This is a genomic window from Salmonella sp. SA14318 (genome assembly GCF_029866905.1).
Classification (GTDB): Bacteria; Pseudomonadota; Gammaproteobacteria; order Enterobacterales; family Enterobacteriaceae; genus Salmonella; species Salmonella enterica.
The window spans coordinates 2812157-2869827 of the sequence record NZ_CP123282.1 but is presented as its reverse complement, the minus strand read 5'-3'; the positions used below and the strand labels follow the sequence as shown (position 1 = coordinate 2869827).

The 57671-nt window shown below is 51.8% G+C and carries 50 protein-coding genes and 1 tRNA gene (1 of these 51 cut by a window edge); 30 read left to right on the top strand and 21 right to left on the bottom strand.

What is annotated here, in order from left to right; translation table 11 throughout:
* The 4 genes from QEN32_RS13855 to QEN32_RS13840 form a co-directional block, all read left to right on the top strand.
* A protein-coding gene (locus QEN32_RS13855) for a winged helix-turn-helix domain-containing protein (RefSeq protein ID WP_265322332.1) crosses the window boundary here: on the top strand, nt 1-173 show its 3' end. 1060 nt of this gene lie to the left of the window's left edge; the window shows 173 of its 1233 coding nt (coding positions 1061-1233); the start codon falls outside the window, past its left edge; it ends in the stop codon at nt 171-173.
* A 51-nt stretch (nt 174-224) separates the two neighbouring features.
* Nucleotides 225-407: a protein YcaR gene (gene ycaR, locus QEN32_RS13850; protein WP_000350061.1), complete on the top strand. Its 183-nt coding sequence runs from the start codon at nt 225-227 to the stop codon at nt 405-407.
* The gene (gene kdsB / locus QEN32_RS13845; protein ID WP_058821524.1) at nt 404-1150 is read left to right on the top strand and encodes a 3-deoxy-manno-octulosonate cytidylyltransferase; all 747 of its coding nucleotides are present in this window, start codon (nt 404-406) and stop codon (nt 1148-1150) included. Before ycaR ends, kdsB begins: the two co-directional genes overlap by 4 nt.
* 210 nt (nt 1151-1360) lie before the next feature.
* Nucleotides 1361-2254, top strand: a complete 894-nt coding sequence (locus QEN32_RS13840; RefSeq protein ID WP_000436888.1) for a YcbJ family phosphotransferase — start codon at nt 1361-1363, stop codon at nt 2252-2254.
* On the opposite strand, the gene elyC is transcribed toward QEN32_RS13840, so the two are convergent.
* On the bottom strand, nt 2234-3010 hold the full coding sequence (gene elyC, locus QEN32_RS13835; protein WP_080201138.1) for an envelope biogenesis factor ElyC: 777 nt from the start codon (nt 3008-3010) through the stop codon (nt 2234-2236). The genes QEN32_RS13840 and elyC overlap by 21 nt on opposite strands.
* Before the next feature lie 135 nt (nt 3011-3145).
* Here elyC and cmoM point away from each other — a divergent pair, with 135 nt between their 5' ends.
* From cmoM to QEN32_RS13800, 7 genes are all read left to right on the top strand, one after another.
* Nucleotides 3146-3949, top strand: coding sequence for a tRNA uridine 5-oxyacetic acid(34) methyltransferase CmoM (cmoM, locus tag QEN32_RS13830; RefSeq protein WP_001154025.1), 804 nt, complete (start codon nt 3146-3148; stop codon nt 3947-3949).
* The gene (gene mukF / locus QEN32_RS13825) at nt 3942-5264 is read left to right on the top strand and encodes a chromosome partition protein MukF (protein WP_001288828.1); all 1323 of its coding nucleotides are present in this window, start codon (nt 3942-3944) and stop codon (nt 5262-5264) included. The genes cmoM and mukF overlap by 8 nt, the downstream gene beginning before the upstream one ends.
* Complete coding sequence (gene mukE / locus QEN32_RS13820; RefSeq protein ID WP_000060025.1) at nt 5245-5949, top strand: chromosome partition protein MukE; 705 nt, start codon at nt 5245-5247, stop codon at nt 5947-5949. Before mukF ends, mukE begins: the two co-directional genes overlap by 20 nt.
* A complete protein-coding gene (gene mukB, locus QEN32_RS13815) occupies nt 5949-10415 on the top strand; it encodes a chromosome partition protein MukB (RefSeq protein WP_265322331.1) in 4467 nt (1488 codons plus the stop codon). The genes mukE and mukB overlap by 1 nt, the downstream gene beginning before the upstream one ends.
* Nucleotides 10416-10759: 344 nt before the next feature.
* Nucleotides 10760-12607 (top strand): L,D-transpeptidase, encoded by a 1848-nt coding sequence (gene ldtD, locus QEN32_RS13810; RefSeq protein WP_265322330.1) that lies wholly within the window; start codon nt 10760-10762, stop codon nt 12605-12607.
* Nucleotides 12608-12866: 259 nt separating this feature from the next.
* The gene (locus tag QEN32_RS13805) at nt 12867-13415 is read left to right on the top strand and encodes a YcbK family protein (RefSeq protein WP_000357052.1); all 549 of its coding nucleotides are present in this window, start codon (nt 12867-12869) and stop codon (nt 13413-13415) included.
* 27 nt (nt 13416-13442) lie between these two features.
* The gene (locus tag QEN32_RS13800) at nt 13443-14090 is read left to right on the top strand and encodes an MBL fold metallo-hydrolase (RefSeq protein ID WP_001109471.1); all 648 of its coding nucleotides are present in this window, start codon (nt 13443-13445) and stop codon (nt 14088-14090) included.
* A 61-nt stretch (nt 14091-14151) separates the two neighbouring features.
* On the opposite strand, the gene aspC is transcribed toward QEN32_RS13800, so the two are convergent.
* From aspC to QEN32_RS13780, 4 genes are all read right to left on the bottom strand, one after another.
* A complete protein-coding gene (gene aspC / locus QEN32_RS13795; RefSeq protein WP_000462653.1) occupies nt 14152-15342 on the bottom strand; it encodes an aspartate transaminase in 1191 nt (396 codons plus the stop codon).
* 184 nt (nt 15343-15526) lie between these two features.
* Complete coding sequence (gene ompF, locus QEN32_RS13790; protein WP_000977709.1) at nt 15527-16618, bottom strand: porin OmpF; 1092 nt, start codon at nt 16616-16618, stop codon at nt 15527-15529.
* A gap of 605 nt (nt 16619-17223) precedes the next feature.
* Nucleotides 17224-18624: an asparagine--tRNA ligase gene (gene asnS / locus QEN32_RS13785; RefSeq protein ID WP_000117870.1), complete on the bottom strand. Its 1401-nt coding sequence runs from the start codon at nt 18622-18624 to the stop codon at nt 17224-17226.
* Nucleotides 18625-18824: 200 nt separating this feature from the next.
* Entirely contained in the window at nt 18825-19286 is a 462-nt protein-coding gene (locus tag QEN32_RS13780) for an Lrp/AsnC family transcriptional regulator (RefSeq protein ID WP_000762342.1), read from the bottom strand.
* A 316-nt stretch (nt 19287-19602) separates the two neighbouring features.
* On the opposite strand from QEN32_RS13780, the gene dpaL reads away from it, so the two are divergent.
* Both dpaL and QEN32_RS13770 read left to right on the top strand, forming a co-directional pair.
* Nucleotides 19603-20817 carry a diaminopropionate ammonia-lyase gene (dpaL, locus tag QEN32_RS13775; RefSeq protein WP_000544860.1) on the top strand — a complete coding sequence of 405 codons (1215 nt, stop codon included), beginning with the start codon at nt 19603-19605 and terminating at the stop codon, nt 20815-20817.
* A 245-nt stretch (nt 20818-21062) separates the two neighbouring features.
* Nucleotides 21063-22499: an amino acid carrier protein gene (locus QEN32_RS13770; protein WP_080203304.1), complete on the top strand. Its 1437-nt coding sequence runs from the start codon at nt 21063-21065 to the stop codon at nt 22497-22499.
* Between the two features lie 77 nt (nt 22500-22576).
* Here the strand turns inward: QEN32_RS13770 and pncB are convergent, their stop codons facing one another.
* Complete coding sequence (gene pncB / locus QEN32_RS13765) at nt 22577-23779, bottom strand: nicotinate phosphoribosyltransferase (protein ID WP_000191406.1); 1203 nt, start codon at nt 23777-23779, stop codon at nt 22577-22579.
* 266 nt (nt 23780-24045) lie between these two features.
* Between pncB and pepN the strand changes: the two genes are divergently transcribed.
* From pepN to zapC, 3 genes are all read left to right on the top strand, one after another.
* Nucleotides 24046-26658, top strand: coding sequence for an aminopeptidase N (gene pepN / locus QEN32_RS13760; RefSeq protein ID WP_265322329.1), 2613 nt, complete (start codon nt 24046-24048; stop codon nt 26656-26658).
* A gap of 207 nt (nt 26659-26865) precedes the next feature.
* Nucleotides 26866-27876, top strand: coding sequence for a quinone-dependent dihydroorotate dehydrogenase (pyrD, locus tag QEN32_RS13755; RefSeq protein WP_000291723.1), 1011 nt, complete (start codon nt 26866-26868; stop codon nt 27874-27876).
* 165 nt (nt 27877-28041) lie between these two features.
* Nucleotides 28042-28584: a cell division protein ZapC gene (zapC, locus tag QEN32_RS13750; RefSeq protein ID WP_001220671.1), complete on the top strand. Its 543-nt coding sequence runs from the start codon at nt 28042-28044 to the stop codon at nt 28582-28584.
* On the opposite strand, the gene QEN32_RS13745 is transcribed toward zapC, so the two are convergent.
* Nucleotides 28581-29690, bottom strand: coding sequence for a YcbX family protein (locus tag QEN32_RS13745; protein WP_265322328.1), 1110 nt, complete (start codon nt 29688-29690; stop codon nt 28581-28583). The two genes, zapC and QEN32_RS13745, sit on opposite strands and share 4 nt — an antisense overlap.
* A 98-nt stretch (nt 29691-29788) precedes the next feature.
* Here QEN32_RS13745 and rlmKL point away from each other — a divergent pair, with 98 nt between their 5' ends.
* The 6 genes from rlmKL to rmf all read left to right on the top strand — a co-directional run bounded on the left by rlmKL (nt 29789) and on the right by rmf (nt 37713).
* Entirely contained in the window at nt 29789-31897 is a 2109-nt protein-coding gene (rlmKL, locus tag QEN32_RS13740) for a bifunctional 23S rRNA (guanine(2069)-N(7))-methyltransferase RlmK/23S rRNA (guanine(2445)-N(2))-methyltransferase RlmL (protein ID WP_001086485.1), read from the top strand.
* Between the two features lie 12 nt (nt 31898-31909).
* Entirely contained in the window at nt 31910-33817 is a 1908-nt protein-coding gene (locus QEN32_RS13735) for an ABC transporter ATP-binding protein (protein ID WP_000053051.1), read from the top strand.
* Nucleotides 33818-33831: 14 nt separating this feature from the next.
* On the top strand, nt 33832-35085 hold the full coding sequence (gene pqiA / locus QEN32_RS13730; RefSeq protein ID WP_000333143.1) for a membrane integrity-associated transporter subunit PqiA: 1254 nt from the start codon (nt 33832-33834) through the stop codon (nt 35083-35085).
* Nucleotides 35086-35089: 4 nt separating this feature from the next.
* Entirely contained in the window at nt 35090-36730 is a 1641-nt protein-coding gene (gene pqiB / locus QEN32_RS13725) for an intermembrane transport protein PqiB (RefSeq protein WP_000433414.1), read from the top strand.
* Nucleotides 36727-37290 (top strand): membrane integrity-associated transporter subunit PqiC, encoded by a 564-nt coding sequence (gene pqiC, locus QEN32_RS13720; protein ID WP_000759136.1) that lies wholly within the window; start codon nt 36727-36729, stop codon nt 37288-37290. Before pqiB ends, pqiC begins: the two co-directional genes overlap by 4 nt.
* A 255-nt stretch (nt 37291-37545) precedes the next feature.
* Nucleotides 37546-37713: a ribosome modulation factor gene (gene rmf, locus QEN32_RS13715; RefSeq protein ID WP_001537784.1), complete on the top strand. Its 168-nt coding sequence runs from the start codon at nt 37546-37548 to the stop codon at nt 37711-37713.
* A 99-nt stretch (nt 37714-37812) separates the two neighbouring features.
* Here the strand turns inward: rmf and fabA are convergent, their stop codons facing one another.
* Nucleotides 37813-38331, bottom strand: a complete 519-nt coding sequence (gene fabA, locus QEN32_RS13710) for a bifunctional 3-hydroxydecanoyl-ACP dehydratase/trans-2-decenoyl-ACP isomerase (RefSeq protein ID WP_000227928.1) — start codon at nt 38329-38331, stop codon at nt 37813-37815.
* 68 nt (nt 38332-38399) lie between these two features.
* A complete protein-coding gene (locus QEN32_RS13705; RefSeq protein ID WP_265322327.1) occupies nt 38400-40160 on the bottom strand; it encodes a Lon protease family protein in 1761 nt (586 codons plus the stop codon).
* Nucleotides 40161-40345: 185 nt separating this feature from the next.
* On the opposite strand from QEN32_RS13705, the gene matP reads away from it, so the two are divergent.
* Entirely contained in the window at nt 40346-40798 is a 453-nt protein-coding gene (gene matP, locus QEN32_RS13700) for a macrodomain Ter protein MatP (protein WP_000877172.1), read from the top strand.
* Between the two features lie 72 nt (nt 40799-40870).
* Here matP and ompA read toward each other — a convergent pair whose 3' ends face one another.
* A complete protein-coding gene (gene ompA, locus QEN32_RS13695) occupies nt 40871-41923 on the bottom strand; it encodes a porin OmpA (protein ID WP_001670727.1) in 1053 nt (350 codons plus the stop codon).
* Between the two features lie 356 nt (nt 41924-42279).
* Nucleotides 42280-42789: an SOS-induced cell division inhibitor SulA gene (sulA, locus tag QEN32_RS13690; protein ID WP_000288732.1), complete on the bottom strand. Its 510-nt coding sequence runs from the start codon at nt 42787-42789 to the stop codon at nt 42280-42282.
* A 216-nt stretch (nt 42790-43005) separates the two neighbouring features.
* Between sulA and QEN32_RS13685 the strand changes: the two genes are divergently transcribed.
* Nucleotides 43006-43611 carry a TfoX/Sxy family DNA transformation protein gene (locus QEN32_RS13685; protein WP_001202375.1) on the top strand — a complete coding sequence of 202 codons (606 nt, stop codon included), beginning with the start codon at nt 43006-43008 and terminating at the stop codon, nt 43609-43611.
* On the opposite strand, the gene yccS is transcribed toward QEN32_RS13685, so the two are convergent.
* Together yccS and QEN32_RS13675 are read right to left on the bottom strand one after the other, a co-directional pair.
* Nucleotides 43598-45751 carry a YccS family putative transporter gene (gene yccS / locus QEN32_RS13680; RefSeq protein WP_000950861.1) on the bottom strand — a complete coding sequence of 718 codons (2154 nt, stop codon included), beginning with the start codon at nt 45749-45751 and terminating at the stop codon, nt 43598-43600. The two genes, QEN32_RS13685 and yccS, sit on opposite strands and share 14 nt — an antisense overlap.
* Nucleotides 45752-45769: 18 nt before the next feature.
* The gene (locus QEN32_RS13675) at nt 45770-46216 is read right to left on the bottom strand and encodes a YccF domain-containing protein (RefSeq protein WP_001261222.1); all 447 of its coding nucleotides are present in this window, start codon (nt 46214-46216) and stop codon (nt 45770-45772) included.
* Between the two features lie 123 nt (nt 46217-46339).
* On the opposite strand from QEN32_RS13675, the gene helD reads away from it, so the two are divergent.
* Nucleotides 46340-48394, top strand: coding sequence for a DNA helicase IV (gene helD, locus QEN32_RS13670; RefSeq protein WP_000420517.1), 2055 nt, complete (start codon nt 46340-46342; stop codon nt 48392-48394).
* A 35-nt stretch (nt 48395-48429) separates the two neighbouring features.
* Here the strand turns inward: helD and mgsA are convergent, their stop codons facing one another.
* Together mgsA and QEN32_RS13660 are read right to left on the bottom strand one after the other, a co-directional pair.
* Nucleotides 48430-48888, bottom strand: coding sequence for a methylglyoxal synthase (gene mgsA, locus QEN32_RS13665; RefSeq protein ID WP_000424187.1), 459 nt, complete (start codon nt 48886-48888; stop codon nt 48430-48432).
* Nucleotides 48889-48982: 94 nt separating this feature from the next.
* Nucleotides 48983-49645, bottom strand: coding sequence for a DUF2057 family protein (locus tag QEN32_RS13660; RefSeq protein ID WP_023201783.1), 663 nt, complete (start codon nt 49643-49645; stop codon nt 48983-48985).
* 173 nt (nt 49646-49818) lie between these two features.
* Between QEN32_RS13660 and QEN32_RS13655 the strand changes: the two genes are divergently transcribed.
* Nucleotides 49819-50232, top strand: a complete 414-nt coding sequence (locus tag QEN32_RS13655; protein WP_001537782.1) for a CoA-binding protein — start codon at nt 49819-49821, stop codon at nt 50230-50232.
* 44 nt (nt 50233-50276) lie between these two features.
* On the opposite strand, the gene hspQ is transcribed toward QEN32_RS13655, so the two are convergent.
* Both hspQ and rlmI read right to left on the bottom strand, forming a co-directional pair.
* Nucleotides 50277-50594 (bottom strand): heat shock protein HspQ, encoded by a 318-nt coding sequence (hspQ, locus tag QEN32_RS13650; RefSeq protein ID WP_000561983.1) that lies wholly within the window; start codon nt 50592-50594, stop codon nt 50277-50279.
* A 57-nt stretch (nt 50595-50651) separates the two neighbouring features.
* Nucleotides 50652-51863 carry a 23S rRNA (cytosine(1962)-C(5))-methyltransferase RlmI gene (gene rlmI, locus QEN32_RS13645; protein ID WP_000140480.1) on the bottom strand — a complete coding sequence of 404 codons (1212 nt, stop codon included), beginning with the start codon at nt 51861-51863 and terminating at the stop codon, nt 50652-50654.
* A gap of 214 nt (nt 51864-52077) precedes the next feature.
* Here rlmI and QEN32_RS13640 point away from each other — a divergent pair, with 214 nt between their 5' ends.
* Genes QEN32_RS13640 through yccX form a run of 3 tightly spaced genes read left to right on the top strand, consistent with a single transcriptional unit; the run spans nt 52078 to nt 53761 of the window.
* Nucleotides 52078-52626, top strand: coding sequence for a YbhB/YbcL family Raf kinase inhibitor-like protein (locus tag QEN32_RS13640; protein WP_000859417.1), 549 nt, complete (start codon nt 52078-52080; stop codon nt 52624-52626).
* A 25-nt stretch (nt 52627-52651) separates the two neighbouring features.
* Complete coding sequence (locus tag QEN32_RS13635) at nt 52652-53431, top strand: helix-turn-helix domain-containing protein (RefSeq protein ID WP_000548082.1); 780 nt, start codon at nt 52652-52654, stop codon at nt 53429-53431.
* Nucleotides 53432-53479: 48 nt separating this feature from the next.
* Complete coding sequence (gene yccX, locus QEN32_RS13630; RefSeq protein ID WP_000072884.1) at nt 53480-53761, top strand: acylphosphatase; 282 nt, start codon at nt 53480-53482, stop codon at nt 53759-53761.
* Here the strand turns inward: yccX and tusE are convergent.
* Nucleotides 53758-54087, bottom strand: a complete 330-nt coding sequence (gene tusE, locus QEN32_RS13625) for a sulfurtransferase TusE (RefSeq protein ID WP_000904449.1) — start codon at nt 54085-54087, stop codon at nt 53758-53760. The two genes, yccX and tusE, sit on opposite strands and share 4 nt — an antisense overlap.
* Before the next feature lie 86 nt (nt 54088-54173).
* Nucleotides 54174-54833: an FtsH protease modulator YccA gene (gene yccA, locus QEN32_RS13620; RefSeq protein WP_000374046.1), complete on the bottom strand. Its 660-nt coding sequence runs from the start codon at nt 54831-54833 to the stop codon at nt 54174-54176.
* Between the two features lie 394 nt (nt 54834-55227).
* On the opposite strand from yccA, the gene QEN32_RS13615 reads away from it, so the two are divergent.
* Nucleotides 55228-55315: transfer RNA gene (locus QEN32_RS13615), tRNA-Ser, on the top strand.
* 135 nt (nt 55316-55450) lie between these two features.
* On the opposite strand, the gene pipA is transcribed toward QEN32_RS13615, so the two are convergent.
* Both pipA and pipB read right to left on the bottom strand, forming a co-directional pair.
* Nucleotides 55451-56131, bottom strand: a complete 681-nt coding sequence (pipA, locus tag QEN32_RS13610; RefSeq protein ID WP_265322326.1) for a type III secretion system effector protease PipA — start codon at nt 56129-56131, stop codon at nt 55451-55453.
* Nucleotides 56132-56353: 222 nt separating this feature from the next.
* Nucleotides 56354-57229, bottom strand: coding sequence for an SPI-2 type III secretion system effector PipB (pipB, locus tag QEN32_RS13605; protein ID WP_265322325.1), 876 nt, complete (start codon nt 57227-57229; stop codon nt 56354-56356).
* Nucleotides 57230-57671 lie beyond the last annotated feature (442 nt).

Here is a 57671-nt window from a genome sequence, read left to right as displayed (position 1 = left end):
CGCTGTATCTGGAGGACGATATTCGCCCTGGCGTTAGTCTGCAAAAAGGAATCTGGCTGGCTATTAGCGCGTTTGCTGCCTGGCAACGGGCATCGCGCGTGACGCTGGGACAATGTCCGCCAGGCCTGTTTAGCGCCATGCGTCATGGCTGGGAAATAGACCCTGCACCCTAACCGATTATGTTAATATTGAAGGATTCACAATCCGGTCCATCTGGAGGAACTATGGATCATCGTCTGCTTGAAATCATCGCCTGCCCGGTATGTAACGGCAAACTCTGGTATAACCAGGAACAGCAAGAATTAATTTGCAAACTGGACAATCTCGCTTTCCCGTTACGCGACGGCATTCCTGTATTGCTGGAAAATGAAGCTCGCGCCCTGACATCTGATGAGAGTAAATCATGAGTTTCGTCGTCATCATTCCGGCCCGTTTTTCATCTACCCGACTGCCAGGCAAACCATTAGTGGATATTAATGGTAAGCCCATGATTGTTCATGTCCTGGAGCGGGCGCGCGAATCTGGCGCGGAACGCATTATTGTTGCCACCGATCATAAAGACGTGGCTCGTGCGGTAGAAGCGGCTGGCGGCGAAGTGTGCATGACGCGCGCCGATCACCAGTCCGGCACCGAACGGTTGGCGGAAGTGGTAGAGAAGTGCGGATTCAGCGACGATACCGTTATTGTGAACGTTCAGGGCGATGAGCCGATGATCCCGGCGGTTATTATTCGCCAGGTCGCGGAAAATCTGGCGCAGCGCCAGGTTGGCATGGCGACGCTGGCGGTGCCGATTCACAGCGCCGAAGAAGCGTTTAACCCGAATGCGGTAAAAGTCGTGCTGGATGCTGAAGGCTATGCGCTTTACTTTTCCCGGGCGACGATTCCCTGGGATCGCGACCGCTTTGCAAAAAGTCTGGAAACGGTAGGGGATACTTGCCTTCGTCACTTGGGCATTTATGGCTATCGCGCGGGATTTATCCGCCGTTACGTGAGCTGGCAACCCAGCCCGCTGGAACATATTGAAATGCTGGAGCAACTCCGTGTGCTGTGGTACGGCGAAAAAATTCATGTCGCCGTCGCCAAAGCGGTGCCCGGCACGGGCGTAGACACCGCCGACGACCTGGAGCGCGTACGCGCTGAAATGCGTTAACATGATCCTGTTCATGATCGTCTTAGACGGTCATGAACAGCGCGGTATGATAGCGCAAAGATGAATACTCACGTCTGCTCATCAGTGGCGGCTTTCTCGTACCGTTACGATTTTCCTCATTTTTCTTTTCTTCCCTTGATCTGATACGGGTGACATCTGTCCATACGACGCTCATTATTAAAGCAGTAGCACTAATGGGGGTAATCTGGAATGGAACAGTTGCGGGCCGAACTCAGTCATTTGTTGGGTGAAAAACTTAGCCGTATAGAGTGCGTGAATGAGAAAGCGGATTCCGCATTGTGGTCATTATATGACAGCCAGGGCATTCCGATGCCGCTGATGGCGCGAAGTTTTACCACTCCCGGCGTTGCGCAGCAACTGGCATGGAAAACCTCAATGCTGGCGCGTAGCGGTACGGTGAGGATGCCGGTAATCTATGGCGTATTGACGCATGAAGAGCATCCTGGTCCGGATGTGCTGCTACTGGAACGACTGCGCGGTGTGCCGGTCGAGGCGCCGGCGCGCACTCCGGAACGCTGGGAACAGCTAAAAGATCAGATTGTCGAAGGGCTGTTAGCCTGGCATCGGCAGGATAGCCGCGGTTGCGTTGGCGCCGTAGACCATACTCAGGAGAATATCTGGCCTTCCTGGTATCGTCAGCGGGTGGAGGTGCTGTGGACGACGCTAAATCAGTTCAGCAATACCGGCCTGACGATGCAGGACAAACGCATTCTGTTTCGTACCAGAGAATGTCTTCCTTCGTTATTTGAAGGGTTTAACGACAACTGCGTACTGGTGCATGGCAACTTCTGCCTGCGCAGTATGCTTAAAGACGCCCGTAGCGATCAGCTTCTGGCGATGGTCGGCCCCGGGCTGATGCTGTGGGCGCCGAGAGAGTTCGAACTGTTTCGCCTGATGGATAATCCATTGGCGGAGGGATTGCTTTGGCATTATCTGCAACGCGCGCCAGTGGCGGAGTCCTTCATCTGGCGGCGTTGGCTCTATGTGCTGTGGGACGAGGTTGCGCAATTGGTCAATACCGGACGTTTTAACCGTACCAATTTTGATCTGGCGGCGAAATCATTACTCCCCTGGCTTGCCTGATATGCCTTTCAGCCATTGCCAAAGTCGCCCTAATGTTTCATACCCAGCGCGATCGCTGTGCATCAGCCAGACCGGGGACGGAATTGCCCGCTCCCAGGGATTGAGCGGCGAATCGATCGCCAACTGATTCGCCGGCGCGGGAAGCGGATTCAGCCCGGCATGCTGAAAGAAAATCATCGCACGCGGCAAATGCGAGGCGGAGGTTACCAACAGGAAAGGGGCGTCGCCGATGGCCTGCTTAACGGCGGCGGCTTCTTCTTCCGTATCTTTTGGCTTATCCAGCGTAATAATATCGCTACGCGGTACGCCCAGCGACTGCGCCACCCGCGCACCGACTTCCGCCGTGCTTACCGTATTGGTTTTTGCTATGCCGCCGGTAAAAATCAGCCTGGCTCCCGGATTCGCGCGCCACAGCCGAATGCCTTCCGCCAGCCGCGGCAAGCTGTTGTTAATTAAATTAGAGCTCGGCGCCCACTGCGGGTTCCAGGTATAGCCGCCGCCGAGAACCACAATATATTCCACCTTTTGCGGACCCTGCCAGGTAGGGTAGCGGTTTTCTATCGGACGCAGCAAATGGTCAGAGACGGGTTGCAGGCTTAATAGCAATAGCGCCAGCCAACCTACGCTGATAAATACTTTTCCGATCTTCTGAAAGCGGCTAAACCAGAGCAGCGCCAGGCCGACGCCAATGATCAGCAACATCAGCGGAAGCGGCAATAACATACCGCCAATCACTTTCTTTAGCGTAAAAAGCATCCTTTTTGGTTCCTTTTTTAACCATATAGCGGAGGATTAACGCTGATATTACACCAGACAGGTTCATTCTGGCCGCGGCTGTGACAAAATAGCGGTTTTATCAGATAACGCCTGAGCCAGCCTGTGGAGAGTCCGATGCAGGATCGCAATTTTGATGACATTGCTGAAAAGTTTTCCCGTAACATTTACGGCACGACCAAAGGACAGCTGCGGCAAGCCATTCTGTGGCAAGACCTGGATCGCGTGCTGGAGGAGATTGGCGGGCGAAAACTGCGGGTACTGGATGCCGGCGGCGGCGAAGGGCAAACGGCGATTAAGATGGCGGAACGCGGCCATCAGGTGACGTTATGCGATCTGTCTGGCGAAATGATCGCCCGCGCGCGGCAGGCGGCCGAGGCAAAAGGTGTGAGCAAAGACATGCATTTTATACAATGCCCGGCTCAGGACGTCGCTTCGCATTTGGAAAGCCCGGTTGATCTGATATTGTTTCATGCTGTGCTGGAGTGGGTAGCCGATCCTGTCGGCGTATTAGAAACGCTCTGGTCAGTATTGCGCCCTGGCGGCGCGCTGTCGTTGATGTTCTATAACGCTAACGGTTTGCTGATGCACAATATGGTGGCGGGTAATTTTGACTACGTGCAGGCGGGGATGCCTAAACGCAAGAAGCGCACGCTGTCGCCTGACTACCCGCGCGACCCCGCGCAGGTGTACCAGTGGCTGGAGGCGATTGGCTGGCAGATTACCGGTAAAACCGGCGTGCGTGTGTTTCATGATTATCTGCGTGAAAAACACCAGCAGCGTGACTGTTATGAGACCCTGGTCGAACTGGAAACGCGTTATTGCCGCCAGGAGCCGTATATTAGCCTTGGGCGCTACATTCATGTCACCGCGATTAAAAGCCCGGCGCTAGCCGCAGATGCAAGGATAACCTATGAGTGAATTTTCCCAGACAGTCCCCGAACTGGTTGCCTGGGCCAGAAAAAACGACTTTTCCATCTCGCTGCCGGTAGACAGACTTTCCTTTCTGCTGGCGGTCGCCACGTTGAACGGCGAACGCCTTGACGGCGAGATGAGTGAAGGCGAGCTGGTGGATGCATTCCGCCATGTGAGTGATGCGTTTGAGCAAACCAGCGAAACCATCGGCGTGCGCGCGAACAACGCGATTAACGATATGGTGCGTCAACGTCTGCTGAACCGCTTTACCAGCGAGCAGGCGGAAGGCAATGCGATTTACCGATTAACCCCGCTCGGGATTGGCATCACCGATTACTACATTCGTCAACGCGAATTCTCTACGCTGCGTCTTTCTATGCAGTTGTCGATTGTGGCCGGCGAATTGAAGCGCGCGGCGGATGCGGCAGCGGAGGGTGGCGATGAGTTCCACTGGCATCGCAACGTTTACGCGCCATTGAAATATTCGGTGGCGGAGATTTTCGACAGTATCGATCTCACCCAGCGCATCATGGATGAACAGCAGCAGCAGGTGAAAGACGATATCGCACAACTGCTGAATAAAGACTGGCGGGCGGCGATTTCCAGCTGTGAACTGCTGCTTTCCGAAACGTCCGGTACGCTGCGCGAGTTGCAGGATACGCTGGAGGCGGCGGGCGATAAGCTGCAGGCTAACCTGCTGCGCATTCAGGATGCCACGATGACGCACGACGATCTGCATTTTGTCGACAGGCTGGTGTTTGACTTACAAAGTAAACTCGACCGCATTATCAGTTGGGGTCAACAGTCTATTGATTTATGGATCGGCTACGATCGTCACGTGCATAAATTTATCCGTACCGCGATCGATATGGATAAAAACCGTGTCTTCGCCCAGCGGTTGCGCCAGTCCGTGCAGACTTATTTTGACGATCCGTGGGCGCTAACCTACGCGAATGCCGATCGTCTGCTGGATATGCGCGATGAAGAGATGGCGTTGCGTGACGATGAAGTCACCGGGGAGTTGCCGCCGGATCTGGAATATGAAGAGTTTAACGAGATCCGCGAGCAGTTAGCGGCCATCATTGAAGAACAGCTGGCTATCTACAAAACCAGACAAACGCCACTGGATCTTGGGCTGGTGGTGCGCGAGTATCTGGCGCAATACCCGCGCGCGCGTCATTTCGACGTGGCGCGTATTGTTATCGATCAAGCGGTACGTCTTGGCGTAGCGCAAGCAGATTTCACCGGACTGCCAGCCAAATGGCAGCCGATTAATGATTACGGAGCCAAGGTACAGGCGCATGTCATTGACAAATATTGAACAAGTGATGCCGGTTAAGCTGGCGCAGGCGCTGGCGAATCCGTTATTTCCGGCGCTGGATAGCGCATTACGTTCGGGCCGCCACATCGGGCTGGACGAACTGGATAATCATGCCTTTCTGATGGATTTTCAGGAATACCTGGAAGAGTTTTACGCGCGTTATAACGTGGAGCTGATTCGCGCGCCGGAGGGGTTCTTCTACCTGCGTCCGCGTTCTACCACGCTTATTCCGCGCTCGGTGTTATCCGAACTGGATATGATGGTCGGTAAAATTCTCTGCTACCTCTATCTTAGCCCGGAGCGTCTGGCCAACGAAGGGATCTTTACTCAGCAAGAGTTGTACGACGAGCTGCTTACCCTTGCGGACGAAGCCAAACTGCTAAAGCTGGTGAATAACCGCTCGACGGGATCTGACGTTGATCGTCAGAAACTGCAGGAAAAGGTGCGTTCTTCTTTAAACCGCCTGCGTCGTTTGGGCATGGTATGGTTTATGGGCCACGACAGCAGCAAATTCCGCATTACCGAATCGGTCTTCCGCTTTGGCGCGGATGTCCGCGCCGGCGACGATCCTCGCGAGGCGCAGCGTCGTCTCATCCGCGACGGGGAAGCGATGCCCATTGAAAACCATCTGCAACTTAATGATGAGACCGAAGAGAGTCAGCCGGACAGTGGAGAGGAAGAATAATGATTGAACGCGGTAAATTTCGCTCGCTAACGCTGATTAACTGGAACGGTTTTTTTGCCCGCACTTTTGACCTGGATGAACTGGTCACGACGTTATCCGGGGGCAACGGCGCCGGGAAATCCACGACGATGGCGGCGTTCGTCACGGCGCTGATCCCGGATCTCACATTACTGCACTTTCGTAACACCACGGAAGCCGGCGCCACCAGCGGTTCGCGCGATAAAGGTCTGCACGGTAAGCTGAAGGCGGGCGTCTGTTACTCCATGCTCGACACCATTAATTCCCGCCATCAGCGGGTGGTGGTCGGCGTGCGTCTGCAGCAGGTCGCTGGGCGCGATCGCAAAGTGGACATCAAACCGTTCGCTATCCAGGGGCTGCCGATGTCGGTACAGCCGACACAACTGGTGACGGAGACATTAAACGAACGTCAGGCGCGCGTACTGTCGCTTGCTGAGCTGAAAGACAAGCTTGACGAGATGGAAGGCGTGCAGTTTAAGCAGTTTAACTCCATCACCGATTATCATTCGCTGATGTTTGACTTAGGGATTATCGCCCGTCGTCTGCGCTCCGCTTCCGATCGTAGTAAATTCTATCGTTTGATAGAGGCCTCGCTGTACGGCGGGATCTCCAGCGCCATTACCCGGTCGCTACGCGATTATTTATTGCCGGAAAATAGCGGCGTGCGCAAGGCGTTCCAGGATATGGAGGCGGCGCTGCGCGAGAACCGACTCACGCTGGAAGCGATTCGTGTTACCCAATCCGATCGCGATCTGTTTAAGCATTTGATCAGCGAAGCCACCGATTATGTGGCGGCGGATTATATGCGCCACGCTAATGAGCGTCGGGTTCACCTTGATCAGGCGTTGGCGTTTCGACGCGAACTGTACACATCGCGCAAACAACTGGCGGCGGAGCAGTACAAGCACGTCGATATGGCCCGTGAGTTGGGCGAACATAACGGCGCCGAAGGTTCTCTTGAAGCGGATTACCAGGCGGCGAGCGATCACCTGAATCTGGTGCAAACCGCGCTGCGCCAGCAGGAAAAAATTGAACGCTACGAAGCGGATCTTGAAGAGCTGCAGATTCGACTCGAAGAGCAAAATGAAGTGGTGGCGGAAGCTGCCGAAATGCAGGACGAAAATGAAGCGCGTGCCGAAGCCGCCGAGCTGGAAGTCGATGAACTCAAAAGCCAGCTTGCGGATTACCAGCAGGCGCTGGATGTACAGCAAACGCGCGCGATTCAGTATAACCAGGCGATATCAGCGCTTGCCCGCGCTAAAGAACTTTGCCATCTGCCGGATCTAACGCCGGAAAGCGCCGCCGAATGGCTGGATACTTTCCAGGCAAAAGAGCAGGAAGCTACGGAAAAACTGCTGTCGTTGGAACAAAAAATGAGCGTGGCGCAAACCGCGCACAGTCAGTTTGAGCAGGCTTATCAGCTGGTAGCGGCGATCAACGGCCCGCTGGCGCGTAGCGAAGCCTGGGACGTGGCGCGCGAGCTGTTACGGGACGGCGTGAACCAGCGTCATCTGGCGGAACAGGTACAGCCGCTGCGGATGCGCCTGAGCGAACTGGAACAGCGGCTGCGCGAGCAGCAAGAGGCGGAACGTCTGCTGGCGGAGTTCTGTAAGCGACAGGGCAAAAATTTTGATATTGACGAACTGGAAGCGCTGCATCAGGAGCTGGAAGCCCGCATCGCGTCCTTGTCTGAGAGCGTGTCGTCAGCCAGCGAACAGCGTATGGCCTTGCGTCAGGAGCAGGAGCAGCTTCAGTCGCGTATTCAACATCTGATGCGGCGCGCGCCCGTCTGGCTGGCGGCGCAAAACAGCCTTAACCAGCTTAGCGAACAGTGCGGCGAGGAGTTTACGTCCAGCCAGGAAGTGACCGAATACCTGCAACAGCTACTGGAGCGTGAGCGCGAAGCCATTGTCGAACGCGACGAAGTGGGCGCGCGTAAAAATGCGGTTGATGAAGAGATCGAACGTTTAAGCCAGCCGGGCGGCGCGGAAGATCAGCGTTTGAATGCGCTGGCGGAGCGTTTTGGCGGGGTACTGCTGTCGGAAATCTACGATGATGTCAGTCTTGAAGATGCGCCGTACTTTTCCGCACTGTATGGCCCGTCGCGCCATGCGATCGTCGTACCGGATTTATCGCAAATAACCGAACAGCTTGAAGGTCTGACCGACTGCCCGGAAGATCTGTACCTGATCGAAGGCGATCCGCAGTCTTTTGATGACAGCGTATTCAGCGTTGACGAGCTGGAAAAGGCGGTGGTCGTGAAAATTGCCGACCGTCAGTGGCGTTATTCGCGTTTCCCGTCGCTGCCTATTTTTGGCCGCGCGGCGCGTGAGAACCGTATTGAGAGTCTCCATGCGGAACGGGAAGTGCTTTCCGAGCGCTTTGCCACGCTCTCGTTTGACGTGCAGAAAACCCAGCGTTTGCACCAGGCGTTCAGCCGTTTTATCGGCAGCCACCTTTCCGTTGCCTTTGAGGACGATCCGGAAGCGGAAATTCGCCGACTGAACGGGCGTCGCGTCGAGCTGGAGCGCGCGCTGGCGACGCATGAAAGCGACAACCAGCAGCAGCGTATTCAGTTTGAGCAGGCGAAAGAGGGCGTTTCCGCGCTTAACCGTTTGCTGCCGCGGCTGAATTTATTGGCCGATGAAACGCTGGCCGATCGGGTCGATGAAATTCGGGAACGGTTGGATGAGGCTCAAGAAGCGGCGCGATTTGTGCAGCAATATGGCAACCAGTTAGCCAAACTGGAGCCGGTGGTTTCCGTTCTGCAAAGCGATCCGGAACAGTTTGAGCAGTTAAAAGAAGACTATGCATGGTCGCAGCAAATGCAGCGCGACGCGCGCCAGCAGGCTTTTGCGCTGGCTGAAGTTGTCGAACGTCGGGCGCATTTCAGCTATTCCGACTCGGCGGAAATGCTGAGCGGCAACAGCGATCTCAATGAAAAGCTGCGCCAGCGGCTGGAGCAGGCGGAAGCCGAGCGTACCCGCGCCCGCGAAGCGCTGCGCAGCCATGCCGCGCAGTTAAGTCAGTACAGCCAGGTCCTGGCCTCGCTAAAAAGCTCTTACGACACGAAAAAAGAGCTGCTTAACGATTTGCAGCGCGAATTACAGGATATTGGCGTTCGCGCCGACAGCGGGGCGGAAGAGCGTGCCCGCCAGCGTCGCGATGAACTGCACGCCCAGTTGAGCAATAACCGTTCGCGTCGCAATCAGCTTGAGAAAGCGCTCACCTTCTGCGAAGCGGAGATGGATAACCTGACCCGTAAGCTGCGCAAGCTGGAGCGCGATTATCATGAAATGCGCGAGCAGGTCGTGACCGCGAAAGCCGGCTGGTGCGCAGTCATGCGGATGGTGAAAGACAATGGCGTGGAACGCCGTCTGCACCGTCGTGAGCTGGCTTATCTGTCGGCGGATGAACTGCGCTCCATGTCGGATAAGGCGTTGGGCGCGCTGCGCCTGGCCGTCGCGGATAACGAACATCTGCGCGACGTATTGCGTCTGTCGGAAGATCCGAAACGCCCGGAACGTAAAATCCAGTTCTTTGTGGCCGTTTACCAGCATCTGCGCGAACGTATTCGTCAGGATATTATTCGTACCGACGATCCGGTTGAAGCCATTGAACAAATGGAGATTGAGCTGAGTCGTCTGACGGAAGAGCTGACATCGCGTGAGCAAAAGCTGGCGATCAGTTCCCGCAGCGTGGCAAACATTATCCGCAAGACTATCCAGCGTGAGCAGAACCGTATCCGTATGCTGAACCAGGGTTTGCAAAGCGTCTCGTTTGGACAGGTGAATAGCGTGCGGTTAAACGTCAACGTGCGTGAAACGCATGCCACCTTGCTGGATGTGCTTTCAGAACAACAGGAGCAGCACCAGGATCTGTTTAACAGCAATCGTCTGACCTTCTCCGAAGCGCTGGCGAAACTGTACCAGCGTCTGAATCCGCAGATCGATATGGGGCAACGCACGCCGCAGACCATCGGCGAGGAGCTGCTGGACTACCGTAACTATCTGGAAATGGAAGTTGAAGTTAACCGTGGGTCCGACGGCTGGCTGCGTGCGGAATCCGGCGCGCTATCAACGGGGGAAGCTATCGGGACCGGGATGTCAATTCTGGTGATGGTGGTGCAAAGCTGGGAAGACGAAGCGCGCAGACTGCGCGGGAAAGATATTTCGCCATGTCGCCTGCTGTTCCTCGATGAAGCGGCGCGTCTGGATGCGCGCTCTATCGCCACGCTGTTTGAACTATGTGAACGTTTGCAGATGCAGCTCATCATCGCTGCGCCGGAAAACATCAGTCCGGAGAAGGGCACGACCTATAAGCTGGTGCGTAAAGTGTTTCAGAATACTGAGCATGTTCATGTTGTCGGGCTGCGTGGCTTTGCGCCGCAGCTTCCGGAAACGCTTCCCGGTACGCAGACGGAAGATACGCCTTCAGAAGCGAGTTAAACACGGCAGAAACGATGAAGTGCCCGATGGCGCCTCGCTTATCAGGCAAGGCCGGATAAGTCGGTTACGCCGCCATCCGGCACAACAAGTTCTGTTTTATCATTAGCCTGGGGCGGCGAAGGCCGCCTTTTTCTTTATCTGAAAAATCTCTCCGGGTAGTGCATTTTCTTTAAACTTCTTTACATTAGGTTAGGCAAAAACGTAACGAACTTTATATACTGGAGTTAAGCCTGACGAGTGAGCAGGCTGACTCGTCATACTAAACAAAAGCATTGGTTGCGGTTGACCCGCGCTGCGGGCAGCGCAGTCATGCGGAGTATGATAACGAAAACAGGGGGCAAGGGATGTTGCTTAATAAGATGTGTGGTCGTTGTCTGTCGGCAATCAGTTTATGCCTGGCCGTAACATTCGCTCCACTGTTCAATGCGCAGGCCGATGAGCCTGAAATGATACCTGGCGATAGCGCCGTTGCCGCGACGGATCAGGCTGGGCCGCAGAAGCAATCCGCCGCGACGGCGATTATGGCCGGGATTCAGCCGCTGCCGGAGGGCGTTTCAGCCGAGAAAGTCCGGGCTGATTTACAGTCGCAGCTTCCTTCCGGCTATACGCCGGTCTATATGAGCCAGCTGACATTGCTGTATGCCGCGCGCGACATGAAGCCCATGTGGGATAATCGCGATGCGGTGAAAGCCTTCCAGCAACAGTTGGCGGAGGTGGCGATTGCCGGATTCCAGCCGCAGTTTACCGCCTGGGTGGCATTGTTGACCGATCCCGCCGTAAACGGTATGGCGCGCGATGTTGTGTTGTCAGACGCCATGATGGGCTATCTCCATTTCATTGCGAATATCCCCGTCAAAGGCCAGCGCTGGTTATATAGCAACAAACCTTACGCATTGGCGACGCCGCCAGTTTCGGTGATTAACCAGTGGCAAATCGCGCTGGAAGAGGGCCAGTTGCCGATGTTTGTCGCCAGCCTGGCGCCGCAGCATCCACAGTATGCGCCCATGCATGACGCGTTGCTGAAGCTGGTGGCGGACTCTCGCCCGTGGCCGCAGTTGGCCAATACCGCGACGCTGCGCCCGGGGCAATGGAGTAACGATGTGCCTGCGCTGCGCGAAATATTACAGCGTACGGGGATGCTGGATGGCGGTCCAAAGATAGCCTTACCCGGCGATAACACTGCTGATAGTGCCGTCGTCAGCCCCTCCGCCGCGGTAGTCGAAACATCGGTGGCGCAGCCGGTCGACGAACCAACGGCCCGCCGTAGCAAGTCGGCTCCGGCGGCACGCGCCTACGATCGTGAACTGGTCGAGGCGGTAAAGCGTTTTCAGGCATGGCAAGGGCTGGGGGCGGATGGCGTCATTGGCCCGGCGACGCGTAACTGGCTTAATATGACCCCCGCGCAACGCGCAGGCGTACTGGCACTGAATATCCAACGTTTACGCCTGCTGCCGGCGGAACTCTCTACCGGTATTATGGTAAACATTCCCGCTTATTCGCTGGTCTACTATCAGAATGGCAACCAGGTGCTGGCTTCGAGGGTGATCGTCGGGCGTCCCGATCGTAAAACGCCGATGATGAGCAGCGCGCTGAATAATGTGGTGGTGAACCCGCCGTGGAACGTTCCGCCCACGCTTGCGCGTAAAGACATTTTACCGAAGGTGTGGAATGACCCAGGCTATCTGGAGCGCCATGGCTACACCGCGATGCGCGGCTGGAACAGCAAAGAAGCGATCGATCCGTGGCAGGTTGACTGGGCCACCATTACGCCATCGAATCTTCCGTTCCGTTTCCAGCAGGCGCCAGGCGCGCACAATTCGCTGGGGCGTTATAAATTTAATATGCCGAGCTCAGATGCGATCTATCTGCACGATACGCCTAACCATACTCTCTTTCAGCGTGACGCCAGGGCGTTAAGTTCCGGCTGCGTGCGGGTCAATAAGGCCTCTGAACTGGCGAATATGCTCTTGCAGGATGCTGGCTGGAACGATGCGCGGATCTCAGGCGCCCTGAAGCAAGGCGACACGCGGTATGTCAATATCCGGCAGAACATTCCAGTAAATCTTTACTATCTGACCGCGTTTGTCGGCGCAGATGGACGTATGCAATATCGTACAGATATTTACAATTACGATCTCACAGCGCGATCCAGCGCACAAATTGTGCCAAAGGTTGAACAATTAATCAGGTAAATGAAGAAGTTCTGGTAAATATGTTGTCCTAATGTTTGGCTTCAACGGGGCGTTTCGCTGTAGACCCCCGTTGTGGCTGGGGGAGGGCCATCTTGACGCGGGCTTTATCGGCAGTTAAGGTGCCTTTCGTGCGCCAGAAGTGCATATACAACAACCTTTAAGTCGACCGGGCCGTTCAGAAGTCTGTGCCAGCCGGTATCATGTCTGCTTAAAGGTAGAAGTGTATTAACGATAACATTGACCTGTAGACCTGATTATCATGGACAAATTTGACGCTAATCGCCGCAAGCTGCTGGCGCTTGGTGGTGTCGCTCTCGGCGCCGCCATCCTGCCCGCGCCAGCGTTTGCCACACTCTCGACCCCACGCCCGCGCATTTTGACGTTAAACAATCTCCATACCGGAGAGTCAATCAAGGCGGAGTTTTTCGATGGAAGAGCCTACATTCAGGATGAATTAGCAAAGTTAAACCATTTTTTCCGTGACTATCGCGCGAATAAAGTCCGATCAATCGATCCCCGCCTGTTTGACCAACTTTACCGACTTCAGGGGCTGTTAGGGACGCGTAAACCTGTGCAGCTCATCTCAGGCTACCGTTCTCTTGATACCAATAATGAATTACGCGCCCGTAGCAGCGGCGTAGCGAAAAAAAGCTACCATACAAAAGGGCAGGCGATGGATTTTCATATTGAAGGCGTGGCGCTGAGCAATATTCGCAAAGCGGCGTTATCTATGCGCGCAGGTGGTGTAGGATATTACCCACGTAGTAACTTTGTGCATATTGATACCGGGCCGGCGCGGCACTGGTAATCAGCGAGGCTTAATCAAAGGAGCAGTATGAACTATCGTATTATTCCGGTCACCGCGTTCTCCCAGAACTGTTCATTAATCTGGTGCGAACAAACCCGGCTGGCGGCGCTGGTCGATCCGGGCGGCGACGCGGAAAAAATTAAACAGGAAGTGGACGCCAGCGGCGTGACGTTGATGCAAATTTTACTCACGCATGGGCATCTCGATCATGTCGGCGCGGCGAGTGAACTGGCGCAGCATTACGGCGTTCCTGTTATCGGTCCGGAAAAAGAAGATGAGTTCTGGCTGCAAGGACTGCCGGCGCAAAGCCGCATGTTTGGTCTGGATGAGTGTCAGCCGCTGACGCCTGATCGCTGGCTGAACGACGGCGATCGCGTCAGCGTGGGGAATGTGACGTTACAGGTGTTACATTGTCCGGGACACACGCCGGGACACGTGGTTTTCTTTGATGAACAGTCGCAACTGCTGATCTCCGGCGATGTGATTTTCAAAGGTGGCGTCGGGCGCAGCGATTTTCCTCGCGGCGATCACACCCAGTTGATTGACGCCATTAAGCGTAAATTATTGCCGCTTGGCGATGATGTGACCTTTATTCCTGGCCACGGCCCGCTCTCTACGCTCGGGTACGAGCGTCTGCATAATCCCTTCCTGCAAGATGAGATGCCGGTCTGGTAAGCAGAATGAAAAAGCCTGCAATGTGCAGGCTTTTTTATCGGTCACGCCAGTCGACAGTTTTTTACAGTACCGCAACAATGGCTTCGCACAGCGGCGCCATATTATCCGGGGTCATGCCCGCCACGTTCACGCGACCAGAAGCCACGGCATAAACGCCAAACTCTTCACGCAGACGCAGCACCTGATCTTTGGTCAGACCGCTGAATGAGAACATCCCGTTCTGCTTGATAATAAAGCTGAAGTCACGGTTCGCGCCTTTTTCCTGCAAGGTATTCACGAACAGTTGACGCATACGCTGGATACGCTGGCGCATGTCCGTCAGTTCCTGTTCCCAGATAGCGCGCAGGGCGTCATTACTCAGGATAGTCGCGACGATGGACGCGCCGTGCGCTGGCGGGTTGGAGTAGTTAGCGCGAATGGCGGATTTCATCTGGCTAAAAGCGCGATCCACGGTTTCCGCATCGGCAGCCACGAGGGTGCAGGCGCCGACGCGCTCATTATATAAGCCGAAGTTTTTGGAGTAGGAGCTGGCGACAATGAGCTCTTTATGCAGCGCGGCAAAGGCGCGCAGACCTTCCGCATCTTCTTCCAGGCCGCGGGCAAAGCCCTGGTAAGCGAAATCGAATAGCGGCAGCCACCCTTTTTCAACGGAAAGCTCAGCCAGAACCTGCCACTGTTCCAGAGTAGGGTCAATGCCGGTTGGGTTATGACAGCAACCGTGGAACAGAACCACATCGCCGGCCTGTGCTTCGCTCAGGCTGGCTTGTAGCGCTTCAAAATCCAGCGTGTGATTTTCCGCATCGTAGTAAGCGTACTCCCGAACTTCCAGACCGGCAGCGTTAAACACGCTTTTGTGGTTCGGCCAGCTGGGATTGCTCACCCACACCCGTTTTACCGGAGTATTTTTTGCCAAAAAGTCGGCGGCAATGCGTAACGCGCCGGTACCGCCCGGCGTTTGCGCCGTGCGTGCGCGCTTATCGTTAATCAGCGCGCTGCCTTTGCCGAACAGCAGTTCCTGAGTGCAGCGAGCAAATTCTGGAATCCCGTCAATGCCGAGATAGTTTTTCGTCGTTTCATTTTCCAGTAAATACTGCTCGGCTTTTTTAACGCTGGTGAGCACCGGTGTTTTGCCGGTTTCATCTTTATATACGCCAATGCCAAGGTTAATTTTCCCTGGACGGTCATCGGCGCGAAACAGATCGGCCAGGCCCAAAATCGGGTCGGCAGGAGCGGCGGTTATGTTCTCAAACATGACGAGGTTCCATTATAGTTACAGAAGGGAAATCCGCTATCAGGTTAACGGCAGATTTACAAAATGCCAACCGTTAGCGCTAAAAAGCCCGCCTGTTTTTGAAAGACGCACATTTTCTCTAAGAGAGATAAAAAAACAGGACCGAAGTCCTGTTTTTGAGGCATAAAACAAAGGGGTCTGCTGATCAGAACTGGTAAGTAATACCGACAGCCGCCTGATCGTCGGTGCCAACGTAGCTGGAGCTGTAGTCGTTTTCGTCCAGCAGGTTGAAACGGTAGTCAACCCATACGTTCATGTTTTTGTTGAAGTAGTAAGTCGCGCCCGCCTGAATATATTTCGCCAGATCGGCCGAGCCGTCGGCGCCGTTCAACTGCTTACCTTTACTCTGTACATACGAGATTGCTGGACGCAGGCCGAAGTCAAACTGGTACTGAGCGACCACTTCCAGGTTCTGCGTTTTGTTTGCCATTTCCACGGTATCAGTAACCGTATTTTCAACAATGCTCATATTGCGGGTTTCAGCATATACGGCAGCCAGGTAGACGTTGTTTGCATCATATTTCGCGCCAACGGCCCACGATTCTGCGCGATCGCCATTACCATCGCGATCCTGCTGATCGTTAGTACGCTTGCTGTTGCTGTATGCTGCGGTGACGCCAAAGCCGTCGAACTCATATGCCATGGTGTAACCTACGCCATCGCCATTCTGAGAGTTAATGCTGTGGTTGTCCTGATTTTTACCCTGATACTGGATACCGAAAGAGAGACCGTCCACCAGACCAAAGAAGTCAGAGTTACGATAGGTCAACAAACCGCCAGCACGGCTGGTCATGTAGTTATCGGTATAGGCGCCGCCCCAGGTTTCGCCGGAGAAGTAGGGGGCCATATCGGTATAGGATTCAACATCGTAAACGATACCGTAGTTACGACCATAATCGATTGAACCCACTTCCGCGTATTTCAAACCCGCGAAAGCCAGACGGACCAGATTCGAGTTCTGCTGTTCGCCTTCAGCGCGGTCTGCTTTAGTACGGTATTCCCACTGACCGAAACCGGTCAGATCGGTGTTAATCTGCGTTTCCCCTTTAAAACCAATCTGGGCATAAGTCTGGTCGGCATTTTTGCTATCGCCGGTCGTTGTCCATACGTGACGACCCACGGCTTTACCGTACAGATCCAGCTTATTACCATCTTTATTATAAATTTCTGCTGCGTTTGCGGTTGCAGCAGCCAGCAGGGCAGGGATCACCGCTGCCAGGATTTTGCGCTTCATCATTATTTATTACCCTCATTGGTTTTTTTATATGACACCTGCCACTGCCGTCAATAAATTCCGTCAATAAAACTTTACAGAAATATTGATGAGAGTTTGGTGTCTTTATGTGTCTGACAGGCATCTTTCCATTCAAACTAACGTTTCGCTACCGTGAAAGTGCTACAAATATAAAGATTTAGTTTTAAAGTGAAAAAATATGTAAACAAATGTTATTTTCGCGGAACTTTGTGAACAACGTCAAACTTCCCCTGAGTTCTCGCTTTGATTTGATCGTTTTTCTTTTATCACTATGATTTTATTGCAATTATTTGCTTGTAGAACCGTTGTGTCTGAAAAAGCAGCAGGCGAGCTATTTCATAAAAATAGCCATTTGGAAGTCTTGATGTCTGAAATTGTGGTTAAAAATTGTGCTATTAGAACAGAAAAATCTAATCCGCAATAAAATTAAGGATTAATTTTTATGTGTAAATATTTTCGTGAAATATACAGTAACAAGATGTGGTAATTCAGAGGGTTGTAATTAAATTTATTTACTTATTGATAATAAAACTGACATTCAGGCGAAAAAAAGGCCAGCATAGCTGGCCTTGAGTGTGACGTAAAAATCAGAAGCTGGCGTTGCGTGGGGTCCGTGGGAACGGAATAACATCGCGCACGTTTTGCACACCCGTGACGTAAGCGATAAGGCGTTCAAAGCCCAGGCCAAAGCCGGAATGCGGTACAGTACCGTAGCGACGCAAGTCGCGATACCACCAGTAATCCTCTTTATTCAGCCCCATTTCGGCCATACGGGCATCCAGCACATCCAGACGCTCTTCACGCTGGGAACCACCGATGATTTCGCCGATTCCCGGCGCCAGCACATCCATGGCCGCCACGGTTTTGCCATCTTCGTTAAGGCGCATGTAAAATGCTTTAATTTCCTTCGGATAGTTTTTCACCACTACCGGCGCTTTGAAATGCTCTTCCGCCAGATAACGTTCGTGTTCGGAAGAGAGGTCGACGCCCCAGAACACCGGGTTTTCAAATGTCTTACCACAGCGTTCCAGAATGGCGACCGCATCGGTGTAATCCACCTGAGCGAAGTCGGTAGAGACAAAACGCTCCAGACGAGCGATAGCGTCTTTATCCACGCGTTCGGCAAAGAACTTCATGTCATCCGCACGCTCTTCCAGAACCGCGTTAAAGACATATTTCAGCATGGCTTCCGCCAGACGGGCGTTGTCTTCCAGATCGGCGAATGCCACTTCCGGCTCCAGCATCCAGAACTCCGCCAGGTGGCGGCTGGTGTTGGAATTTTCCGCGCGGAAGGTCGGCCCAAAAGTATAGATTTTGGACAGCGCACAGGCATACGTTTCACCGTTGAGCTGGCCGGAGACGGTCAGGAATGATTCTTTGCCAAAAAAGTCTTTGTCAAAATCTACTCTGCCCTGGTCGTTACGCGGCAGGTTTTCCAGATCCAACGTTGAGACGCGGAACATTTCGCCAGCGCCTTCGGTATCGGAAGCGGTAATCAGTGGGGTAGAGACCCAAAAGAAACCCTGCTCATCGAAGAAGCGATGCAGCGCCTGCGCCAGAGTATGGCGGACGCGCGCTACCGCGCCAATCAGGTTGGTGCGCGGGCGCAGATGCGCGACCTCACGCAGATACTCAATGCTATGGCGTTTTGCCGCCATCGGGTAGGTATCCGGATCTTCCACCCAGCCTGCGACCTCTACTTTCGTGGCCTGGATTTCGAAACTTTGCCCCTGTCCCGGCGACGCGACAACCTTACCTGTTACTACCACGGAGCAGCCTGTCGTCAGGTGTAATACTTCTTCATTATAATTGGGCAGAGAATTATTGATGACAGCCTGTACAGGATCAAAGCAGGAGCCGTCATAAACGGCGAGGAAGGAGATGCCAGCTTTTGAATCTCGGCGGGTACGCACCCATCCGCGCACGGTGACTTCTTGGTCAACGGCTACACGGCCCTGGAGTACGTCGGCTACAGGCACAACGCTCATAATATTCTCTCTAGTTAATAGTCGGAAAAAATAAACACTTGTCCACCCGAAATGGGGGTATTCCTATGTTACCTGGCATCTGCAATCAGACAAGCAGAAATCGCATCTGGAAGCAGGTTTTCAGAAAGAAACCTGTAAAAAGTTCGCACCTGCTCGCGAACCATTGAGAATTTAGGCTGGTTTTGCAAGCTTTGCGCACGTTACTCGATCAGGACGCGCATCTCTTGCTTGGCGTTTTGCATCACGACAATCGTTTTAAAAGACTTTATATTGCCTGAGGAAAAGAAAAGCTCACGGGTAAGCGCTTCATATTCCGCCATGTCACGAACATTGAGCACCAGTAAAAAGTCGAAATCGCCCGTTACGTAGTAGACCTGCTGCACCTGCGGGCAACTGACAAACCGTTGACGAGCCTCTTCCAGTAAATTGAATCGCTCGTTTTCGATCACCACCTGCACCACAATCGTGACCGGGCGTCCCACTTTGCCAGCATCAATAAGGCTGACATTGCCTTTAATTATGCCCGCCTCCTCCAGTGCCGCGATACGACGATTCACTGCCGAAGGTGAAAGATTGACCTGTTCGGCGATTTCCCGCTGAGAAAGACGATTATCGCGCTGCAATAATGTCAGAATGTTTTTATCCCAGGCGTCAAGCTTCATATCGCAAATAACCTCTTTAATGTGATGACTATCACTGTGCGCAATTTTGCCGCGTCCAGGCCGTTAAAAAAAGGTGAAAATTGCACGACGATGGGCATTTTCGCGCCATTTAACAGCAATAAGCATAGTACTATCATAATCAGCGGAATAAAGAAAAGGACGTAATAGATATTGTGCGACTCTTTTATCAGTACGTTTATTAAAGTGAGCATAACCACTACTACAGCCACAAAACGCGAGTTCTTTACTTGTTTCTACTCAATAATTGCCAAAAACGTATTATTTCAATAAATAAACTTTAACAAAAGGTATCATTATGCATGAGCTTATTAAATACCAGTTTAATACACGTCGGAAAAAATATGGTACAGGAGCGGCCTTAAGTTTGCTTAACGGAAATGTTGGGCGTGAGGTGTTAGCATTTCATAAAAAATTACCCAATTATGCCGTTACGCCGTTACATAATCTGGCGCATCTAAGCCGGCGGCTTGGACTAGGGTCCATCCATATTAAAGATGAGTCCTGGCGTTTTGGTCTGAATGCTTTTAAAGGTCTGGGCGGCTCTTATGCTGTAGGAAAATATCTCGCTGATAAATTGCAATGTGATATTAACTCGTTAAGTTTTGCTGCCCTTAACACTCCTGAGATTAAAGAAAAAATTAAAGATTGTGTTTTTGTTACCGCGACGGATGGCAATCATGGCCGTGGTGTGGCGTGGGCGGCAGAGCAATTAGGTCTAAAAGCCGTCGTTTATATGCCTAAAGGATCATCGTTAATCCGGGCAGAGAATATTCGCCATCATGGAGCTGAATGCACCATCACCGATCTGAACTACGATGATGCAGTGCGACTGGCCCATAGAATGGCGCAAACAAAAGGCTGGGTGCTTTTGCAGGATACAGCCTGGACAGGGTATGAAGAGATCCCAACATGGATTATGCAAGGCTATATGACACTAGCGGTTGAAGCTTATGAGCAGCTCGCAGAAACAAACAGTCCGTTGCCAACCCACCTTATTTTACAAGCGGGGGTGGGATCATTTGCTGGCAGTGTTATGGGTTATTTTGTTGAAAAAATGCAGGAAAATACCCCTAATATTATTGTGGTTGAGCCGCATCAGGCCAACTGTCTTTATCAATCCGCAGTTATGAATGATGGTCAACCTCACTGCGTCACTGGCGATATGGCGACGATAATGGCCGGGCTTGCGTGTGGGGAGCCGAATATTATCAGTTGGCCTATTATTCGGGACAACACCAGTTGTTTTATTTCCGCTGATGATTGTCTGGCGGCTAAGGGTATGCGCATTTCTGCCGCGCCGCGTCCAGGCACTGATACGCCTTTTATTTCCGGCGAGTCCGGAGCTATTGGCGTAGGGTTACTTTATGAGTTGATGAACAATATGCATTATCAGGATCTTGCTAATCGCTTACAGCTTGATGCCAATGCTCATGTTCTGCTTATTAGCACCGAAGGCGATACGTCCCCAGATATTTATGAAGATATAGTCTGGAACGGACGCAGTGCTTAAACATTACGACTAAAAAATTAGATAACAAAGGCAGCATGTAAAAAACGCGTTTTTTATACGCATAATAAACCTAATGCAGGAAGCAAAACTTCATAACAATATACCATTAAAACGGCATTTAGTGAGTAAGGGATGCTCCTACCCGCTGACTTTCCAGTTTAGTGTTGTTGACAAAATTCAGGATTACGCTGAACTGGAAAGATTATTTCTGAGACTGAACGAATTAATTTAAATCCGAGGTCATTATGTTAGAGCAACTTTCACAACTCTTTGAATTTCTATGGGGTGGCCCATTATTTTTGTGTGTCATCGGCATTGGTTTTTATTTTACAGTACGCCTCAAATTTTTCCAGATTATCAATTTAAAAGAAATTTACCGTAATACAATTGGTACACTTGCCGGAAAAAATAAACAAAACACTACTGGCGAGGCAGCGTCTAAAAAATCCCTAAAATCAATAGAGGTGGCTGCCACTGTGCTATCCGGCTCATTAGGTGCGGGAACGATCGCAGGTGTTGCTGCGGCTATTGCGGTTGGCGGACCTGGGGCAATTTTCTGGATGTGGATCATTGCGGTCGTGGGTATGATGACCAAAATGGTTGAAGTGACGCTGGCGGTGAAATACCGAAGTAAAGGTGAGAATGGCGAATATTATGGCGGCCCAATGCATTATATTAAGAAAGGGCTCAATAAAAAATGGCATCCCTTGGCAGGATTATATGCGTTTGCATTAATGATTCTGGTTATTACGGATGCCTGTTTTGTGCAAACTAATACGATGGCGGCGGTCATTCACTATACGTTTGACATCCCAACAAGCGTCATCGGGGGATTTATTGTCATCGTAGGCGCGTTGGTTATTTTAAAAGGACTCTCCAGTCTTGGTAAATTCTGTACGATTGCACTTCCACCGATCACCATTGCCTATTTCATTGGTGCCGCTGGTGTAGTGGTATTGAATATCGAGGCTATCCCACAGGTTGTAAAAAGTATTTTCTATTATGCCTTTGCCCCTGCGCCAGCAGCCGGTGGCTTTGTCGGGTCAACCATCATGATGGCCATCAGTAAAGGAGCCAGTCGCGGAATATTCACTAACGAAGCCGGCATGGGTACCTCGGCCACAGTACATGCTACTGCCAACGTGGATTATGCTTTCCGTCAGGGAATGTGGGGGGCAGTGGAAGTATTTTTTGTTTCAATGATTACCTGTAACTTTACCGCATTTGCTGTACTTGCTTCTGGTATGTGGACAGACGCCAGTTATCAAGGTATTCAGATTATCTTTGCCGCCTTAAAAGAAACATGGCATCCGATTATTGTTCAGGTTCTCTGTCTCGGTGTGGCGTTGATTCTGTTTACTTCTTATCTTGGTTCATATATTAAATTTCGCACTTCGATAAACTATATCTTTGGCGATAAGCTAGAACGCATCATTAAATGGCTATATTTTTTGCCGCCACTGATTGCCGTTAATATGGAAATCCCGGTAATCTGGTTAATGGCTGATATTGCTGTCGGTTTTCTGGTTATCCCCAACGTAATTGCTCTGTTCTTGCTGCGTAAAGAATTTATTAGCGAATTCAATATATTCAGAACGCGTACACAGCGGGACACTAATTCTGAAAAAACAACGCAAATCACGCACGTAAATATGTCGAAGAGTGAAGGGAAAGAAGAGTAACCATCGCGGCCAGAACAGGTAAGATGGTCAGAAGAGTAACAAAGCGCCCACTTTCCGGGCGCTTCGCACAGGCATGGTTAACTTGCTTTACGCACCTGCGGGAGATCGAACGCTTTACGCAGCGCGCGCACAAACGCTTTATCATGACAGATCGTTTTACCGGGGCTGTCGGAAAGTTTAGCCACCGGCTTTCCGTTACATTCCACGAGTTTAATCACGATATTGAGCGGTTTTACCTGAGGGATATCGCAGGTCAGGCGGGTACCGATGCCGAAGCTTAACTGCACGCGAGACGCGAAATGGCGATAGAGCTCGACCGCCTTTTGCAGATCAAGGTTATCTGAAAAGACCAGCGTTTTTGTCAGCGGATCAATCCCCAGCTTTTCATAATGGGCAATCGCCTTTTCGCCCCATGCGACAGGGTCTCCTGAGTCGTGGCGTAACCCCTGATAACGGCTGGCGAATTCAATGCCGAAATCGCGTAAAAACGCATCCATTGTAATGCAATCTGTCAATGCGATACCAAGCTGGTCCGGATATTCGTTAAGCCAGGCGGCCAACGCGGCACGCTGGCTAGTCGCCAGGTCCGGACTGATTTGTTGATGCGCCTGGAACCATTCGTGCGCCTGAGTGCCCATCGGCGTCAGCGCCAGGCGACGCGCGAGATCATAGTTGCTGGTGCCGACGAACCATGACTCCTGCTGGAGACGTTTAACTATCGCCTGCTGCACTTCACGAGAGAAACGACGGCGGGTGCCGAAGTCCATCAGGTGGAAGCGGGACATATCGAGATTGGCGGTTAACGCAGTGAAATCAACCAGCTTACTTTCCAGCGCGTCGAGCGCCTGATCAACACCCGCGTTTGGCGAGCGGTAGTGATGAACCAGCTCACTGATCACGGCCAGCAGCGGCACTTCCCACATAATGACTTCACGCCACGGGCCGGTTAAGCGAATATTCAGCTTGCCGTTATCGTTGGTGACACAGACTTGAGCCGGGTTATAGCGAAACTCGCGTAACCAGTTCAGATAATCCGGTTTAAAAAAGGGCAGGCCGGAGAGCCACTGGAACTCGTCCTCCTGGAGGCGCAGGTGCTGCATCGCGTCCACCTGCTCGCGAATAGCATCGGCATAAATACCCAGCAGGTCGTCGCCACGGCAACGAAACTCAGCCGCTACCTGCACATCATAGTAGTGGTGAAAAACGGCTTGCTGCATATGCAACTTATAAGCATCTGTATCCAGCAACGAGTGCAGAACAGGAGAAGCGAATTGTGTCATAGGTGCGCTGTTGCGTCCTCTCACGGGAGCGTTTAGTACAATAAACAACTAAGAAAACCGCTGGAGTATACCTTGTTTAGCGATTTATTGAACCCCGATCACACCATAAGCTGTCTTTAGGGTCGAGCGCATTTCGTGCCCCATGTTATAAAAATGTAGCAAATAGGCCGTTTGTGCCTGAAAAGATGAACATTCTGCGTAGCGCGATTTGCGCAACAGGAATAGACTGGAGTCGACACTCTACACAAAGATGCGAAAGGTTTTTTATGACACAACAGCCACAAGCCAAATACCGCCATGACTATCGCGCGCCGGATTACCAGATTACTGATATTGACTTGACCTTTGACCTCGATGCCGAAAAAACCGTGGTCACCGCAATAAGCCAGGCTGTTCGTCATAGCGCGCCTGATGCGCCTCTTCGCCTTGATGGGGAAGATTTAACGCTGGTATCTATCCACGTCAACGATGCGCCGTGGACAGCATATAAGGAAGAAGAGGGCGCGCTTATCATCAGCGACCTGCCAGAGCGTTTTACGTTACGCATTGTCAACGAGATAAGTCCGGCGGCGAATACGGCGCTGGAAGGATTGTACCAGTCCGGCGATGCGCTCTGTACCCAGTGTGAAGCGGAGGGCTTCCGCCATATTACCTGGTATCTTGACCGCCCGGACGTACTGGCGCGATTTACCACCAAAATTATTGCCGATAAAAGCAAATATCCGTTCCTGCTTTCCAATGGCAACCGTGTTGCGCAGGGTGAACTGGAGAATGGCCGTCACTGGGTTCAGTGGCAAGATCCGTTCCCGAAACCGTGTTATCTGTTTGCGCTGGTGGCCGGTGATTTTGACGTGCTGCGCGATACCTTTACCACCCGCTCCGGGCGTGAAGTCGCATTAGAACTGTACGTTGACCGTGGCAATCTGGATCGCGCGCCGTGGGCAATGACCTCGCTGAAAAATTCCATGAAATGGGATGAAACGCGTTTTGGGCTCGAATATGACCTCGACATCTATATGATTGTCGCGGTGGATTTCTTTAATATGGGCGCGATGGAGAATAAAGGTCTCAATATCTTTAACTCCAAATACGTGCTGGCGCGAACCGATACCGCGACGGATAAAGATTATCTCGATATTGAGCGCGTGATAGGTCATGAGTATTTCCACAACTGGACCGGCAACCGCGTCACCTGCCGCGACTGGTTCCAGTTGAGCCTGAAAGAGGGGCTAACCGTGTTCCGCGATCAGGAGTTTAGCTCTGATTTGGGGTCACGCGCGGTGAACCGCATCAGTAACGTGCGTACCATGCGCGGTTTACAATTCGCGGAAGACGCCAGCCCGATGGCGCATCCTATCCGCCCGGATAAAGTCATCGAAATGAATAACTTCTACACCCTCACCGTTTATGAAAAGGGTGCGGAAGTCATTCGCATGATCCACACGTTGCTGGGTGAGGAAAATTTCCAGAAGGGGATGCAGCTTTATTTTGAGCGCCATGACGGCAGCGCCGCGACGTGTGATGACTTCGTACAGGCGATGGAAGATGCTTCTAATGTCGATTTGTCCCATTTCCGCCGCTGGTACAGTCAGTCCGGCACGCCGATTGTAACGGTAAAAGATGATTATAATCCGGAAACCGAGCAGTACACGTTGACCATCAGCCAGCGCACTCCGGCGACGGCGGATCAGGCGGAGAAGCAGCCGCTGCATATTCCATTCGCCATCGAACTGTACGATAACGAAGGCAACGTCATTCCGTTGCAAAAAGGTGGTCATCCGGTCAACGCCGTGCTGAACGTCACGCAGGCGGAGCAGACATTTACCTTCGATAATGTTTACTTCCAGCCTGTTCCGGCCTTGCTGTGCGAGTTTTCAGCGCCGGTGAAACTGGAATATAAATGGAGCGATCAGCAGTTGACGTTCCTGATGCGCCATGCGCGCAATGATTTCTCCCGTTGGGATGCGGCTCAAAGCCTGCTGGCCACATACATTAAACTGAATGTGGCGCGTCATCAGCAGGGGCAACCGCTATCGCTTCCGGTGCATGTCGCTGATGCGTTCCGCGCAGTACTGTTGGATGAGAAAATCGATCCGGCGTTGGCCGCAGAAATTTTAACGCTGCCTTCGGCCAATGAAATTGCGGAGCTGTTTGAGGTCATCGACCCGATCGCCATTGCGCAAGTTCGTGAAGCGCTAACGCGTACGCTGGCGGCAGAACTGGCGGATGAGTTCCTGGCTATCTATAACGCCAATCATCTGGATGAGTATCGTGTTGATCACGGCGATATCGGTAAGCGCACGCTGCGCAATGCTTGCCTGCGCTTCCTGGCGTTTGGCGAGACGGAGCTGGCTAATACGCTGGTCAGCAAACAGTATCGCGACGCCAATAATATGACCGATGCGCTGGCGGCCCTGTCTGCTGCGGTGGCGGCGCAGTTGCCGTGCCGCGATATGCTGATGCAGGAGTATGACGATAAGTGGCATCAGGACGGCCTGGTGATGGATAAATGGTTTATCCTGCAATCCACAAGCCCGGCGGAAAATGTACTGGAAACCGTACGCGGCCTGCTCAAACACCGTTCTTTCAGTATGAGCAACCCGAACCGCATCCGTTCATTAATTGGCGCGTTTGCTGGCAGCAACCCGGCGGCGTTCCATGCGCAAGACGGTAGCGGATACCAGTTCCTGGTCGAGATGCTGACCGATCTGAATAGCCGTAACCCGCAGGTAGCATCTCGCCTCATTGAACCGCTGATTCGTCTGAAACGTTATGATGATAAGCGTCAGGAGAAAATGCGCGCGGCGCTGGAGCAGTTAAAAGGACTGGAGAATCTTTCCGGCGATCTGTACGAGAAGATAACTAAAGCGTTAGCCTGACAGTATCCGCTATAAAGAGGTAAGACATGCCCGGTAAGCGTTAGCGCTGCCGGGTATTTTTTTGCCGGACGATGACGCTCGCTGGCGAAACGTGAAGTGAGAATGAAGGAAAACGATTGCTATTTATTGCCGTAGGTCAATTCCCTTTTGCCTTGTTATCGCCCATAATACGCCCCCGGTTTGCACACCGGGAATCCAGGAGAGTTCATGTACTATCCCTTCGTTCGTAAAGCCCTTTTCCAGCTCGATCCAGAGCGCGCTCATGAATTTACATTTCAACAATTACGCCGCATTACAGGTACGCCGCTGGAAGCGCTGGTACGCCAGAAAGTACCGACAAAGCCGGTTACCTGCATGGGACTTACCTTTAAAAATCCACTGGGGCTGGCTGCCGGTCTGGATAAAGACGGGGAGTGCATCGACGCGTTAGGCGCGATGGGGTTTGGCTCCCTGGAAATCGGCACCGTGACGCCGCGCCCACAGCCGGGTAACGATAAGCCGCGTCTTTTTCGTCTGGTGGATGCTGAAGGTCTGATCAATCGGATGGGCTTTAATAATCTGGGCGTCGATAACCTGGTCGAGAATGTTAAAAAAGCCCATTTTGATGGTATTCTGGGAATTAACATCGGTAAAAATAAAGATACACCTGTCGAAAATGGCAAAGATGACTACCTGATTTGTATGGAAAAAGTCTATGCTTATGCGGGTTATATCGCCATTAATATTTCTTCGCCGAATACGCCAGGGCTACGTACGCTCCAGTATGGCGATGCGCTGGACGATCTGTTAACTGCCATTAAAAATAAGCAAAACGATCTTCAGGCGATCCATCATAAATATGTGCCGGTAGCAGTAAAGATCGCGCCGGATCTTTGTGAAGAGGAATTGATCCAGGTTGCCGATAGCCTGCTTCGTCATAATATTGATGGGGTGATTGCGACAAATACCACCCTCGATCGTTCTCTGGTACAAGGAATGAAAAATTGCCAGCAAACGGGGGGATTAAGTGGCCGGCCATTACAATTAAAAAGCACAGAAATTATTCGCCGTTTATCCCAGGAGTTAAAAGGACAATTGCCTATTATCGGCGTCGGCGGCATTGACTCAGTTATCGCCGCGCGCGAGAAGATAGCGGCAGGAGCTACGCTGGTACAAATTTATTCCGGCTTTATTTTTAAAGGCCCGCCATTGATTAAAGAAATCGTAACGCACATCTAAACTTTAGCCTTTATCAGACAACCAGGGCTTTATTTCCGGCGCTGGTTGTTTTATATTTCTCCACTGTTGCTTATTTAGACATTTTAGGCTTTTATTATTGGGGTAATAAACGAAGCGGCAAAAGGACAATGCTGTTACGAGTTGCTTAAAAGCGGGAGAGAGGTAATGCGAATTAAACCTGACGATAACTGGCGCTGGTATTATGATGAAGAGCACGATCGTATGATGCTCGATCTCGCCAATGGTATGCTTTTTCGCTCGCGCTTCTCTCGTAAAATGCTTACGCCGGACGCGTTTTGCCCGACCGGTTTTTGTGTGGATGATGCCGCGCTCTATTTTTCCTTTGAAGAAAAATGCCGGGATTTCGAATTAACCAAAGAGCAACGCGCGGAGTTGGTGTTGAATGCGCTGGTGGCGATTCGCTATCTCAAACCGCAGATGCCAAAAAGCTGGCATTTTGTAGCGCATGGCGAAATGTGGACCCCGGGAACGGGCGATGCCGCAAGCGTCTGGTTAAGCGATACGGCGGAACAGGTTAATTTGCTGGTCGTTGAGCCGGGAGAAAATGCCGCGTTGTGTCTGCTGGCCCAGCCGGGCGTGGTGATAGCAGGCCGAACCATGCAGCTTGGCGATGCGATTAAAATTATGAACGACAGGCTGAAACCGCAGGTTCACTGTCACAGTTTCAGCCTTGAACAAGCGGTTTAATTTTCCAGTCGTAACGCGGTCTTAGGCACGCAGCTACAGCTCAGAATCGTACCATCGTCACCCATAGCCGATTTTTTCAGCGGAATTACTTCGCCTTCCAGCAAACGTATCCGGCAGCAACCACAGATACCAGCCCGGCAAGAATACGGAATACGAATTCCCTGATTCTCCAACTGTTCCAGTAGTACCTGTTGATTATTCCCGCAGAAGGTTTGCCCCTGCCAGTCGATGGTTACACTCGCGTCCGGGTGTTTATCTGGCGTAACGCTGTCGTCGACCGTTGTGGCGCCATAAGCTTTTGCCGGGGCTGTCGCCAGAATCTCCACTTCATCGCCGACGCGAATAACGCCGCTATTGCGGGCAATCAGATTCTGACCGAAATCCACATCGCCATTGTCCTGGGCGGTACGAAAAGCTTGCAGTGTCGCCAGCGGTTCTCCGGAAGGATGTTTTTGCCCCTTTTCAGGGCTGACGGTCGTAAAAATACAGCGGCTACAGGGCTTCACGACGTCAAAAATCACATCGCCAATGCGAAGCACTTTCCAGCTATCTTCCTCCCAGGCCGCTACGCCGGAAACCACTAAGTTTGGGCGAAATTGTTCCATTTGTACGCCTGCCGGACAACGCTGTTGCAGATCGCGCAGCGAGGCTTCGTTGGTCAATAAATACGGGTAGCCATCGGCAAATCCCAGCGGCACCGCGTTATGTCGTTTGACCCGGCGCGTCAACTGCGGCCCAACCCAGCGCAACTGGACATCGCGGGAGAAAAAGCCGCTCAACCATTGATTAATCGCCGTCGGGGCGACGCGAGCGGTAAAATGGTTTCCCCAGACCTCGGTCGGCGCATCCTGCGGGGTGAAATCCGTAAAGCGAACCAGCGCGCTACTGCCGTCTGGCGCGGTCAAATGGAGGCCGTCGTGTAAGGGAGAGGGGGTAAAACGTACCATTTGTGGAAACTGGCGGGCGGTAATAAATGTGCCGTCAGGCTCGGTCACCATGAAGATGCGATCAAAAGCCAGGCCGCTGATATCTGCCAGCGCATGAGTGAGGCCAATGCCGCGCATGGATTTGACCGGATGAATAAAGAGCCGTGATAACGTCGCCACCGTACAGTCCCTCAAATGAAAATAAGCCTTCAACTTTATGACATGGGCGTGAGATTAGCTATAATGCGCAACAATTTTCTTAGCGTAAAAGTGACAATATGAATTCTCTGTTTGCCAGTACGGCCCGCGGGCTGGAAGAGCTGTTAAAAACTGAACTGGAAAAACTGGGCGCCGTAGGGTGTCAGGTTGTTCAGGGTGGGGTCCATTTTCAGGGCGACACGCGGCTTATTTACCAGAGCCTGATGTGGAGCCGCCTGGCCTCGCGTATTATCCTGCCGATGGGTGAGTGCAAGGTCTACAGCGATCTCGATCTTTACCTCGGCGTTCAGGCGATAAACTGGACAGAGATTTTTAATCCTGGCGCGACGTTTGCGGTGCATTTCAGCGGCCTGAACGACACCATCCGTAATAGTCAGTATGGCGCGATGAAAGTTAAAGACGCGATTGTCGATGCGTTTACGCGGAAAAATCTTCCGCGTCCAAATGTGGACCGCGAATCGCCGGACCTCCGTATTAACGTCTGGCTGAATAAAGAAACTGCCAGCATTGCGCTGGATCTCAGTGGTGATGGCCTGCACCTGCGCGGTTATCGCGATCGCACCGGGCTGGCGCCAATTAAAGAGACGCTGGCGGCAGCGATTGTTATGCGTTCCGGCTGGCAACCCGGTACGCCGCTGCTCGACCCTATGTGTGGTTCGGGGACACTGTTGATTGAGGCCGCGATGTGGGCGACCGATCGCGCGCCGGGCCTGCACCGTGGTCACTGGGGATTTAGCGGCTGGGCGCAGCATGACGAAACTATCTGGCAGGAAGTGAAAGCCGAAGCGCAGACCCGGGCGCGTAAGGGGCTGGCGGAGTATTCCTCTCATTTCTACGGTTCCGACAGCGATGCGCGCGTCATTGAGCGGGCGCGCAGCAACGCCCGTCGCGCCGGTATCGGCGAGCTTATCACCTTTGAAGTGAAAGATGTGGCGCAACTGAGTAATCCATTGCCGAAAGGCCCGTATGGTACGGTGATCAGTAACCCGCCTTACGGCGAACGTCTGGACAGCGAACCGGCGCTGATTGCGTTGCACAGCCTGTTGGGCCGTACCATGAAAAATCAGTTTGGCGGCTGGAACCTGTCGCTGTTCAGCGCTTCGCCCGATTTGCTGGGCAGCCTGCAATTACGTGCCGACAAACAGTTTAAAGCCAAGAATGGCCCGCTGGACTGCGTGCAGAAAAACTATCATATTGCGGAAACCACGGCGGACAGTAAGCCGGCGACGGTGGCGGAAGATTACGCTAATCGCCTGCGTAAAAATCTTAAAAAGCTGGAGAAATGGGCGCGTCAGGAAGGGATTGAATGCTATCGCTTGTATGATGCCGACCTGCCGGAATATAACGTGGCGGTAGACCGTTACGGCGACTGGGCGGTGATTCAGGAATATGCGCCGCCGAAAACGGTGGATGCGCAAAAAGCGCGGCAACGTCTGTTCGATATTATTGCGGCAACCTTGTCAGTGCTCGGTATTCCGCCGAATAAACTGGTGTTAAAAACCCGTGAACGGCAAAAAGGAAAAAACCAGTATCAGAAAATGAGCGAGAAGGGCGAGTTCCTTGAGGTCAGCGAATATAATGCGCGCTTATGGGTAAATCTGACGGATTATCTCGACACCGGTCTGTTCCTCGATCACCGTATTGCCCGCAGAATGCTGGGAGAAATGAGCAAAGGCAAAGATTTCCTGAATCTCTTTTCTTATACCGGCAGCGCCAGCGTACATGCGGGTCTGGGCGGCGCGCGCAGCACCACAACGGTGGATATGTCCCGCACCTATCTGGAGTGGGCCGAACGTAATTTGCGTCTGAACGGACTGAGCGGCCGCGCGCATCGCCTGATTCAGGCCGACTGCCTGGGCTGGCTGCGCGAGGCGAATGAACAGTTCGATTTGATCTTTATCGATCCGCCGACGTTCTCTAACTCAAAACGTATGGAAGAGTCGTTTGATGTTCAGCGCGATCATGTCGCGTTAATGAAAGATTTAAAACGCCTGCTGCGTAAAGGCGGCACCATCATGTTCTCAAATAATAAGCGCGGATTCCGTATGGATCTGGAAGGGCTGGCGGAACTGGGGCTTACCGCACAAGAAATTACGCAAAAAACGCTCTCCCCGGATTTTGCCCGTAACCGTCAGATTCATAACTGCTGGCTGATCCGCGCCGCCTGAAAGGAAAAGTAAATGTCATTAATCAGTATGCATGGCGCATGGCTGTCGTTCAGCGACGCGCCGCTTCTCGATAACGCAGAGTTGCATATCGAAGATAACGAACGCGTCTGTCTGGTGGGGCGTAACGGCGCCGGGAAATCCACTTTGATGAAGATCCTCAACCGCGAACAGGGTCTGGACGATGGGCGTATTATTTATGAGCAGGATCTGATCGTCGCGCGTCTGCAACAGGATCCGCCCCGTAATATTGCGGGCAGCGTCTATGACTTTGTCGCCGAAGGTATCGAAGAACAAGCGGAATACCTCAAGCGCTATCATGAGATTTCCCGTCTGGTGATGACCGATCCCAGCGAGAAAAACCTCAATGAAATGGCGCGCGTACAGGAACAGCTCGATCATCATAATCTGTGGCAGCTGGAAAACCGTATTAATGAAGTGCTGGAGCAGCTTGGACTCGATCCTAACGCCGCGCTGTCGTCGCTCTCCGGCGGCTGGCTGCGTAAAGCCGCGCTGGGTCGGGCGCTGGTCAGCAATCCGCGCGTATTGTTACTGGATGAACCGACTAACCATCTGGATATTGAAACTATCGACTGGCTGGAAGGGTTTCTGAAAACCTTTAACGGAACGATTATTTTTATCTCTCACGATCGTTCGTTTATTCGCAATATGGCAACCCGCATTGTCGATCTCGATCGTGGCAAACTGGTCACCTATCCGGGAAATTACGATCAATACCTGCTGGAGAAAGAAGAAGCGCTGCGCGTAGAAGAATTACAAAACGCGGAATTTGATCGCAAACTGGCGCAGGAAGAAGTCTGGATTCGCCAGGGTATCAAGGCGCGCCGCACCCGTAATGAAGGGCGCGTGCGGGCGTTAAAAGCGATGCGTCGTGAACGCAGCGAGCGCCGGGAAGTGATGGGCACGGCGAAGATGCAGGTCGAAGAGGCGACGCGCTCCGGTAAAATCGTTTTTGAGATGGAAAACGTCGATTACCAGGTAGAAGGAAAACAACTGGTAAAAGATTTCTCCGCTCAGGTACAGCGCGGCGACAAGATTGCGTTAATTGGCCCGAACGGCTGCGGTAAAACCACGCTACTGAAACTGATGCTGGGACAGCTTCAGGCTGACAGCGGGCGCATCCACGTAGGAACGAAGCTGGAAGTCGCCTACTTCGATCAGCATCGCGCCGAACTGGATCCGGAAAAAACCGTGATGGATAACCTGGCGGAAGGCAAGCAAGAGGTGATGGTAAACGGTAAGCCGCGCCATGTACTGGGCTATTTGCAGGACTTCCTGTTTCACCCCAAACGGGCGATGACACCCGTCCGCGCGCTTTCCGGCGGCGAACGTAACCGTCTGCTGCTGGCACGACTGTTCCTCAAGCCGAGCAATCTTTTAATTCTCGATGAACCAACGAACGATCTTGACGTCGAAACGCTGGAACTATTAGAAGAATTAATTGATGGCTATCAGGGCACGGTACTACTGGTCAGCCACGATCGGCAATTTGTCGATAATACCGTGACGGAATGCTGGATTTTCGAGGGCGGCGGCAAAATCGGACGTTATATCGGCGGCTACCATGATGCGCGTGCGCAGCAAGAGCAGCATCTGGCGACGAAACAGCCGATGGCGAAAAAAAATGAGGAAGTTATTGCCCCTAAAGCAGAAATTGTAAAACGTGGCAGTAGCAAACTAAGCTATAAACTGCAGCGCGAGCTGGAGCAGTTACCCGGTCAGCTTGAAGACCTGGAAGCGAAGCTGGAAGCGCTACAGGCGCAGGTTGCGGATGCGGCCTTTTTTAGCCAACCCCATGAGCAAACGCAGAAAGTTCTGGCCGATTTAAGTCAGGCGGAGCAAGAACTTGAGCAAGCCTTCGAACGTTGGGAGTATCTTGAAGGCCTGAAAAACGGGGCATAACGAAAGGAGCGCCTATGTGTGAACATCACCATGCTGCGAAGCACATATTGTGCCCGCAATGCGACATGCTGGTGGCTTTACCCCGCCTCTCGCATGGGCAAAAAGCAGCATGTCCACGATGCGGCGCAACGTTAACGACCGAGTGGGACGCGCCCCGGCAGCGTCCTACCGCCTATGCGTTAGCGGCACTATTTATGTTGCTGCTTTCTAACCTTTTTCCCTTCGTGAATATGAATGTCGCGGGCGTCACCAGCGAAGTCACGCTTCTGGAAATCCCCGGCGTCATGTTTTCTGAAGATTACGCCAGCCTCGGCACGTTCTTTTTGTTATTTGTCCAACTGGTGCCGGCATTTTGCCTGGTGACCATTCTATTACTTGTCAACCGCGCCAATCTGCCGTTGTCGGTAAAAAAAACGCTGGCAAGGATCTTTTTCCTCCTCAAATCGTGGGGAATGGCGGAAATATTTCTCGCCGGGGTGTTGGTTAGTTTTGTTAAGCTGATGGCCTACGGCGATATCGGCATCGGCAGCAGTTTTATTCCCTGGTGCTTATTTTGTCTCGTTCAACTGCGGGCGTTCCAGTGTGTCGATCGCCGCTGGTTGTGGGATGATATCGCCCCGCAGCCTGCACTGGCGCAGCCGTTAACGCCGGGGATTACCGGTATCCGGCAGTCTTTGCGTTCTTGCGCCTGCTGCACGGCGATCCTGCCTGCGGAGAGTCTCGTCTGTCCGCGTTGCCATACGAAAGGCTATGTCCGGCGTAAAAACAGTTTGCAGTGGACGCTGGCGTTATTATTTACCTCGATCATGCTTTATCTGCCCGCCAATATTTTGCCGATTATGATTACTGACTTACTGGGCTCGAAAATGCCGTCGACCATTCTGGCTGGCGTGATTTTGCTGTGGAGCGAGGGGTCTTATCCGGTGGCGGCGGTTATCTTTCTCGCCAGTATTATGGTGCCGACGCTAAAAATGATCGCCATTGCCTGGCTTTGTTGGGATGCGAAAGGCCACGGTAAGCGCGACAGTGAACGGATGCATTTTATTTATGAAGTAGTGGAGTTTGTGGGGCGCTGGTCAATGATTGATGTCTTTGTCATTGCCGTACTCTCTGCGCTGGTGCGCATGGGAGGGTTAATGAATATTTATCCTGCGATGGGTGCGTTGATGTTTGCTTTAGTCGTCATAATGACAATGTTTTCTGCGATGACCTTTGATCCGCGTCTGTCGTGGGATCGTGAATACGAACCAGGCCATGAGGAGTCCTGATAGCATGGAACCTAAAAAAGGGGAAGCCAAAGTACAAAAGGTGAAAAATTGGTCGCCTGTCTGGATATTCCCGATTGTTACTGCGCTTATCGGAGCCTGGATTCTGTTTTATCACTACAGCCACCAGGGACCGGAAGTTACCTTAATTACCACCAATGCGGAAGGCATTGAAGGCGGAAAAACGACGATCAAAAGTCGCAGCGTGGATGTCGGCGTGGTTGAAAGCGCGACGCTGACTGACGATCTGACCCATGTACAAATCAAAGCGCGGCTTCATTCCGGTATGGAGAAGTTGCTGCATAAAGACTCGGTATTTTGGGTCGTAAAACCGCAGGTGGGGCGTGAAGGCATCAGCGGGCTTGGGACGTTGTTATCAGGCGCGTATATTGAACTACAACCAGGAAGTAAGGGCAGTCAGCCGGAAAGCTATCAGCTTCTTGACTCACCGCCGTTGGCGCCGCCCGATGCCAAAGGTATTCGTGTGATTCTGGACAGCAAAAAGGCCGGTCAGCTCAGTCCTGGCGATCCCGTTCTGTTCCGGGGTTATCGGGTAGGATCCGTTGAAACCAGCTCTTTCGATCCGCAAAAACGGACAATGAGTTATCAGTTGTTCATTAAGGCGCCAAACGATCGATTGGTCACCAGTAATGTCCGATTCTGGAAAGATAGCGGTATCGCTGTGGATCTGACATCGGCGGGAATGCGCGTGGAAATGGGATCGTTGACGACGTTGTTTGGCGGCGGCGTGAGTTTTGATGTGCCGGAAGGACTTGAGCAGGGGCAACCCGTCGCCGAAAAAACGGCGTTTAACCTCTACGACGATCAAAAAAGTATTCAGGATTCGCTGTACACCGATCATATCGATTACCTGATGTTCTTTAAAGATTCGGTGCGCGGATTACAACCCGGCGCGCCGCTGGAGTTCCGCGGTATTCGTCTGGGGACGGTAAGCAAAGTGCCTTTCTTTGCGTCTAAAATGCGCCAGGTATTTAACGATGATTACCGTATTCCTGTGCTGGTGCGCATTGAACCGGAGCGTCTGAAAGCGCAACTGGGAGAAAATGCGGATGTTGGCGCGCATTTGACGGAACTGCTTAAGCGCGGTTTACGCGCTTCGCTTAAAACCGGTAACCTGGTGACCGGGGCGTTGTATGTCGATCTGGACTTTTATCCTAAGGAGCCGCCGATTACCGGGCTACGCGAATTTGATGGTTATGAAATTATTCCCACTGTCAGCAGCGGCCTGGCGCAAATTCAACAGCGACTGGTGGAAACGTTGGATAAGATCAACAACCTGCCGTTGAATCCGATGATTGAACAAGCGACCAATACGCTGTCTGAAAGCCAGCGTACTATGCGTCGGCTGCAAACCACGCTGGATAATATGAACAAGATTACCTCCAGTCAGTCGATGCAGCAGCTTCCGGCGGATATGCAAACGACGTTACGCGAACTTAACCGCAGTATGCAAGGCTTCCAGCCTGGATCGGCGGCGTATAACAAAATGGTGGCGGATATGCAGCGTCTCGATCAGGTGCTTCGTGAGTTACAACCGGTGTTGAAAACTCTGAACGAGAAGAGCAACGCGCTGGTATTTGAAGCGAAGGATAAAAAAGATCCTGAGCCTAAGAGGGCGAAACAATGAAAAAATGGCTAGTCGTGATAATGGCGTTCTGGCTGGCGTCATGTAGCTCCGGCGGAGAGAATAAAAGCTATTATCAGCTCCCGATAGCGCAAAGCGGTGTGCAAAGCACCGCAAGCCAGGGCAACCGTCTCTTATGGGTAGAGCAGGTTTCCGTACCTGACTATCTGGCAGGTAACGGCGTGGTGTATCAAACCAGTGATGTCCAGTATGTGATTGCCAATAACAATCTGTGGGCCAGCCCGCTGGATCAGCAATTGCGTAACACGCTGGTGGCGAATCTTAGCGCCCGGCTTCCTGGCTGGGTCGTCGCTTCCCAGCCGTTGGGAACCACCCAGGATACGTTGAACGTTACCGTAACCGGATTCCATGGACGTTACGATGGTAAGGTTATCGTCAGCGGGGAGTGGTTATTAAACCACAACGGACAACTGATTAAGCGGCCTTTCCATATCGAAGCCAGCCAGCAGAAAGATGGCTATGATGAGATGGTCAAAGTACTGGCAAGCGCATGGAGTCAGGAAGCAGCCGCTATCGCAGATGAGATAAAGCGCCTTCCCTGAGATAAAAGTAATGTAAATTTAACCGCTTCAGGTCGTGCGCCTGAGGCGGTTTTTTTATTTTTGACGCCGGAAAAATAGTTGTTATGGCTCACATTTTTTGTACAAATGATTTACCGTATAGCTCACAAATATGACATTGGTGTGAATTTTGCGCATTGACGGGCGATCCATTTAGAGGTATTCGTGTAGTGTGATTGCACATTTTGTAATCACTGTTTTCTTTTCCACCAGATACAAATATGAGGGAAACGAGGCATGAAGAGACAAAAACGAGATCGCCTGGAACGGGCACATCAACGTGGATATCAGGCCGGCATCGCCGGACGATCAAAAGAAATGTGTCCCTATCAGACGCTGAATCAACGGTCATACTGGTTGGGAGGTTGGCGACAAGCCATGGAGGACAGGGCGGTAATGGCCTGATTCTGTCTCTTTAGAAAAAGAAACCTCCGCAGTGCGGAGGTTTCGCCTTTATTGGCTTTGCAAGCATGATACCGATAGCGCGGAATATCAATTCAACACTTAGAACGCGGAAGTATCCTGGAACAAACCGACTTTCAAATCGTGTGCGGTATAGATCAGACGACCATCCACCAGAACCTCACCGTCCGCCAGACCCATGATCAGGCGACGGTTTACGATACGTTTGAAATGAATGCGATAGGTGACTTTCCTGGCTGTCGGCAGAACCTGGCCGGTAAATTTCACTTCGCCCACGCCCAGAGCGCGGCCTTTGCCTTCGCCGCCCAACCAGCCCAGGTAGAATCCCACCAATTGCCACATAGCATCCAGACCCAGACAACCGGGCATCACCGGATCGCCGATAAAGTGGCATCCGAAGAACCATAGATCCGGATTGATATCCAGCTCGGCTTCGACATAGCCTTTGTCGAAATTGCCGCCCGTTTCGGTCATCTTAACGACGCGGTCCATCATCAGCATGTTCGGTGCAGGGAGTTGCGGCCCTTTAGCGCCAAACAGTTCACCACGACCAGAGGCAAGAAGGTCTTCTTTTGTATAGGATTCGCGTTTATCTACCATGTTTTATGTAAACCTTATTTTATTGAAGCACGCAGGATAGCTAACACGTGTACGCTGAACAAGTCCGATCAGTTCGGAATAAAAGCGTTCAGCCAACGTAATGGCCACGGGAAACGATGACGGCCTTCCTGTTGCGTCGCCTGCGCGATACGCTCCTGGATAGTCTGCATCAACGTCGTTTGACCTTCGCCATCCCACACCAGATTTAACAGTAACGGTAAGGCGTCGGTCACGTCGTCTACCGCCCAGATAGTGAACTTCTCTTCTTTAACCGCTTGCAGCAGTTCAGATTTAAGACTGAGATGGCGGACATTGGCGGCAGGGATAATCACGCCCTGTTTACCGTTTAATTCCCGCTGCTCGCAGATGGCGAAGAAACCTTCAATTTTTTCGTTTAGCCCGCCCACCGGTTGCGCGCGACCGAACTGATCGACCGAGCCGGTAATCGCAATGTTTTGATTCACCGGCACATTGGCCAGCGCGCTGATGAGCGCACATAATTCCGCCATTGAGGCGCTATCGCCATCCACTTCGCTGTAGGACTGCTCAAAGGTTAACGAGGCAGAGAAGGGAATTTGTTGCTCCAGCTGCAACTCCGACATCAGGAAGGCCTGCATAATCATCATTCCCTTAGCGTGGATATTTCCGCCAAGTTCGGCCTTGCGCTCAATATCGTTAAATTCGCCATCGCCGATATGCACAACACAGCTAATTCGCGACGGTTCGCCAAAGGCGCGAGGATGCCCGGGAAACTCAATGACGGAAAGCGCATTGATTTGTCCAACGCGTTCGCCTTCGGTTTCAATCAGGATCTGCTCTTGCAGAATCTCATCCTGCATCCGTTCCGCCAGAAAGCCTTCTCGCCATTCGCGTCGGGCAAGCATCAGACTGAGCGCTTCTGCGCCGCAGGTATCGCCTTCGCATAAAGGCGACGCCTCCTTAAACTGGCGGGCTATCCACAGTGGGCAAAGAGGCAGAGTATCCTGTTCGCCGGTATAGCGCACAGCCTCGCGTATCAGAACGGGCCAGGCGTCCGGTGCCGGGGGCGGCAAATTATCGCGTAAAGCGATACGCGTCACCCATTGACACCACAGGGTCATAGCTTCTGCGTCCGCTATCTGTAAATTGTCTTCAAATTCACTGTAGATAGCCTGTTCCGCGAGCTCCGGTTCCATCTCCTGAAAATCAGCCAGTGATTCACGTTCGCCAACCAGAATCACCTTCAGTTTGAGCGGCATTGATGGCACGGAGACCGGTAATGGACGCGACTCGTCAAAGGCCACCCAGTCAAAACGCTCGCGGCTAACGATGGCTTTCAGACGCATCCACAGTAACGGCTGCGCCAGAAGGGTTCGTAAGGAAATAATCAGCACGCCGCCGTTCGCCTGATGAACCAGTCCCGGCTGCAGGGTAATGTCGCCGTTATACTGCCGCAGGCAACCAAAGAGCTGCTCGGCTTCGACCCAGTCCGCGCTGACGACTTGTGTGACGGTGGCAAAGTTGTCTTGCGCATTCTGCGCGGCGCGGTAATGAACAGTATGCCCGGAAACGTCATAATGTCCGCCGGTTAATTGTCCGGCATCGGTTTGCAGAGCGCGGACGGCATCTGAAAGTAAAGTGAGATACTCTTGCTCTTCAGGCGCTTTAGTCAGCATAAAAGAGGATGAGCTCCACGGCTGAATAAGTTGCTCAAGCGCAAATTGCAGTCGTGGCTGAGTATCACTGAGTAAGGTGTTGTTTTCGTCAGTCGCGTGTGGCTGTGCAAATATCTCCTGATAGCTTTCGCTATCCGGAACCAGATCACGCCATGCAAGTTTCGTAATGGTCAAAGTTGAGGTTTTTTAGTCTGTTGTAAAAGGGGGGATTATAGCCTAACCCGTCACGCTGCACACGCGGAAAGCGAATGCAAAGTAATATGAAGACGTGTAACCATTCACAGGTTAGAGATTCTTTTCTTCAGATGGCTAAAAAACTGATATTCTGATAACAGTTACACGGTAACGTTGGGATCGCAATGAAATATCAACAACTTGAAAATCTTGAAAGCGGTTGGAAATGGAAATATCTGGTGAAAAAGCACCGCGAAGGGGAGTTGATCACCCGCTACGTGGAAGCCAGTGCTGCCCAGGAAGCCGTCAATTTGTTGTTGGCCCTCGAAAATGAACCGGTGCGGGTAAACGTCTGGATAGACAGGCATATGAATCCTGCCTTGCTTAATCGGATGAAACAAACCATTCGGGCAAGACGCAAACGACACTTCAATGCGGAACATCAGCATACGCGCAAAAAATCTATCGATTTAGAGTTTATGGTCTGGCAGCGTCTGGCGGGCCTTGCGCAGCGACGCGGTAAAACATTATCCGAAACGATAGTGCAACTGATAGAAGACGCGGAGCATAAAGAGAAATATGCCACGCAAATGACCACGTTAAAGCAGGATTTACAGGCGTTATTAGGCAAGAAGTAACGCTGAAAGGCGTTGTCATCCAGACCAGAGCAAAAAAACCCCGCGACGCGGGGTTTTTTATCAGACGGAAACTTAAGCCTGCGGCTGAGTTACCACGTCTTTAACGCCTTTAACTTCGATCTCTACGCGACGATCCGGAGCCAGGCAATCGATCAGGGCAGCGCGAGGTTTCACGTTGTCACAGGTGTTGCCGGTAACCGGGTTAGATTCGCCCATACCACGTGCGGAGATTTTGTCAGACGGAATACCTTTGGAGATCAGGTAATCAACAACAGACTGAGCACGTTTCTCGGACAGACCCTGGTTGTAAGCGTCAGAACCGATACGGTCAGTGAAGCCCAGAACGACAACGGAACCGTCTTTCGGATCCAGGTTGCTCAGCTGGCTGTACAGCTGATCCAGAGCCTGCTGGCCTTCCGGCTTCAGGGTAGATTTGTTGAAGTTGAACAGTACGTCAGACTTCAGAGTGAAGTGCTTGGTCTGTACTTCCGGAGCCGGTGCCGGTGCCGGAGCTACTACCGGAGCAGCTTCTTGCTGGCCGAAACGGTAGGAAACACCTACGCTCAGCAGGCCGTTGTCCGGACGGGTGCCGATGGTGTTGGCATCACCGATGTTGTTAGTCCACTGGTATTCCAGACGGGTTGCGATTTCAGGGGTGATAGCATACTCGATACCGCCCGCGAATACCGGGGAAACGCCGGTGTCGTGGTCTTTAGTAGACGGGCCGCCAGGGACGTTAGACTTGGTGTCTGCACGCCATACCATACCACCCAGACGGGTATAAACGTCCAGATCGTCAGTGATTGGATAACCCAGTTTAGCGGTCAACTGAACGCCCTGAGCTTTATAAGCGCCATTGATGTTGTCGCCTTTGTACGGCATACGGCCTAACCAGTCGTAGCCCATTTCAAAGCCAACGTACGGGTTAACCTGGTAACCACCAAAAGCACCTGCGCCCAGTTGGTTTTCATGAGTCGGGCCATCATTGTTAATGAAGCCGGTGTCATGGTACTGAGACCAGCCCAGTTTAGCACCAGCGTACCAGGTGTTATCTTTCGGAGCGGCCTGCGCTACGGTAGCGAAACCAGCCAGTGCCACTGCAATCGCGATAGCTGTCTTTTTCATTTTTTGCGCCTCGTTATCATCCAAAATACGCCATGAATATCTCCAACGAGATAACACGGTTAAATCCTTCACCGGGGGATCTGCTCAATAGTTACTCTACCGATATCTACGGCTTATGCTGAGCACCCCTGGCGATGTAAAGTCTACAACGTAGTTGGAAACTTACAAGTGTGAACTCCGTCAGACATGTGAAAAAAACATGACGGATATACACATCATTTAACAGTTTCAGATGATAAATCGTACAGCAAAAATTGCGGAAACCGCTTCTGACAAGCGTTCTCGCAAAAAAAACGTTAGCACTCAAAGGAGATACGTTCGCGTAAAAAAAAGTCCAGGATAAATCCTAATTTTACTTAATGATACAAATTAGAGTGAATTTTTAGCCCGGAATGCTGTCTCCTGGGTAAAGCGTGCGCACGTACAGGGCGCATGATAAACCCTACCGCATTACCTACCTTCGCTGCTTCAACCAGGCTGGCATGTTCTTCTTCTGTCAGTTCTTCAGTCATCCAACCAATTACCACGCTGTAATTTCCTGTACGCAAAGCGCGGATCATCGACTCCAGCGTATGACGAGGCGCAAGCTGGCTAATTTGCATCACTTTCGTTAATGGCAAACCTGAAGACTGTACCCATTCACGGCTGAGCTTTTGCTGCGGCGTGAGCCAGAGCTGCCAGCGTGATTGTTGGCCTAACTGACGGAGTAAAGGCAAAAGCAGGAGTTGCGCCATCATGGGCTGGTCTTCGTGGTAGACAACTTCACTGACCAGTCCTGCCGCGGCATTTTCCGTAGCGGTGCGCGCAGCGTTGTGGGTAGTGGTAGGAAATGACGAAGAACGATTTGCATAACCTGAAGTGTACATAATCAATCCAGCCCTGTGAGTTACTGTATATTCATACAGTACCCCTGTGGCGATGAAAGATCAACTCTATTTTCGGAAACTGTCTCGCAATTTTTATTCTTAGTGGCGTCAAAAATAAAAATCATCTTGCTCGCGGAGTATAAGTTGCCTATTTTCGTCATTAACGGATCCGTTACTGCAAATCATTCTTTTACTTTATGATTTAAAAGGAATTTTATGAGAGCACTCTCTTATGACAGGATCTATAAATCGCAAGAATATTTGGCCTCTTTGGGGACGATCCAGTATCGATCTTTATTCGGTAGCTATAGTCTGACCGTGGAGGATACCGTCTTTGCGATGGTGGCTAATGGCGAGCTTTATCTCCGCGCCTGTGAAGAAAGCGTACCCTACTGTGTGAAGCATCCTCCCGCCTGGCTCATGTTTATGAAATGTGGACGTCCCGTTATGCTCAACTATTACCGGGTGGATGAAAGCCTGTGGCGCGATCAGCAGCAGCTGGTGCGTTTATCGAAGTATTCTCTTGACGCGGCAATGAAGGAAAAACACAGCCGTATTTTACAGCACAGACTCAAAGATCTCCCCAATATGACCTTCCATCTGGAAACATTGCTCAATGAGTCAGGGATAAAGGACGAAAATATGTTACGCATACTGGGCGCGAAAATGTGCTGGCTAAGGTTGCGACAAAGCAATCCCTTGCTGACGGTGAAAGTTTTGTATGCCCTGGAAGGCGCAATTGTCGGCGTACATGAAGCGGCGCTCCCGGCGAGTCGTCGCCAGGAGCTTGCCGACTGGGCTCATTCGCTTACGGCTGGGTAATTAGTGTAGAAGTCGGCGGTGAAATTTGCCGTTGCAAGCGTCCAATCTCGGGCAGTAAGGCAATGAGCAAACCAATTTGTTGAACAACCAGAGGTTCTTTGCTGTCCGGACGTGTTTCCAGCGACTGAACTCGCTGCTTTAAACCCTCCAGCGCCTGGTGTACGCGCTGTTCGTCTTCAGGTTGATGATGAAGCGCATCATCAACGTAGCAGACCGCGTCATCCAGAAGCCCCAACACGTCCGGATTACTGAGCTTTTCGCGGTGCGCGCCGAGGGCGGAGATATAGCTGGTAAAAGTGTGATTGAGGCAAAGCAGCCTGAACGCCGCCTCCCGGGTTTCAGCCGTGACGTCGGGTTCGCTCGACATATTAGAAACCACGGATGCCAGTTCTGCATCGCGGTTGTGCGCGTCGCGTCTGGCAATGCGATAGGCCAGGCGGTTATCCCGTCCCTGGTGATATTGCTCAAGGATCGCATCAAGGTAGCGGCAATTAGCATCGGTGGCGCGCTGGAGTACCCGGGGAAGGTTGCGAAAGCGCCAGTCCGGCCAAATAAAGCTGACCGCAGCCCAGGCGATAGCGCAGCCAATTAACGTGTCGACGACGCGCGGTAACGCTACCTCAAAGCCTTCGCCCAGGAGGTTAAAGCAGAGTAATACCAGCAGGGTGATGAACATCGTTGCATGGGCATACTGCACATTACGGAATGCGAAGAAAAGCACGCCGGTAATCACCAGCAGAACTAACTGTCCTTCAAGCGAAGGAACAAACCATAAAATCGGCAGGCCGATAGCAACGCCTACCAACGTGCCGATAATCCTGAGCGCAAGGCGATGGCGGGTCGCGTTATAGTTAGGCTGGCAAACAAACAGGCTGGTGAGCAATATCCAGTACCCGTGGCGCATCCCGGTAATTTGGATGAGAGCATAACCGATGCACAATACCAGCGACATGCGTACCGCATGGCGAAAGAGAGCGGACTCCGGGGTAAAATTACGGCTCAGACGCAGCCAGATGTCGCTAAACCCGTGCAGGCTATCATCAGCCAACTGGTTTTCTGACTCATTGCGCGGCATTGCCTGGGCCTGCTCCGACTCGATCGTCGCCAGTTGCGCATCAATAGCGCGTAGGTTGGTTAATAAGAACCCAAGCGTATTTAACAGCTCTAAAGAAGCGCCGCTGGCGCGCATACGTTCAAGCGCGGCGTCAATGTGGGTAAAGACGCGTTCAAAACGCGGATCATGCTGGTACGGCGTACGCAGTAAGATACAGCGCGCCAGCTGCGTACAGGCCTGCGCCTGCATCGACATCAGACGTTGGAAGCGGAACATGACGTCGCTATGGCGAAAATAATCGCGCAGCGTCTGGTATTGAATATGCGAAGAACTGGCGCGTTCATGAATATCCTGCGCCACAAAATAGTAATGGAGAGTGCGGCGCGTACCGCGTTGACCGCGATCGCCGCGCAGGCGACTCAATAACGACACTTTCGTTTGGTTTAGCGTCGCCATTAACTGCCCATTCGCTAACGCTAAATCATAGAGCGGCGCCTGGCTTTCATCTTCAATATCAGGATCAAACAGACGTGATTTCAGTTCCAGATAGTGCGCTAACTGTTCGTAACTGCGTGCCAGATTATCCTGCAACGGACGGATCGGAAATAGCAGATGCCCGGTTAGCGTCAGTAGGTTATACCATACTGCGCCTGCCAGCAGGAGCAGTGGTTGCTGATACCAGTGATCGTATAAAGAAGCGCCCAGCATCGTATAGATGGCAATGAGTAACGCGCCGAACGCGATGGTGGCATAGCGTTGCCCCAGTCCTCCCAACAGAATAAACCCGCTGGTGGATAACGTTAAGCCCAACGCAAATAGCCACGGCCAGGGAAAGAGCAGCTCCACAGAAGCCGACGCGATAAAAAAGCAAATTAAGGTAATGATTAAATTACGCAAGCGTCCGGCAAGGCGGTCGTCGAGATCGGTTAGCGCCGCGGCAACCATACCGAGCGTGAGCGGGATGGTCAGTTTGACGTCGCCCAGCCACCAGGGCAGGGCGGTGGTGCCGCACAGAGCGATAAAAATGCGGATGTAATACAGCCAGGTACTGTTCCAGGTATAACGGCGAATCAACGGACTTAACATAAAGGCTATTTGTCCCGATCATTCAAAACGGCGGCGCGCGTTAGCTTCTCGCGCGGCGCGAGCGGTTTCTACAGAGACGACGCGGCGACCGACAGGCCAAAGCGCAATCGCGGCAATTTTAAAGTTCGCAATACCGACAGGTATCCCGATGATAGTGACACACTGCGCGATACCGGAGGCAATGTGCATCAGGCATAGCCACCAGCCGAAAAAAAGTAACCAGAAAATATTCAGCAAGGTACCGCCAGTATTCATTAATACGCTTTTCGCCGCCGGATTAAGTTCGTCAACGTGAATGGCTTCATTACCGTAAGGGAACAGGGACAGTTTGGTTATCTCCCAGCAGGAGCGGGTCAACGGCAGGGTAAAAATAAGCACAATACTGACCAGCGTCGCCAGCAGCCAGGCCAGCGTAGTGGCAAAGCCGCCCAGTACAAAGTTTAAAATATTCAGAACGGTACGCATAAACCCTCAGTTCATTCCGGTTTTCTATCACTGCGGGCAATTGTAACGTTTTTTTAGACTGGAGCACGTTTTCTCTGGCGGTTACACTGATAAGCACATCTTTACGTCTGGATTCGCTGAGTCATGGAACTGAAAGCAACTTCTCTTGGAAAACGTCTGGCGCAACACCCGTATGATCGTGCCGTGATCCTCAACGCTGGGGTGAAAGTGTCTGGCGACAGGCATGAATATCTTATTCCATTCAATCAGTTATTGGCGATTCACTGTAAGCGTGGGCTGGTATGGGGCGAGCTGGAGTTTGTCCTGCCGGAGGATAAAGTCGTGCGTTTGCACGGTACCGAGTGGTCGGAAACCCAGCAATTCCATCGCTATCTGGACGCGCACTGGCGTCGCTGGAGCCAGGAGATGAGTGATGTCGCCGCGCAGGCATTGCAGGAGCAATGGGCGCGTATTAGTGAGCGAACGGGCGAAAACCAATGGCTTACCCGTGAACGCGTTCGGGGGCTGGAACACGAAATTCGCCAGACGTTTGCCGCCTTGCCGCTGCCGGTCTCACGTCTGGAGGAGTTTGCTCACTGTCGCGAGATATGGCGTAAGTGTCTGGCCTGGTTACAGGATAGCGAGGGAAGTCGGCAGCAGCATAATCAGGCGTATGCTGATGCCATGCTGGAAGCGCATGCCGACTTTTTTACGCAGATAGAATCTTCTCCGCTTAATCCTTCCCAGGCCAGGGCGGTGGTTAACGGCGAATCATCGTTACTGGTACTGGCGGGCGCGGGAAGCGGTAAGACCTCGGTGCTGGTGGCGCGCGCGGGTTGGCTGTTGGCGCGCGGACAAGCAGATGCGGGGCAAATTCTTTTACTGGCGTTTGGTCGCAAGGCGGCAGAGGAGATGGATGAGCGTATCCGCGAGCGCTTACATACGGAAGAGATTACTGCCCGTACGTTCCATTCGCTGGCGCTGTATATTATTCAGCAAGGCAGTAAAAAAGCGCCGGTTGTCAGTAAGCTGGAAAGTGACGCCACCGCGCGGCATCAGCTATTTCTGCGCACCTGGCGTCAGCAGTGTAGCGAGAAAAAAGCGCAGGCCAAAGGCTGGCGTCAGTGGCTGGAAGAGGAGATGCAGTGGGTAGTGCCGGAAGGTAATTTCTGGGACGATGAGACATTACAGCGGCGTCTGGCCCCTCGCCTGGATCGTTGGGTCAGTTTGATGCGTATGCACGGCGGCGCGCAGGCAGAAATGATCGCTGGCGCGCCAGAGGAGTGCCGCGAGCTGTTTGGCAAACGCATTAAGCTGATGGCGCCGCTGCTAAAGGCCTGGAAAAGCGCGTTGAAAGCGGAAAATGCCGTTGATTTCTCCGGGCTGATCCATCAGGCAATGGTGATCCTCGAAAAAGGGCGTTTTATCAGCCCGTGGAAGCATATTCTGGTCGATGAATTTCAGGATATTTCCCCGCAACGGGCGGCGCTGTTAGAGGCGCTGCGCAAGCAGAATAGCCAGACTACGCTGTTTGCCGTTGGCGATGACTGGCAGGCGATTTACCGTTTTAGCGGGGCGCAGCTCTCCTTAACGACGGCGTTTCATCAGACGTTCGGCGAGGGCGAGCATTGCCACCTGGACACCACGTACCGCTTTAACAGTCGGATTGGCGATATTGCCAATCGCTTTGTACAGCAGAATCCGCACCAGCTTAAAAAACCGTTAAATAGTCTGACCCCAGGCGATAAAAAAGCGGTGACGTTATTGGATGAAAGCCAGTTGGACGCGTTACTGGATAAATTATCCGGCTATGCGAAGGAAGATGAACGTATCCTGGTGCTGGCGCGCTATCATCATCTGAAACCCGCGAGTCTACAAAAAGCGGCGACTCGCTGGCCGAAGTTACAGATAGACTTCATGACTATCCATGCCAGCAAAGGCCAACAGGCCGATTACGTGATTCTTGTCGGATTGCAGGAGGGTAACGACGGTTTCCCCGCCCCGGCGCGAGAATCCATTATGGAAAGTGCGCTTCTTCCTCAGGTTGAGGATTTTCCGGACGCTGAAGAGCGGCGTTTGTTATATGTGGCGTTGACGCGCGCGCGTGCGCGGGTCTGGCTGCTTTTCAATAAAGATAATCCCTCGCGCTTTGTGGAGGCGCTTAAACAGCTGGATGTGCCGGTGGCGAGGAAGCCCTAAAGCGCGGGCGGTACAGCATCCCGCCCGCGTAGCGGTTATTTCAGGCGCTCGGCCAGATAACGCGCATAATCCGGAATAAGAATATCTACAGCGTCATTAAAATGCGGGGACTGGATGATAAAGTCCGCCGTTGAGACGTTAGTGGCGACAGGGATATTCCATACGGTGGCCAGACGCAGTAGCGCTTTGACATCGGGGTCGTGCGGTACCGCGTTAAGCGGGTCCCAGAAGAAAATCAACACGTCGATTTTCCCTTCTGAAATGAGCGCGCCAACCTGCTGGTCGCCGCCCATCGGGCCGCTCAGCATCGCATTAACGTCCATACCGGTTGCGCGCTGGATCAGATTCCCCGTGGTGCCGGTTGCATAAAGAACGTGTTTTTCCAGCAACGGCTGATGGCGTTCCACCCAGTTCATTAACATCTGTTTGCAGTGGTCGTGAGCAACCAACGCGATATGTTTGCGCGTCGGCAAGGTGCGAGTCGTCAGTTCCATAATTCGATTCCGTAGTTAACCTGTCTACAGATTACTGGAAGCGCTTGATGCTGCAAGAGAAAGACAAAAAAATTGCGCGCTGGGACAACTCATATCAAGAGGGCGGCTGTTTTTCCGCCCATTGCAGAAAATGATGGCGTGTCTGCGGGTCGGCCAGTCGGAACCAATATTTCAGCCGCTGTTCTGTCAGAGTTTGTGATTGCGGCGGTACGGTATCAAGCTCTGAGACGTCGGAAAGTAATGTGCTGTCGTCTGCCATCATCGTGGCGAACTGAGGAAGCGAGGCGCGTTTCGCCGATTTATTATAACGCTCGGTCTCTATTTCATAATCGACCACTTTAGCCGTAGAAGTAATGGCCAGAATATCGAGTTTTACCGGAATGGGCATGGCGTCGCCGTCCAAAAGCGCCAAACGCGGCGCCGCGTTAAAATGCGAGGCTTCGCGCTCGTTTTCCAGCCGCGGGAGCTGGAAATTGACCTGACTTATCAGTTGGGTATCGAAACTTATCACCAGCGGCGGAGAAATATAAAGCCGCTCTTCATTACCGGACAGGCGGATGGTTTTTTCCACCCGGAAAACGAGTTGATGTGGCCCGTTTTCCAGTTCGATGCTCTCTGCGCCGCGTAATAAAGAGCTGGATACCTTTTTGCCGTCCAGCACCAGCAGATCAACCTCATTAGACAAACGGAGCGTTGTGGCAAAAACAGTCACCGGCAAACAGAGAGCAAGGAAGGTGGCTAGCGCGCCGGTTTTCATAAGGTTCTCCTGTCCAAAGGCCGTCTGGCTAATAATGTATCGAAATTTTTCTTAGATCATGTTTACTAACATATAGACATATTTTGGCGTTTTGCTCTCATACATCGGTATGGGATGAATGGTTGCTATGTCAGGTTTGTCGTACACTTTGCAAAACAGCCAGGAGAAAGATGATGAAAGAGACCGATATTGCTGATGTTTTGACGTCCACTCGCACTATCGCGCTGGTAGGTGCGAGCGATAAACCCGATCGTCCAAGTTATCGGGTAATGAAATACCTGCTTGAACAGGGCTACCATGTGATTCCGGTTGCGCCAAAAGTCGCGGGTAAGACATTGCTGGGGCAACAGGGGTATGCCACGCTGGCGGACATTCCCGAAAAAGTCGATATGGTGGATGTTTTTCGCAACTCTGAAGCTGCATGGGGCGTCGCGCAGGAAGCTATCGCCATCGGCGCAAAAACGCTGTGGCTACAGCTTGGCGTGATCAACGAGCAGGCGGCGGTACTGGCGCGGGATGCAGGCATGACCGTGGTGATGGATCGCTGCCCGGCGATTGAGATCCCTCGCCTGGGGCTGGCGAAATAAAAGTTTAAATGGCCGGATATCGCTCTCCGGCCTTTTACATACAATCAGTTACGTAGTCGCGGCGCCTGAAGCTGCTTGCGAATGGTACGCGCCAGTTCATCCATCGATGGCTGTTCTGGATGCTCGTCCCGCATTTCGCTTCGCAACTGGGCCTCGGCCAGATAAGTATGCACTGGCTGACCATCATCATCTTCCATTACCACGTGGTACCACGGAGCGGCGCGAAGTTCGTCGTTAACCGCCAGTTCATCAGGCGACGGTTCATCAAGCGAATATTCCGGGTCGATATCGACGACCACTCCGAGGTAACCTAACAGGGAATGGCGGACCTGTTGGCCGATACCGAATTTGCTGGCTATCATAGTCACCTCCCGGGAAATAGATACCCTTTATATGAGGATACTATTCCACTTTTCAAGTTACATGACGCGACAGGCAAACCCTTTCAGATACAGCCCTTCCGGGTAGGTGGCGATCACCGGGTGATCGGCGGCCTGACGGAACTGCTCTATAAATTGTACATCACGACCGGCATCTATTGCGGCATCGGCAATGATTTTCTGAAATAAATCGCTGGTCATCAGTCCGGAGCAAGAGAATGTCAGCAGTATGCCGCCCGGATTGAGCAGTTGAATCGCTAACATGTTAATGTCTTTATAGCCCCGGCAGGCACCCATTAACTGGCTTTTATTTTCGACGAATTTGGGCGGGTCCATGATGATGACGTCGAATTTTTCGCCGTGTTCACGGTAAGCGCGCAGCAACTTAAACACGTCATCGCGCACGAATTCGGCTTTGCTCAAGTCCAGTTGGTTCAGTTCAACGTTTTGCCTGGCGATATCCAGCGCATCCTGTGAGGTATCCACGCTGACAACCTGGCGACAACCGCCCATTAACGCCGACACGGCAAAACCGCCGGTATAAGAGAAGCAGTTCAGTACCCGCTGATTTTCCACGTAGCGGCGCGTCGCCAGACGACTGTCGCGCTGATCAAGATAATAACCGGTTTTGTGGCCGCCCTGGATATCGACCAGTAATTTCATACCGTGTTCTTCAATTGGCAGAAGCGCAGGCGGCAGTTCGCCAGTGACCGGACCTTGCGTCAGCGCCATCCCTTCTTTTTTCCGCACGGCGACGTCGCTGCGATCGTAAATAGCGCAATCAGGATAGCATGTTTGCAGAGCGCTAATTAATGCGGCACGTTGATATTCGGCCCCGGCGCTGAGCAGTTGCAGCACCAAAAAATGACCAAAACGATCGATAGTGACGCCAGGCAGGCCATCGGACTCACCGGCGATCAGACGATAGCTATCCAGGCCGTCTTTTTTCGCCAGCCAGTCGCGCCACTGCTGCGCCTGGCGCAGGCGGCGGGTGAAAAACGCAATATCAATGGATTCTGCTTTATCAAATGTCCAGACGCGCGCGCGGATCTGGGATGCTGGCGACCAGGCGCCGCGTGCTAACCACTTTCCCTGATGGTCGACGATATCGATAGTTTCACCGAGGTTGGCTTTGCCTTCCAGGCGGGAGACGGCGCCGGAAAAGACCCATGGGTGGCGGCGGAGTAAAGATTTTTCTCGCCCTTTGCTGAGGACTAAACGGGGATATTGCGGAAATGTAGATTCAGTCATGCGGAGTAACCTCTCACAAACAGTGACGCGAGCCGGATAATAGCTCCAGCCAGGGACCGTGAAAACGAAATGGCGCGTAGGGTAGCACAGATGAGAGAGGCAATCACCAGCGTATGGCGGTGAGCGTTTCTGCACAAAATAGAATCGTAAAGGCACAGTTTCTTCAGCGGACGCTTTTTATAGTGTTATTTCTTTATATGAAGAAGGAAATACAATGAAAACAGTCTTCTCTTTGACCGCAGCCGCAATGATGGCATTGAGTGGCGGCGTATCTGCCGCGTCGGCGTTTAGCCTCAGTAGCGCGGATATTCCGGCGGATTTTCGTTTAACGCAACAGCATGTCTTTAAAGGATTTGGTTGTAGCGGAGAAAATATTTCGCCGCAGCTGAGCTGGCGCAATCCGCCTGCCGGAACCAAAAGCTACGCTATTACCGTCTTCGATCCTGATGCGCCCACCGGAAGCGGCTGGTGGCACTGGACGATGGTGAATATTCCTGCGCAGATTCACGACCTGCCGACGGGGGCTGATAAAAAAACGTTACCCGCTGGAGTGGTGCAGGGACGGAATGATTTCGGTTATGCTGGCTTTGGCGGCGCCTGTCCGCCGCCGGGCGATAAGCCTCATCGCTATCAGTTTACTGTGTGGGCGCTGAATACGGCAACACTGCCGCTCGACAGTGAGTCGAGTGGCGCGTTGGTAGGGTTTATGCTTAACGCGCATGTGATTGCGAAAGCACAATTCACGGCTACATACGGAAGATAAAATAGAGGACGGCACGGTGCAGGAGATGCATATTCGACATCAGGATCTTACGACGGCAGAGGTGCGTTCCAGTCATCTGCACCGTTTGCATCGTGTTACGCTTTTTTCCGCCGCTATCTGCCATATTACGCAGGGCAGTAAAGTCATCATTCAGGATGATAGCCGCCTTGTCGCCGGGCCGGGCGAGTTGATTATTATTCCGGCGAACACGCCGCTGGAGATTATTAATCAGCCTGCGCAGAACGGTTTTCGCTCCGACCTGTTGTTACTTTCACCGGAGATTATTGCTCGCTTTAAAACGATGTACGTTCAGGATTATCCACCGGCAAACCTGACATCGCTGTGTACGCCGATGAGCCGTAGCCTGACATTTATGTGGGAGAACGTGTTGGATGCTGTGCGCCAGGGTTTACCCGTTGGGCTACAGGAACATCAGGCGATGGGGTTACTGTTAGCGCTTTTGCATGATGGCGCGGCAGGACCGCTGCTTATTGAACGGCGTTACACCCTCACGGAGCAGGTGCGGCAACTGATTATGCTCTCGCCTGCTAAGCTATGGACAGCCCAGGAGATAGCCCGCCGTCTTGCTATGGGAACATCGACGCTGCGTCGGCGTTTGCAGCGCGAATCGCAGAGTTATCGACAAATTGTTGAAGAGGTGCGCATGTCCTGCGCGCTTTCTCAACTGCAATCGACGACGCTGCCGATCGGCGAAATAGCGCTACGGTGCGGCTACCTGTCGGGGTCGCGATTTACGGCCAGATTCCGCCAACATTATGGGTGTCTGCCCAGCCAGGTACGTTAAGTATGTCCTGTATGAGCTTCCACCACTGATTATGAAAGGAGAACCATCATGTCGAACGTCTGCATTATCGCCTGGGTTTATGGTCGCGTTCAGGGAGTCGGGTTTCGCTATACCACGCAGCATGAGGCGCAGCGGCTGGGGTTAACCGGCTATGCGAAGAATATGGATGACGGAAGCGTAGAAGTGGTGGCCTGTGGCGACGCGGCGCAGGTGGAAAAACTCATCAAGTGGCTGAAAGAGGGCGGGCCGCGCTCTGCTCGTGTGGACAAAATCCTCACTGAACCGCACAGCCCTCGCGAGACGCTAACAGGCTTTAGTATTCGGTATTAAATACATTTTACCGGCTTGGGCAGACCGGCGATTTTGGTCGCTTGCTTTGCCGGGCCTTTCGGGAACAGACGATACAGATAGCGGCTGTTGCCTTTTTCTTCGCCGAACTTATTCGCCATCGCTTTTACCAGCATTCGGATGGCGGGAGAGGTATTAAACTCCAGGTAAAATTCGCGCACGAAGCGCACGACTTCCCAGTGTTCCGCAGAGAGCTCAATGCCTTCATTGGCGGCGATTGCGACTGCCAGCGTTTCACTCCACTGCGTCGTCTCTTTCAGATAGCCTTCGCTATCAGTACTGATTTCTTTACCTTCAAAGATCAACATAACGTTTCACTGCGTAATCAACACGGACGGCAGTGTAGCAAAAAATAAAGCCCTGCATAAGCAGGGCTGGAAGAGGGGAATGTCGATTAGTCGCGGCTGGCGAAGCCCAGAATGCTGAGCAGGCTGACAAAGATGTTGTACAGCGAAACGTACAGACTGACGGTCGCACGAATATAGTTGGTTTCACCGCCGTGAATGATGTTACTGGTTTCATACAGGATAGCGCCCGAGGAAATCAGGATAAACACCGCGCTAATCGCCAGGTGCAATGCAGGCAGTTGCAGGAAAATATTCGCCACCATACCAATCAGCACGACGACGATCCCGGCCATTAACATACCGCCCAGGAAAGACATATCCTTACGGGTGGTCAGAACGTAAGCGGAGCAGCAGAAAAATACTAACGCGGTACCACCCAGCGCCAGGCCAATGACATCGCCCATGCCTGCTGACAGATAGGCGTTAAGAATCGGGCCCAGGATATAGCCGAGGAAGCCGGTAAACGCAAAAGCAGACAGGATACCGACCGGCTTATTGGCGGTTTTATAGGTCAGGAACATCAGCCCATACATACCGACCAGCGTCAGAATCAGGCCGGGGGAGGGCAGCATCAGTACCGTACTGGCTGTCGCGGTAATTGCGGAGAAAGCCAGCGTCAGGCTCAACAGAAAATAGGTGTTGCGCAGTACTTTGTGCGTACTCAGTAGCGAGCTACGATCACGCGATGATGTAATGATACGATCCATTAGTCACTCTCTTATGACAGATGTAATTAATAAAGGAGAATAATAAAAACAGTCACTGTCACCCAGTGGTTTTACCCATCTTTACGCATTCGTTTACGTTTAGTTTCCTTAAGAGATTTCAGGTGATTACCGTCGTTAAAACGGTCTGCTCATGCCTGGCGCTACGCCATAAAACAGGCGGCAGCGCCAACCACGCGTTACCGATAAAAAATTGATAATCACAGCGGTAAAACAGTGGGGACGATCAACACGTATTAAGCCAGTTTTTGTGTTGAAGAAATGGTCAATGTGCCGCTATTTCAGGCAATTAACGAAAATTTGCCTGTTTTTCACGCAAACGAACACATTCGGTCTTTACATGACGCACCGGGATGTTTATAGTGCGCCTCATTCCGGAAGTGTGGCCGAGCGGTTGAAGGCACCGGTCTTGAAAACCGGCGACCCGAAAGGGTTCCAGAGTTCGAATCTCTGCGCTTCCGCCAGATTAAACAAGGGGTTACCGAAAGGTAGCCCCTTTGTTTTTGGGCGCTTAGAATATAGTTAGAAAATACTGCCAGAACATTTCCCGAAAAAACGGACTACGTGGGTTTTTAGTTTCTTTTCGTTTCCTGATGTGTCTATTTATTGAAGATGTAGACCATTCTGGGAGGTGAAGGATGCCCCATCTCTTTCAGAATAATGTTGGTATATTCGACAACAGGGCCTCTTGGATGATTTTCTTCTTTATCCTGAAGATGGGTCAGTGCATGTACAACTTCATGAATAAATGAACGTTTTGTGTCAAAAAGTTGTGGTCCTTCGTTACTTTCATAATGTTCGGTATATGAATCATCAGAATCGTCCAGATTGAGACAAATAACTTTCCTGCCTTCTGAAAGTTTGAAGTGTTCCTGAGCCACGGTAGTTTCAAAGGCTTCGCCTGCCCCCAGTAGCCAGCGCTGCTCCACATCATGTAGTTCTTTTTCATATGCGTAATTCATCAGTCTGCGGAATGTTTCGCTTTGGGTATACGCATTTTGAAGTACGGAGGATAGTTCATCGTAGCATTCGTCATAAGTGTCGTCATCAATTTCTGTATCAGGGTCTATTCCACCCGCGCCTGAGATAAGGTACTCCACCACACACTCTGGCTCCAGACGGAATTCACTGTTTATGGCAAGGCTGTCATGAGCAAGGCGTAGCCGTGAGGGGTTTGGTGCATGTTCGGGAATATCGGGGAAAACAGGTGTATATGCGGTATTTAATCCATATGTGGATACTCCGCTTTGAGGTATTAATCTGTAGGTGACCGGAAGCATAACTTCTTATTTCCTGACTACAATTATGAATTATTTAAATTAAACAATAATAGTGTTTTTAGTTAATGTGCCACATACAGATAACGCTATGATTCAGACAAAGCCAACAAGTAATACGCTGAAAATGTTATTTATAATGAAACTTAGGGGCGGGGTTTATTTAATAAAACAAGGGGGGCTTCTGTTTGAATACTTCTTGTTTATAAAATCCCTTTATCTCGACTAAAATATCGGATGGGGGAAAAGAGTTCTATCATTGTAATCCGGGAGTGGAGTAGGGGTATGTTGACTACCTGTCAGATCGGCTCCTGTTAATGCTTTCGCTAAAGTTAGAGCTATCTTATCTAATTTCGCACCATTTAGTTTGGTGTCAGTTAAGTCTGAGCCGAATAGAATTGCAGCGGTTAAGTTTACACCGGACATGTTAGCGCAAGTCAGGTTTGCGTGAGTCAGGTTTGCTTTAGTCATGTTTGAACCCATTAGATTTACAGCGTGTAGATTTGCACAACACAAATTTGCACCGACTAAATTTACATTAGATAGATTTGTTTCACGGAAATCTGCATCAGAAGCATCTATTTCTGACAAATCTTCCCCCTGGAAATCTTTATAAGCCAGGTTTACTCCGCGCAGGTTCAGAAAACCATCCTCGGTTATAAGTGAATCAGGCTGTTGTATATTATGTTTACTCATCAGCTTTAACATTCGACATACATTCCAAAATCTCTCGCTATCAACTTTATCCGTTACAGTTTTTCCATTTTTGTTCACTTCAATAATGACCATGGGATCCGTATTTTCGGATGCTGCTCCACATGACAGACATATAGTACACCCGTTGACATCCTCCAGAAATATTTTATTACCATCGAAGAAAGCATCTTTATTTACATATAATAATGATGTGGTCAGTTTTCCAATTACCTCCCGAAAGCATCTTTCATTGTTTCTTCTTACTCCACCACAGGTAAAAAAATTGACAAGCCACTCCAGTACACCGCGTGGTGAAGTTGCACTTTCCATTGCTTCTTTCGTACCGGTACCGGCCGCATACAAATATTTTAATATACTTTCTGGGGACGCGTTAGTTATTGGCATTTTGATTCCTTCTTATGGAAGTGAGTCGATTCCTTATAGGTGTGAGACAAGTCACATTTATACAAGGAATAATAAAAAAAGATATAAGGTGATTTTTGTATTTAGAGCTTTGGTTGGGGATGAGTAGGTGTCTGGCATCTGACAAGAGGCGATGATTTCTGCCATAACGGTGAAGCAGAAGTACTGTCGGGGTCGTTACAATCACCAGCTTAGGTATAGAACGCACTAGCTGCGCCTGTAAGTCAGTAATATGATGTTGTAAAAAATCAGGCTGACGTTAATAAAACACGCCAGCCTGAAGTCATATTCAGTTCATCAGGAACTGATGAAACATAATGATCAGAAATACTCTCAGTTCTGATATGGTTGTTATAGCTTTCTGTAAAAAATTAACAACCACATACATCACACCAAAAATCTGGTTTCTCTATATCTGATGGCC

Bases quoted from the DNA above. Each gene is read 5' to 3' on its own strand.
- ycaR (WP_000350061.1), top strand. From the start codon at position 225: ATGGATCATCGTCTGCTTGAAATCATCGCCTGCCCGGTATGTAACGGC.
- kdsB (WP_058821524.1), top strand. From the start codon at position 404: ATGAGTTTCGTCGTCATCATTCCGGCCCGTTTTTCATCTACCCGACTG.
- QEN32_RS13840 (WP_000436888.1), top strand. From the start codon at position 1,361: ATGGAACAGTTGCGGGCCGAACTCAGTCATTTGTTGGGTGAAAAACTT.
- elyC (WP_080201138.1), bottom strand. From the start codon at position 3,010: ATGCTTTTTACGCTAAAGAAAGTGATTGGCGGTATGTTATTGCCGCTT.
- cmoM (WP_001154025.1), top strand. From the start codon at position 3,146: ATGCAGGATCGCAATTTTGATGACATTGCTGAAAAGTTTTCCCGTAAC.
- mukF (WP_001288828.1), top strand. From the start codon at position 3,942: ATGAGTGAATTTTCCCAGACAGTCCCCGAACTGGTTGCCTGGGCCAGA.
- mukE (WP_000060025.1), top strand. From the start codon at position 5,245: ATGTCATTGACAAATATTGAACAAGTGATGCCGGTTAAGCTGGCGCAG.
- mukB (WP_265322331.1), top strand. From the start codon at position 5,949: ATGATTGAACGCGGTAAATTTCGCTCGCTAACGCTGATTAACTGGAAC.
- ldtD (WP_265322330.1), top strand. From the start codon at position 10,760: ATGTTGCTTAATAAGATGTGTGGTCGTTGTCTGTCGGCAATCAGTTTA.
- QEN32_RS13805 (WP_000357052.1), top strand. From the start codon at position 12,867: ATGGACAAATTTGACGCTAATCGCCGCAAGCTGCTGGCGCTTGGTGGT.
- QEN32_RS13800 (WP_001109471.1), top strand. From the start codon at position 13,443: ATGAACTATCGTATTATTCCGGTCACCGCGTTCTCCCAGAACTGTTCA.
- aspC (WP_000462653.1), bottom strand. From the start codon at position 15,342: ATGTTTGAGAACATAACCGCCGCTCCTGCCGACCCGATTTTGGGCCTG.
- ompF (WP_000977709.1), bottom strand. From the start codon at position 16,618: ATGATGAAGCGCAAAATCCTGGCAGCGGTGATCCCTGCCCTGCTGGCT.
- asnS (WP_000117870.1), bottom strand. From the start codon at position 18,624: ATGAGCGTTGTGCCTGTAGCCGACGTACTCCAGGGCCGTGTAGCCGTT.
- QEN32_RS13780 (WP_000762342.1), bottom strand. From the start codon at position 19,286: ATGAAGCTTGACGCCTGGGATAAAAACATTCTGACATTATTGCAGCGC.
- dpaL (WP_000544860.1), top strand. From the start codon at position 19,603: ATGCATGAGCTTATTAAATACCAGTTTAATACACGTCGGAAAAAATAT.
- QEN32_RS13770 (WP_080203304.1), top strand. From the start codon at position 21,063: ATGTTAGAGCAACTTTCACAACTCTTTGAATTTCTATGGGGTGGCCCA.
- pncB (WP_000191406.1), bottom strand. From the start codon at position 23,779: ATGACACAATTCGCTTCTCCTGTTCTGCACTCGTTGCTGGATACAGAT.
- pepN (WP_265322329.1), top strand. From the start codon at position 24,046: ATGACACAACAGCCACAAGCCAAATACCGCCATGACTATCGCGCGCCG.
- pyrD (WP_000291723.1), top strand. From the start codon at position 26,866: ATGTACTATCCCTTCGTTCGTAAAGCCCTTTTCCAGCTCGATCCAGAG.
- zapC (WP_001220671.1), top strand. From the start codon at position 28,042: ATGCGAATTAAACCTGACGATAACTGGCGCTGGTATTATGATGAAGAG.
- rlmKL (WP_001086485.1), top strand. From the start codon at position 29,789: ATGAATTCTCTGTTTGCCAGTACGGCCCGCGGGCTGGAAGAGCTGTTA.
- QEN32_RS13735 (WP_000053051.1), top strand. From the start codon at position 31,910: ATGTCATTAATCAGTATGCATGGCGCATGGCTGTCGTTCAGCGACGCG.
- pqiA (WP_000333143.1), top strand. From the start codon at position 33,832: ATGTGTGAACATCACCATGCTGCGAAGCACATATTGTGCCCGCAATGC.
- pqiB (WP_000433414.1), top strand. From the start codon at position 35,090: ATGGAACCTAAAAAAGGGGAAGCCAAAGTACAAAAGGTGAAAAATTGG.
- pqiC (WP_000759136.1), top strand. From the start codon at position 36,727: ATGAAAAAATGGCTAGTCGTGATAATGGCGTTCTGGCTGGCGTCATGT.
- rmf (WP_001537784.1), top strand. From the start codon at position 37,546: ATGAAGAGACAAAAACGAGATCGCCTGGAACGGGCACATCAACGTGGA.
- fabA (WP_000227928.1), bottom strand. From the start codon at position 38,331: ATGGTAGATAAACGCGAATCCTATACAAAAGAAGACCTTCTTGCCTCT.
- matP (WP_000877172.1), top strand. From the start codon at position 40,346: ATGAAATATCAACAACTTGAAAATCTTGAAAGCGGTTGGAAATGGAAA.
- ompA (WP_001670727.1), bottom strand. From the start codon at position 41,923: ATGAAAAAGACAGCTATCGCGATTGCAGTGGCACTGGCTGGTTTCGCT.
- sulA (WP_000288732.1), bottom strand. From the start codon at position 42,789: ATGTACACTTCAGGTTATGCAAATCGTTCTTCGTCATTTCCTACCACT.
- QEN32_RS13685 (WP_001202375.1), top strand. From the start codon at position 43,006: ATGAGAGCACTCTCTTATGACAGGATCTATAAATCGCAAGAATATTTG.
- yccS (WP_000950861.1), bottom strand. From the start codon at position 45,751: ATGTTAAGTCCGTTGATTCGCCGTTATACCTGGAACAGTACCTGGCTG.
- QEN32_RS13675 (WP_001261222.1), bottom strand. From the start codon at position 46,216: ATGCGTACCGTTCTGAATATTTTAAACTTTGTACTGGGCGGCTTTGCC.
- helD (WP_000420517.1), top strand. From the start codon at position 46,340: ATGGAACTGAAAGCAACTTCTCTTGGAAAACGTCTGGCGCAACACCCG.
- mgsA (WP_000424187.1), bottom strand. From the start codon at position 48,888: ATGGAACTGACGACTCGCACCTTGCCGACGCGCAAACATATCGCGTTG.
- QEN32_RS13660 (WP_023201783.1), bottom strand. From the start codon at position 49,645: ATGAAAACCGGCGCGCTAGCCACCTTCCTTGCTCTCTGTTTGCCGGTG.
- QEN32_RS13655 (WP_001537782.1), top strand. From the start codon at position 49,819: ATGAAAGAGACCGATATTGCTGATGTTTTGACGTCCACTCGCACTATC.
- hspQ (WP_000561983.1), bottom strand. From the start codon at position 50,594: ATGATAGCCAGCAAATTCGGTATCGGCCAACAGGTCCGCCATTCCCTG.
- rlmI (WP_000140480.1), bottom strand. From the start codon at position 51,863: ATGACTGAATCTACATTTCCGCAATATCCCCGTTTAGTCCTCAGCAAA.
- QEN32_RS13640 (WP_000859417.1), top strand. From the start codon at position 52,078: ATGAAAACAGTCTTCTCTTTGACCGCAGCCGCAATGATGGCATTGAGT.
- QEN32_RS13635 (WP_000548082.1), top strand. From the start codon at position 52,652: ATGCATATTCGACATCAGGATCTTACGACGGCAGAGGTGCGTTCCAGT.
- yccX (WP_000072884.1), top strand. From the start codon at position 53,480: ATGTCGAACGTCTGCATTATCGCCTGGGTTTATGGTCGCGTTCAGGGA.
- tusE (WP_000904449.1), bottom strand. From the start codon at position 54,087: ATGTTGATCTTTGAAGGTAAAGAAATCAGTACTGATAGCGAAGGCTAT.
- yccA (WP_000374046.1), bottom strand. From the start codon at position 54,833: ATGGATCGTATCATTACATCATCGCGTGATCGTAGCTCGCTACTGAGT.
- pipA (WP_265322326.1), bottom strand. From the start codon at position 56,131: ATGCTTCCGGTCACCTACAGATTAATACCTCAAAGCGGAGTATCCACA.
- pipB (WP_265322325.1), bottom strand. From the start codon at position 57,229: ATGCCAATAACTAACGCGTCCCCAGAAAGTATATTAAAATATTTGTAT.